Annotated in this window: 54 protein-coding genes; 36 read left to right on the top strand and 18 right to left on the bottom strand. The window is 65.0% G+C overall.

The window, feature by feature from the left end; genetic code table 11:
* The 3 genes from QMX82_RS11830 to QMX82_RS11840 all read left to right on the top strand — a co-directional run.
* A partial coding sequence (locus QMX82_RS11830; RefSeq protein WP_442969385.1) for a methionyl-tRNA formyltransferase occupies positions 1 to 406 on the top strand: 406 nt, incomplete at its 5' end.
* Entirely contained in the window at positions 403 to 1,704 is a 1,302-nt protein-coding gene (rsmB, locus tag QMX82_RS11835) for a 16S rRNA (cytosine(967)-C(5))-methyltransferase RsmB (protein WP_282283663.1), read from the top strand. The genes QMX82_RS11830 and rsmB, both read left to right, overlap by 4 nt.
* Before the next feature lie 10 nt (positions 1,705 to 1,714).
* Positions 1,715 to 2,032: a hypothetical protein gene (locus tag QMX82_RS11840; protein WP_208693319.1), complete on the top strand. Its 318-nt coding sequence runs from the start codon at positions 1,715 to 1,717 to the stop codon at positions 2,030 to 2,032.
* Here the strand turns inward: QMX82_RS11840 and QMX82_RS11845 are convergent.
* The 3 genes from QMX82_RS11845 to QMX82_RS11855 form a co-directional block, all read right to left on the bottom strand.
* The gene (locus QMX82_RS11845) at positions 2,023 to 2,295 is read right to left on the bottom strand and encodes a PilZ domain-containing protein (RefSeq protein WP_017641486.1); all 273 of its coding nucleotides are present in this window, start codon (positions 2,293 to 2,295) and stop codon (positions 2,023 to 2,025) included. The genes QMX82_RS11840 and QMX82_RS11845 overlap by 10 nt on opposite strands.
* Positions 2,296 to 2,463: 168 nt before the next feature.
* Positions 2,464 to 3,351 carry a lysophospholipid acyltransferase gene (locus tag QMX82_RS11850; protein ID WP_187980760.1) on the bottom strand — a complete coding sequence of 296 codons (888 nt, stop codon included), beginning with the start codon at positions 3,349 to 3,351 and terminating at the stop codon, positions 2,464 to 2,466.
* Between the two features lie 90 nt (positions 3,352 to 3,441).
* Positions 3,442 to 4,026: a DNA-3-methyladenine glycosylase I gene (locus QMX82_RS11855; protein ID WP_282283671.1), complete on the bottom strand. Its 585-nt coding sequence runs from the start codon at positions 4,024 to 4,026 to the stop codon at positions 3,442 to 3,444.
* Positions 4,027 to 4,176: 150 nt separating this feature from the next.
* On the opposite strand from QMX82_RS11855, the gene glyQ reads away from it, so the two are divergent.
* Genes glyQ through QMX82_RS11875 form a run of 4 tightly spaced genes read left to right on the top strand, consistent with a single transcriptional unit; the run spans position 4,177 to position 8,494 of the window.
* Positions 4,177 to 5,142, top strand: a complete 966-nt coding sequence (gene glyQ / locus QMX82_RS11860; protein ID WP_158891431.1) for a glycine--tRNA ligase subunit alpha — start codon at positions 4,177 to 4,179, stop codon at positions 5,140 to 5,142.
* A complete protein-coding gene (glyS, locus tag QMX82_RS11865; protein WP_282283676.1) occupies positions 5,142 to 7,199 on the top strand; it encodes a glycine--tRNA ligase subunit beta in 2,058 nt (685 codons plus the stop codon). Before glyQ ends, glyS begins: the two co-directional genes overlap by 1 nt.
* A gap of 3 nt (positions 7,200 to 7,202) precedes the next feature.
* Complete coding sequence (gene gmhB / locus QMX82_RS11870) at positions 7,203 to 7,745, top strand: D-glycero-beta-D-manno-heptose 1,7-bisphosphate 7-phosphatase (RefSeq protein WP_208693322.1); 543 nt, start codon at positions 7,203 to 7,205, stop codon at positions 7,743 to 7,745.
* A complete protein-coding gene (locus QMX82_RS11875) occupies positions 7,745 to 8,494 on the top strand; it encodes a lysophospholipid acyltransferase family protein (protein ID WP_208693323.1) in 750 nt (249 codons plus the stop codon). Before gmhB ends, QMX82_RS11875 begins: the two co-directional genes overlap by 1 nt.
* Positions 8,495 to 8,889: 395 nt before the next feature.
* Here the strand turns inward: QMX82_RS11875 and gyrB are convergent, their stop codons facing one another.
* Genes gyrB through dnaA form a run of 4 tightly spaced genes read right to left on the bottom strand, consistent with a single transcriptional unit; the run spans position 8,890 to position 15,022 of the window.
* Complete coding sequence (gyrB, locus tag QMX82_RS11880; RefSeq protein ID WP_282283682.1) at positions 8,890 to 11,310, bottom strand: DNA topoisomerase (ATP-hydrolyzing) subunit B; 2,421 nt, start codon at positions 11,308 to 11,310, stop codon at positions 8,890 to 8,892.
* Complete coding sequence (recF, locus tag QMX82_RS11885) at positions 11,307 to 12,416, bottom strand: DNA replication/repair protein RecF (protein ID WP_282283685.1); 1,110 nt, start codon at positions 12,414 to 12,416, stop codon at positions 11,307 to 11,309. Before recF ends, gyrB begins: the two co-directional genes overlap by 4 nt.
* A 10-nt stretch (positions 12,417 to 12,426) precedes the next feature.
* Positions 12,427 to 13,530: a DNA polymerase III subunit beta gene (dnaN, locus tag QMX82_RS11890; protein ID WP_208693326.1), complete on the bottom strand. Its 1,104-nt coding sequence runs from the start codon at positions 13,528 to 13,530 to the stop codon at positions 12,427 to 12,429.
* A gap of 28 nt (positions 13,531 to 13,558) precedes the next feature.
* Positions 13,559 to 15,022, bottom strand: coding sequence for a chromosomal replication initiator protein DnaA (gene dnaA, locus QMX82_RS11895; protein WP_187980755.1), 1,464 nt, complete (start codon positions 15,020 to 15,022; stop codon positions 13,559 to 13,561).
* A gap of 526 nt (positions 15,023 to 15,548) precedes the next feature.
* Between dnaA and rpmH the strand changes: the two genes are divergently transcribed.
* The 21 genes from rpmH (at position 15,549) to glmS (ending at position 35,648) form a co-directional block, all read left to right on the top strand.
* Complete coding sequence (gene rpmH / locus QMX82_RS11900) at positions 15,549 to 15,683, top strand: 50S ribosomal protein L34 (protein WP_017641476.1); 135 nt, start codon at positions 15,549 to 15,551, stop codon at positions 15,681 to 15,683.
* 12 nt (positions 15,684 to 15,695) lie between these two features.
* Complete coding sequence (gene rnpA / locus QMX82_RS11905) at positions 15,696 to 16,097, top strand: ribonuclease P protein component (protein ID WP_133860591.1); 402 nt, start codon at positions 15,696 to 15,698, stop codon at positions 16,095 to 16,097.
* On the top strand, positions 16,090 to 16,338 hold the full coding sequence (yidD, locus tag QMX82_RS11910) for a membrane protein insertion efficiency factor YidD (RefSeq protein WP_133860224.1): 249 nt from the start codon (positions 16,090 to 16,092) through the stop codon (positions 16,336 to 16,338). The genes rnpA and yidD overlap by 8 nt, the downstream gene beginning before the upstream one ends.
* Before the next feature lie 2 nt (positions 16,339 to 16,340).
* Complete coding sequence (gene yidC, locus QMX82_RS11915; RefSeq protein WP_208693327.1) at positions 16,341 to 18,056, top strand: membrane protein insertase YidC; 1,716 nt, start codon at positions 16,341 to 16,343, stop codon at positions 18,054 to 18,056.
* A gap of 63 nt (positions 18,057 to 18,119) precedes the next feature.
* On the top strand, positions 18,120 to 19,484 hold the full coding sequence (gene mnmE, locus QMX82_RS11920; RefSeq protein WP_208693328.1) for a tRNA uridine-5-carboxymethylaminomethyl(34) synthesis GTPase MnmE: 1,365 nt from the start codon (positions 18,120 to 18,122) through the stop codon (positions 19,482 to 19,484).
* 444 nt (positions 19,485 to 19,928) lie between these two features.
* Positions 19,929 to 21,821, top strand: coding sequence for a tRNA uridine-5-carboxymethylaminomethyl(34) synthesis enzyme MnmG (mnmG, locus tag QMX82_RS11925; RefSeq protein ID WP_282283696.1), 1,893 nt, complete (start codon positions 19,929 to 19,931; stop codon positions 21,819 to 21,821).
* The gene (gene rsmG, locus QMX82_RS11930; RefSeq protein WP_208693330.1) at positions 21,821 to 22,465 is read left to right on the top strand and encodes a 16S rRNA (guanine(527)-N(7))-methyltransferase RsmG; all 645 of its coding nucleotides are present in this window, start codon (positions 21,821 to 21,823) and stop codon (positions 22,463 to 22,465) included. Before mnmG ends, rsmG begins: the two co-directional genes overlap by 1 nt.
* An 8-nt stretch (positions 22,466 to 22,473) precedes the next feature.
* Positions 22,474 to 23,268 (top strand): ParA family protein, encoded by a 795-nt coding sequence (locus QMX82_RS11935; RefSeq protein ID WP_183632188.1) that lies wholly within the window; start codon positions 22,474 to 22,476, stop codon positions 23,266 to 23,268.
* A gap of 9 nt (positions 23,269 to 23,277) precedes the next feature.
* Positions 23,278 to 24,150, top strand: a complete 873-nt coding sequence (locus QMX82_RS11940) for a ParB/RepB/Spo0J family partition protein (protein WP_158891415.1) — start codon at positions 23,278 to 23,280, stop codon at positions 24,148 to 24,150.
* 146 nt (positions 24,151 to 24,296) lie between these two features.
* Positions 24,297 to 24,701: a F0F1 ATP synthase subunit I gene (locus tag QMX82_RS11945; protein ID WP_133860217.1), complete on the top strand. Its 405-nt coding sequence runs from the start codon at positions 24,297 to 24,299 to the stop codon at positions 24,699 to 24,701.
* 16 nt (positions 24,702 to 24,717) lie between these two features.
* Positions 24,718 to 25,581 (top strand): F0F1 ATP synthase subunit A, encoded by an 864-nt coding sequence (atpB, locus tag QMX82_RS11950; RefSeq protein WP_133860216.1) that lies wholly within the window; start codon positions 24,718 to 24,720, stop codon positions 25,579 to 25,581.
* A 139-nt stretch (positions 25,582 to 25,720) separates the two neighbouring features.
* Positions 25,721 to 25,978, top strand: coding sequence for a F0F1 ATP synthase subunit C (gene atpE / locus QMX82_RS11955; protein ID WP_003097235.1), 258 nt, complete (start codon positions 25,721 to 25,723; stop codon positions 25,976 to 25,978).
* 55 nt (positions 25,979 to 26,033) lie between these two features.
* The gene (locus tag QMX82_RS11960) at positions 26,034 to 26,504 is read left to right on the top strand and encodes a F0F1 ATP synthase subunit B (protein ID WP_208693332.1); all 471 of its coding nucleotides are present in this window, start codon (positions 26,034 to 26,036) and stop codon (positions 26,502 to 26,504) included.
* A 12-nt stretch (positions 26,505 to 26,516) separates the two neighbouring features.
* Complete coding sequence (locus QMX82_RS11965; RefSeq protein ID WP_007160121.1) at positions 26,517 to 27,053, top strand: F0F1 ATP synthase subunit delta; 537 nt, start codon at positions 26,517 to 26,519, stop codon at positions 27,051 to 27,053.
* 18 nt (positions 27,054 to 27,071) lie between these two features.
* A complete protein-coding gene (gene atpA / locus QMX82_RS11970; RefSeq protein ID WP_017641467.1) occupies positions 27,072 to 28,616 on the top strand; it encodes a F0F1 ATP synthase subunit alpha in 1,545 nt (514 codons plus the stop codon).
* Between the two features lie 48 nt (positions 28,617 to 28,664).
* On the top strand, positions 28,665 to 29,528 hold the full coding sequence (gene atpG / locus QMX82_RS11975; protein WP_208693334.1) for a F0F1 ATP synthase subunit gamma: 864 nt from the start codon (positions 28,665 to 28,667) through the stop codon (positions 29,526 to 29,528).
* Between the two features lie 30 nt (positions 29,529 to 29,558).
* Positions 29,559 to 30,935: a F0F1 ATP synthase subunit beta gene (atpD, locus tag QMX82_RS11980; RefSeq protein ID WP_208693335.1), complete on the top strand. Its 1,377-nt coding sequence runs from the start codon at positions 29,559 to 29,561 to the stop codon at positions 30,933 to 30,935.
* A 38-nt stretch (positions 30,936 to 30,973) separates the two neighbouring features.
* Positions 30,974 to 31,399, top strand: coding sequence for a F0F1 ATP synthase subunit epsilon (locus tag QMX82_RS11985; RefSeq protein ID WP_133860214.1), 426 nt, complete (start codon positions 30,974 to 30,976; stop codon positions 31,397 to 31,399).
* 154 nt (positions 31,400 to 31,553) lie between these two features.
* Positions 31,554 to 32,921, top strand: coding sequence for a bifunctional UDP-N-acetylglucosamine diphosphorylase/glucosamine-1-phosphate N-acetyltransferase GlmU (gene glmU / locus QMX82_RS11990; protein ID WP_282283716.1), 1,368 nt, complete (start codon positions 31,554 to 31,556; stop codon positions 32,919 to 32,921).
* A 54-nt stretch (positions 32,922 to 32,975) separates the two neighbouring features.
* Complete coding sequence (locus tag QMX82_RS11995) at positions 32,976 to 33,746, top strand: DeoR/GlpR family DNA-binding transcription regulator (RefSeq protein WP_208693337.1); 771 nt, start codon at positions 32,976 to 32,978, stop codon at positions 33,744 to 33,746.
* A gap of 66 nt (positions 33,747 to 33,812) precedes the next feature.
* Positions 33,813 to 35,648 carry a glutamine--fructose-6-phosphate transaminase (isomerizing) gene (glmS, locus tag QMX82_RS12000; RefSeq protein WP_282283720.1) on the top strand — a complete coding sequence of 612 codons (1,836 nt, stop codon included), beginning with the start codon at positions 33,813 to 33,815 and terminating at the stop codon, positions 35,646 to 35,648.
* An 18-nt stretch (positions 35,649 to 35,666) separates the two neighbouring features.
* On the opposite strand, the gene QMX82_RS12005 is transcribed toward glmS, so the two are convergent.
* A complete protein-coding gene (locus tag QMX82_RS12005; protein WP_158890705.1) occupies positions 35,667 to 36,017 on the bottom strand; it encodes an NADH:ubiquinone oxidoreductase in 351 nt (116 codons plus the stop codon).
* A gap of 51 nt (positions 36,018 to 36,068) precedes the next feature.
* On the opposite strand from QMX82_RS12005, the gene QMX82_RS12010 reads away from it, so the two are divergent.
* Positions 36,069 to 37,025 (top strand): CobW family GTP-binding protein, encoded by a 957-nt coding sequence (locus tag QMX82_RS12010; RefSeq protein WP_282283722.1) that lies wholly within the window; start codon positions 36,069 to 36,071, stop codon positions 37,023 to 37,025.
* A gap of 131 nt (positions 37,026 to 37,156) precedes the next feature.
* A complete protein-coding gene (locus tag QMX82_RS12015) occupies positions 37,157 to 38,113 on the top strand; it encodes an energy transducer TonB (RefSeq protein WP_282283724.1) in 957 nt (318 codons plus the stop codon).
* Positions 38,114 to 38,168: 55 nt separating this feature from the next.
* On the opposite strand, the gene QMX82_RS12020 is transcribed toward QMX82_RS12015, so the two are convergent.
* The 5 genes from QMX82_RS12020 to QMX82_RS12040 form a co-directional block, all read right to left on the bottom strand.
* Complete coding sequence (locus QMX82_RS12020) at positions 38,169 to 38,336, bottom strand: hypothetical protein (protein WP_208695064.1); 168 nt, start codon at positions 38,334 to 38,336, stop codon at positions 38,169 to 38,171.
* A 14-nt stretch (positions 38,337 to 38,350) separates the two neighbouring features.
* Positions 38,351 to 38,833, bottom strand: coding sequence for an acyl-CoA thioesterase (locus QMX82_RS12025; protein WP_133860207.1), 483 nt, complete (start codon positions 38,831 to 38,833; stop codon positions 38,351 to 38,353).
* A gap of 59 nt (positions 38,834 to 38,892) precedes the next feature.
* Positions 38,893 to 39,651, bottom strand: a complete 759-nt coding sequence (locus QMX82_RS12030; protein ID WP_282283727.1) for an SDR family NAD(P)-dependent oxidoreductase — start codon at positions 39,649 to 39,651, stop codon at positions 38,893 to 38,895.
* A 68-nt stretch (positions 39,652 to 39,719) separates the two neighbouring features.
* Entirely contained in the window at positions 39,720 to 40,121 is a 402-nt protein-coding gene (locus QMX82_RS12035) for an SMI1/KNR4 family protein (RefSeq protein WP_133860206.1), read from the bottom strand.
* Between the two features lie 180 nt (positions 40,122 to 40,301).
* On the bottom strand, positions 40,302 to 41,159 hold the full coding sequence (locus QMX82_RS12040) for a Tim44 domain-containing protein (protein WP_282283730.1): 858 nt from the start codon (positions 41,157 to 41,159) through the stop codon (positions 40,302 to 40,304).
* A 271-nt stretch (positions 41,160 to 41,430) separates the two neighbouring features.
* Between QMX82_RS12040 and QMX82_RS12045 the strand changes: the two genes are divergently transcribed.
* Positions 41,431 to 43,191 carry a cation:proton antiporter gene (locus QMX82_RS12045; protein ID WP_208693343.1) on the top strand — a complete coding sequence of 587 codons (1,761 nt, stop codon included), beginning with the start codon at positions 41,431 to 41,433 and terminating at the stop codon, positions 43,189 to 43,191.
* Between the two features lie 180 nt (positions 43,192 to 43,371).
* On the opposite strand, the gene QMX82_RS12050 is transcribed toward QMX82_RS12045, so the two are convergent.
* From QMX82_RS12050 to QMX82_RS12060, 3 genes are all read right to left on the bottom strand, one after another.
* Positions 43,372 to 43,800, bottom strand: a complete 429-nt coding sequence (locus QMX82_RS12050; protein ID WP_208693344.1) for an EamA family transporter — start codon at positions 43,798 to 43,800, stop codon at positions 43,372 to 43,374.
* A 2-nt stretch (positions 43,801 to 43,802) separates the two neighbouring features.
* Positions 43,803 to 45,971, bottom strand: coding sequence for a DNA helicase II (gene uvrD, locus QMX82_RS12055; RefSeq protein ID WP_208693345.1), 2,169 nt, complete (start codon positions 45,969 to 45,971; stop codon positions 43,803 to 43,805).
* A gap of 134 nt (positions 45,972 to 46,105) precedes the next feature.
* Complete coding sequence (locus tag QMX82_RS12060) at positions 46,106 to 46,633, bottom strand: Hcp family type VI secretion system effector (protein ID WP_282283737.1); 528 nt, start codon at positions 46,631 to 46,633, stop codon at positions 46,106 to 46,108.
* Between the two features lie 340 nt (positions 46,634 to 46,973).
* Here QMX82_RS12060 and hexR point away from each other — a divergent pair, with 340 nt between their 5' ends.
* On the top strand, positions 46,974 to 47,843 hold the full coding sequence (gene hexR / locus QMX82_RS12065) for a transcriptional regulator HexR (RefSeq protein ID WP_208693347.1): 870 nt from the start codon (positions 46,974 to 46,976) through the stop codon (positions 47,841 to 47,843).
* A gap of 74 nt (positions 47,844 to 47,917) precedes the next feature.
* Positions 47,918 to 48,139 carry a PA3496 family putative envelope integrity protein gene (locus QMX82_RS12070; protein WP_081594569.1) on the top strand — a complete coding sequence of 74 codons (222 nt, stop codon included), beginning with the start codon at positions 47,918 to 47,920 and terminating at the stop codon, positions 48,137 to 48,139.
* Here QMX82_RS12070 and QMX82_RS12075 read toward each other — a convergent pair.
* Entirely contained in the window at positions 48,069 to 49,043 is a 975-nt protein-coding gene (locus QMX82_RS12075) for a LysR family transcriptional regulator (RefSeq protein ID WP_187981281.1), read from the bottom strand. The genes QMX82_RS12070 and QMX82_RS12075 overlap by 71 nt on opposite strands.
* Positions 49,044 to 49,181: 138 nt before the next feature.
* Here QMX82_RS12075 and QMX82_RS12080 point away from each other — a divergent pair, with 138 nt between their 5' ends.
* Complete coding sequence (locus tag QMX82_RS12080; protein ID WP_282283741.1) at positions 49,182 to 50,597, top strand: acetyl-CoA carboxylase biotin carboxylase subunit; 1,416 nt, start codon at positions 49,182 to 49,184, stop codon at positions 50,595 to 50,597.
* Positions 50,598 to 50,610: 13 nt separating this feature from the next.
* On the top strand, positions 50,611 to 52,416 hold the full coding sequence (oadA, locus tag QMX82_RS12085; RefSeq protein WP_208693349.1) for a sodium-extruding oxaloacetate decarboxylase subunit alpha: 1,806 nt from the start codon (positions 50,611 to 50,613) through the stop codon (positions 52,414 to 52,416).
* 56 nt (positions 52,417 to 52,472) lie between these two features.
* Here oadA and QMX82_RS12090 read toward each other — a convergent pair whose 3' ends face one another.
* On the bottom strand, positions 52,473 to 54,716 hold the full coding sequence (locus QMX82_RS12090; protein WP_282283743.1) for an SDR family NAD(P)-dependent oxidoreductase: 2,244 nt from the start codon (positions 54,714 to 54,716) through the stop codon (positions 52,473 to 52,475).
* A gap of 171 nt (positions 54,717 to 54,887) precedes the next feature.
* On the opposite strand from QMX82_RS12090, the gene QMX82_RS12095 reads away from it, so the two are divergent.
* On the top strand, positions 54,888 to 55,937 hold the full coding sequence (locus QMX82_RS12095; RefSeq protein WP_282283745.1) for an AraC family transcriptional regulator: 1,050 nt from the start codon (positions 54,888 to 54,890) through the stop codon (positions 55,935 to 55,937).
* Positions 55,938 to 55,965 lie beyond the last annotated feature (28 nt).

A 55,965-nucleotide genomic window follows, 5' to 3' on the forward strand; every position in this document is an offset into this window, starting at 1 on the left:
GGTCCAGGCCCTGCCGGGCCTGGCCGACGGCAGTCTGCCGGGCGAGGTGCAGGACGACAGCCTGGCCACCTACGCCCACAAGCTCAACAAGGACGAGGCCCGCCTGGACTGGGGTCGTCCGGCGGTGGAACTGGAGCGCCGTATCCGCGCCTTCGATCCCTGGCCGCTGTGCCACACCGCCCTGGCCGGCGAGCCACTCAAGGTCTGGGCCGCGGAACTCGCCGAAGGGCAGGGCGTGGCGGGCATGGTGCTGGATGCCGATCGCGCAGGCCTGCTGGTCGCCTGTGGCGAGGGTGCCCTGCGCCTGACCCGACTGCAGTTGCCCGGTGGCAAGCCACTGGGCTTCGCCGATCTCTACAATGCCCGTCGCGAGCGCTTCGCCCCCGGTCAGGTGCTGGGTCTATGAATCCGCGGCTGGCGGCCACCCGCGCCCTGGCGGCGGTCCTTGCCGGACGTGCCTCCCTGGGCAGCAGCCTGCCCGAGCAACTGGCCAAGGTCGATCCGCGTGACCGCGCCCTGGCCCAGGATCTGGCCTTCGGCACCGCCCGCTGGCAGCCGCGCCTGTCGCTGCTGGCGGAAAAGCTCATGGAAAAACCCTTCAAGGCCGGCGACCGCGATCTCGAAGCCCTGCTGCTGATCGGGCTCTACCAGTTGTTCCATACCCGCATCCCGGCCCATGCCGCCATCGGCGAGACGGTGGGCTGCGTCGACAAGCTGAAGAAATCCTCGGCCAAGGGCCTGCTCAACGCCGTGCTGCGCCGCGCCCAGCGCGAATACGACAGCCTGTTGCCGGTCCTGGAGCATGATCCCGCCGCGCGCCTGGCCCATCCGCGCTGGCTGCAGAAGACGCTCAAGGCACGTTGGCCGGAGCAGTGGGAAGCCATCGCCACCGCCAACAACCTGCATCCGCCGCTGATTCTCAGGGTCAATCGCCGTCAGGGCGATCGCGACAGCTATCTGGCCGAGCTGGCCGCCGCCGGCATCGAGGCCGTGCCCTGCGCCTTCAGCGCCGACGGCATCCGCCTGCTGCAGCCCCAGGACGTCACCGTCCTGCCGGGCTTTGCCACGGGGCGTCTCAGCGTGCAGGACGAAGCCGCGCAGCTGGCCGCCGAACTCCTGGAGCTGGCACCCGGCCAGCGGGTGCTGGACGCCTGTGCCGCGCCCGGTGGCAAGACCTGCCACCTGCTGGAACGCGAACCGGGGCTGGCCGAGGTGGTGGCGCTGGACGCCGATGCCGGCCGTCTGCAGCGGGTCGAGCAGAATCTGGCCCGCCTGGGCCTTACCGCCCGCACCCTGGCCGCCGACGGCCGCGCCGTGGCCGACTGGTGGGACGGCACGCCCTTCCAGCGTATCCTGCTGGATGCCCCCTGCAGCGCCACCGGGGTGATCCGCCGCCATCCGGACATCAAGCTGACCCGCCAGGCCAGCGACATCGCACCCCTGGTGCAACTGCAGGGCGAATTGCTGGACGCCCTCTGGCCGACGCTGGAGGTGGGCGGCATCCTGGTCTATGCCACCTGTTCGGTGCTACCGGAAGAAAACAGCGACAATCTCGCCGCCTTTCTCGCCCGCACCCCGGGCGCCCGCGAACTGGACATTCCCGCCCCCTGGGGCCTTGCCCAACCCCATGGCCGCCAACTCCTGCCGCAACCCGAAGGCCACGACGGCTTCTATTACTGCAAGCTGATCAAGATCGCCAAGTAGGAATCCCGCCATGCTCGAATCCCTGGAGAAGATGCTCGCCCGCGGCCAGGACAACGCCCTGCTCAGGTTCGGTCTGGGCAAGGGCTATCTGGATGCCGGGGAGCCCGCGCGGGCGATCGAGCACCTGGCGTGCTGCGTCGAATTCGATCCGGCCTATTCGGCGGCCTGGAAGCTGCTGGGCAAGGCCCATGAGGGGAGCGGCGACCTGGCCAGCGCCGAGGCGGCCTGGACCCAGGGTCTGCAGGCGGCGCAGGCCAAGGGCGACAAGCAGGCGGAAAAGGAGATGACGGTGTTTCTCAAGCGTCTGGCACGCCGTCCTCAGTCCTGATCGCGCAGGAACCTGAGGCCCGCGCCGTCGGCGTCGGTGCGCATGACTTCCATGGTCACCTTGGGCGCCTCGATCGGCAGGTCGAGTACCTGGCCGACCACGCGGGTGCCCTGCGGTAGCCGGGTCAGCTCGGGATGCACCACATAGACGCCACCATCGGACAGGTCGCGGGTCTCACCGACGATCTCGCCATCCGGATAGGCGATCCACAGCCGGCACTTGAGTGGGGTACGGGTATGTTGGCGCTGATCGCGCGAATTCATCGCCTGACTCCCTGGCTTGGGCGTTCCCTAGAGGTCCGGGCAGCTTCCGGCAAAGCCCAGCGGCTGTCAGCCGCGCGCCGACCGAACGGTCCTGGCGAAGCGCCGAGCGATAGGTCGTAGGACCACCGCCGGCCCCTCAGCGCCCGGGCAGGACCCGGGCGAAAGACCTCAGTACCATTTCTCCTCGCCATCCGGGCGATTCTTGAACCTCTTCATGCTCCACATGTACTGGGTCGGATAGCGGCGTACGTAGCCGGCCAGCACCTCGCTCATGGCGGCTACCGAGACTTCCGGATCCGGGTCGTACATGGCCGGCGGCGCGGCCTCCAGGATCACCTTGTAGCCGCTGCCGTCTGCCAGGCGCACGGCATGGAAGAACACCCCCCGGGCCTTGCCGCGCGCCAGCAGCGAGGGGACGAACTTGCTGGTCAGGGCGGTGGTGCCGAGGAAGGGCACGAAGAGGCCGGCGCTGCGACTCGGCTCGGGATCGGCCGGGATACCCACGGCGCCGCCGCGCCGGACTTCCTTGATCACGCTGATGATGCCTTCCGGCGTGGAGGGCGCCACGCGATTGCCCAGCTGCACCCGCTGGCGCTTGAGCAGGTCGTCCACCGCCTTCAGCTTGGGCGGCCGGTAGAAGATGATCGGCTTGGCGTGGGAGCAGTAGAAGTGGTTGAGCAACTCCCAGTTGCCCAGGTGGCTGGTGATGCCCACCACGCCATCGCCGGAGGCCAGGGCTTCCTGCAGGACGTCCATGCCCTCCACCTCGCGCACCAGGCGCAGCGAACGCTGGGGCGACCAGATCCAGGCGCAGGCGCTTTCGGTCAGGGTCTTGCCGATGCCGCGCAGGCACTCGCGCGACAGGCGCTCCAGACCGGCGGCATCGAGTTCGGGAAAACAGTGGGCGAGGTTGATGCGGGTAACCTTGCTGGCGCGGGTCGGCAGCTTCCACATGCACCAGCCGATGAATCCACCCAGGCGCTGGACCAACGGCCAGGGCAGCAGGGCGAAAAGGCGCAGGAAGGCGATCATCAGCGCGCCTTTGAATCTTTCCAAAAGAGGGACTCCTGTCTGAATGCCCAGACAGTTTAGCGTCTACCCGTCCCGGAAACGTTAAGAAAGCATAAGGTTCGCGCCAACTGGCGCCTATACATTCGACTTTTCCTGCAGTTCTGCAGACGAAGGCACCAATTCGGCATGGCGGTCGCAATCGAGGGTATGGTCCATCACCAGACCCATGGCCTGCATGAAGGCGTAGCAGATGGTCGGACCGACAAAGGTGAAACCGGCCCGCTTGAGCGCCTTGCTCATGGCCTCGGCTTTCGGGGTGATCGCCGGCACCTCCTGGCGATCGCGGAAGTGATTGATCCTGGGGGCGCCGCCGACAAAGGACCACAGCCAGCCGGAAGGGTCTTCGAGTCTCAGCCAGGCCTGGGCATTCTGACGAGCGGCGCGCAGCTTGGCGCCGTTGCGGATGATGCCCGGGTCCTGCATCAGCGCCTCGATCTCGGCATCGCTCAGCTGCGCCAGGCGCTGGGGATCGAAGCCGTGCAGCACCTGACGATAGCGCTCGCGCTTCTTCAGCACGGTGATCCACGACAGCCCCGCCTGGAAGCCTTCCAGCAAGAGGAACTCGAAGAGCACCGCCGGATCGCGCTGGGGCACGCCCCATTCATGGTCGTGGTACTCGATGTACAGCGGATCGGCGGTGCACCAGAAACAACGCGGCATGGCAAAGGCTCGGTAGCGGCGGGAGGACCCCACCTTAGCGCAATTGCCCGCCAGCGGAGACAGCCCGGCCGCGACACGCGCCCCATGCGGTCACCCCCGGCTTTCAGCTATACTCCCCGGCTTTTCGTCGCAGCCGAACGGGTATTTTTCGTGAGCCAGTCCAAGCCCACCGTGCGCACCTTCCAAGACTTGATCCTGGCCTTGCAGCAATACTGGGCCGAGCAGGGCTGCGTGGTACTCCAGCCCTATGACATGGAAGTCGGCGCCGGTACCTTCCACACCGCCACCTTCCTGCGCGCCATCGGTCCCGAGACCTGGAACGCCGCCTATGTGCAGCCCAGCCGCCGTCCCACCGATGGCCGCTATGGCGAGAACCCCAACCGCCTGCAGCACTACTACCAGTTCCAGGTGGTCCTCAAGCCCAACCCGGACAACTTCCAGGAGCTCTACCTCGGTTCCCTGGCCGCCATCGGCCTGGATCCGCTGGTGCACGACGTGCGCTTCGTCGAGGACAACTGGGAATCGCCCACCCTGGGCGCCTGGGGTCTGGGCTGGGAAGTCTGGCTCAATGGCATGGAAGTCACCCAGTTCACCTACTTCCAGCAGGCGGGCGGTATCGAGTGCTATCCGGTGACCGGCGAGATCACCTATGGCCTGGAGCGCCTGGCCATGTACCTGCAGGGCGTGGATTCGGTCTATGACCTGATCTGGGCCGACGGCCCCTTCGGCACCGTGACCTACGGCGACGTCTTCCACCAGAACGAAGTGGAGCAGAGCACCTACAACTTCGAGCACGCCAATGTGCCCAAGCTGTTCGAACTGTTCGACTTCTACGAGTCCGAGGCCAATCGCCTGATCGCCCTGGACCTGCCGCTGCCCACCTACGAGATGGTGCTCAAGGCCTCCCACACCTTCAACCTGCTGGACGCCCGCCGCGCCATCTCGGTGACCGAGCGCCAGCGTTACATCCTGCGCGTGCGCACCCTGGCGCGCAGCGTCGCCCAGGGCTACTTCAAGGCCCGTGCCCGGCTGGGCTTCCCGCTGGCCAGCCCCGCGCTGCGTGACGAGATCCTGGGTCGCGACGATGTCCAGGCGCTGCTCAAGGAGGGCGAATGATGAGCACCACTCTGGATTTCCTGGTCGAACTGGGTACCGAAGAACTGCCACCCAAGGCGCTCAAGACCCTGGGCGACAGCTTTCTCGCCGGTATCGAGAAGGGCCTCAAGCAGGCCGGTCTCGGCTATGCCAGCGCCCGCGCCTATGCCGCGCCGCGCCGCCTGGCCGTGCTGGTCGAAGCCCTGCAGACCCAGCAGCCCGAGCGTAGCGTCAATCTGGACGGCCCGCCGCTCCAGGCCGCCTTTGGCGCCGATGGCCAGCCGACCCAGGCCGCCCTGGGCTTCGCCCGCAAGTGTGGCGTCGACATCAGTGCCATCGATCGCAGCGGCCCCAAGCTGAGATTCTCCCAGAGCATTCCTGGGCAGCCGGCGGCCAGCCTGCTGCCCGGCATCGTCGAAGCCTCCCTGGCCGAGCTGCCGATTCCCAAGCGCATGCGCTGGGCCGCCCGCCGCGAGGAATTCGTCCGTCCCACCCAGTGGCTGGTGATGCTGCTGGGTGATGAGGTCATCGACTGCGAGATCCTCACCCGCCGTGCCGGTCGTGAGTCCCGCGGCCATCGCTTCCACCATCCCGATGCCGTGCGCATCAGCGCCCCGGCCCACTACGCCGCCGACCTGCGCGCCGCCCATGTGCTGGCCGACTTCGCCGAGCGCCGCCAGCTCATCGAATCCCGCGTAGCCGAGCTGGCTGCGGCGGAGCAGGGCAGCGCCGTGGTACCGCCCGCGCTGCTGGACGAGGTGACCGCCCTGGTGGAATGGCCGGTGCCGCTGGTCTGCGCCTTCGAGGAACGCTTCCTCGAGGTGCCCCAGGAAGCCCTGATCACCACCATGCAGGACAACCAGAAGTACTTCTGCCTGCTGGACGCCCAGGGCAAGCTGCTGCCGCGCTTCATCACCGTGGCCAACCTGGAAAGCAAGGATCCCGCGCAGATCGTCAGCGGCAACGAGAAGGTGGTGCGCCCCCGTCTCACCGACGCCGAGTTCTTCTTCAAGCAGGACCAGAAGCAGCCGCTGGAAAGCTTCAACGAACGCCTCAAGAACGTGGTCTTCCAGGCCCAGCTCGGCAGCGTCTACGACAAGGCCCAGCGCGTCGCGGCCCTGGCCGCCTTTATCGCCGAACGCATCGGCGGTGATGCCGAGCGCGCCCACCGTGCCGGTGTCCTCGCCAAGTGCGACCTGGCCACCGAGATGGTCGGCGAATTCCCCGAGATGCAGGGCATCGCCGGCTACTACTACGCCAAAAAAGGCGGCGAGGCCGAAGACGTGGCCCTGGCGCTCAACGAGCAGTACATGCCGCGCGGTGCTGGCGCCGAGCTGCCGCAGACCCTGACCGGCGCGGCCGTGGCCCTGGCCGACAAGCTCGACACCCTGGTCGGCATCTTCGGCATCGGCATGCTGCCCACCGGCAGCAAGGACCCCTTCGCCCTGCGCCGTCAGGCCCTGGGCGTGCTGCGCATCCTCATCGAGAAGGGCCTGGAGCTGGATCTGCCAGCCGCCGTCGCCTTCGCCATCGCCGGTTACGGCGAGCGGGTCAAGGCTGCGGGTCTGCAGGAGCAGGTGCTGGACTTCGTCTTCGACCGCCTGCGTGCCCGCTACGAGGATGAAGGCGTCGATACCGCGGCCTATCTGGCGGTACGTGCCCTGCGTCCGGCCTCGGCGCTGGACTTCGACCAGCGCGTCCAGGCCGTGCAGGCCTTCCGTCGCCTGCCCGAAGCCGAGGCTCTGGCGGCCGCCAACAAGCGCGTCTCCAACCTGCTCGGTAAATTCGAAGGTCAGGTCGCCGCCAAGGCCGATGCCGCCCTGTTCGAAACCGAGGCCGAACGCACCCTGGCCGCCGCCATCGCCGAGGCCGAGCGGGATGCCGCGCCCCTGGCCGAAGCCCGTCGCTATGGCGCAGCGCTGGAGCGCCTGGCCAGTCTGCGTGCGCCGGTGGATGCCTTCTTCGACGAGGTGCTGGTCAACGCCGAGGACGAGCGCGTCCGTGCCAACCGCTATGCGCTGCTCGCCCACCTGCGCGGCCTGTTCCTCGGCATCGCCGACATTTCGGTACTGGGTTAGGCCATGAAGTTGATCGTGCTGGACCGCGATGGCGTCATCAATGTCGACTCCGATGACTACGTGCGCAGCGCCGCGCAGTGGCAACCGCTGCCCGGCAGCCTGGCGGCCATCGCCCGGTTGAACCGGGCCGGTTGGCAGGTGGCCGTGGCCACCAACCAGTCCGGTCTGGCGCGCGGTTACTTCAGCGAAGACGACCTGGCGGCAATGCACGAGAAACTGCAGCGGCTGCTGGCGGAGGAGGGCGGTCGGGTCGACCTGATCCTGCACTGCCCCCATGGCCCGGAAGCCGGCTGCGACTGCCGCAAGCCACTGCCCGGCCTGTTTCGCGCCATCGCCCACCACTATGGGCGTGTCGATCTGCGCGGTGTCCCGGTGGTGGGCGACAGCCTGCGCGATCTGGAAGCCGGCGTGGCCCTTGGCTGCACCCCCTTTCTGGTGCGTACCGGCAAGGGCGAGCGCACCCTGGCCAAGCCCTTACCACCCGGCACCGGGGTCTTCGCCGACCTGGCCGCGGTGGCTGATCATCTGCTTGAGGAAGCGCCCTGATGCGGCTCTTGCGTACCCTGTTGTTCTATGTGCTGCTGGGGACCAGTGGCATCCTCTGGTCCTGCGTCAGCCTGCTGATCGCGCCCTTCCTGGCCTATCGCGCCCGCTATCGGCTGGTGGTCAAGGCCTGGACCGGTTTCGCCGTCTGGCTGGCCAAGGTCATCTGCGGCATCCGCTACGAGATCGACGGCCTGGAAAACGTCCCGGCGCAGCCCTGCGTGATCGTGGCCAACCACCAGAGCACCTGGGAAACCTTCTTCCTGTCCGCCCAGTTCGAGCCCACGTCCCAGGTGATCAAGCGCGAACTGCTCAGGATTCCCTTCTTTGGCTGGGCCTTCTCGCTGCTCAAGCCCATCGCCATCGACCGCGACAACGGCAAGCTGGCCCTGCAGCAGCTGACCGAGCAGGGCGGCCGCTATCTGGCCCAGGGCTGCTGGGTGCTGATCTTTCCCCAGGGCACCCGCATCGATTACGGCCAGATGGGCAAGTTCTCCCGCGGTGGCGCCGCCCTGGCCTGCAGCCTGAACGTGCCCATTCTGCCCATCGCCCACGATGCCGGCGCCTACTGGCCCAATCGCTCCTGGATCAAGTCGCCGGGAACCATCAAGGTCAGCATCGGCCCCTTGCTCTATCCCCAGGGCCAGGATCCCCGCGCCATCGTCGATCTCAACAATCGCTGCTTCGCCTTCATCGAGCAGGCACTGACATCCAAGCCCGACGCCAGCCCGGCCGAGCGCTGCGTCGCCTGATCGCCTGATCGCCAGGCCGCGAGGCCTGGCTGTTTGCACCTCTTTTCCTCCCTTTTCCCACAGACTTATCCACAGGCTGTGCTGAGCGTTTCGGGCTTCCGAATTTTGACCCGCTAGCGCGGATCGACCTTCATCCACAAGTACCGACAAGCTTATTCCCAGGCTTATCCACAGGAACATCCTTTATAGCCTGTGTCTCTATGCCGCATGGCACGGCCCCTTTACGCCCATTTTTGGCGTTGATCAAAAGCGGCTGAAGAAAACTATCCACAAAACCCCTGGCTATAAGATGAGTGGCATTCGCCCCCAGGGAACGAAACGGCGCTCCTCTCTAGCCAGAATGTTTTCCACAAAAAAAGCCCCGCATGGCGGGGCTTGTGCATAACCGCAGTCGATCAGACGTCGAGGTTCGACACCGCCAGGGCGTTGCTCTCGATGAAGTCGCGACGCGGCTCCACGTGATCGCCCATCAGGGTATTGAAGATCTGATCGGCCGCCACGGCATCCTCGATGGTCACCTGCAGCATGCGGCGCACGTTCGGGTCCATGGTGGTTTCCCACAGCTGATCCGGATTCATCTCACCCAGGCCCTTGTAGCGCTGGATGTTGAATCTCTTGCTGGTCTCGTTCATCAGCCACTCCCAGGCTTCCTTGAAGGTGCTGACCGGGCGACGGCGTTCACCGCGCTTGGCATAGGCACCTTCTTCCAGCAGGTTATCCAGCTGGGCGGCCAGTTCGGTCACCAGGCGGTAATCGTTGCTGCCGAAGAAATCCCGGTTGAAGGTGACGTAGCTGGACAGGCCATGGGCGCGGGTCTCGACTTCCGGTAGCCACAGGCCGCGCTCGCGGTCCTCGCGCAAACTGACGCGGTAGGTAGTGCCGGAGCGTTCGGAGGTCTGCAGGCGTGCGCTGAGGCCTTGCAGCCACTGACGCATCGCCGCTTCATCAGCCAGCTGATCGACACCGACCCGCGGCAGATACAGCAGGTGTTCGCTGACGGCGGCCGGATACAGCCGCGACAGGCGCTTGAAGGTCTTCATCACCTGGCGATAGCTGTTCACCAGCTTCTCGAGTTCCACACCGGACAGGCCCGGGGCATTCTCGTTGACGTGCAGGCTGGCCTCTTCCAGGGCGGTCTGGGTCAGGTATTCCTCCATCGCCTCGTCGTCCTTGATGTACTGCTCCTGCTTGCCACGCTTCACCTTGTACAGCGGCGGCTGGGCGATGTAGATGTAGCCCCGCTCGATCAGCAGTGGCATCTGGCGGAAGAAGAAGGTCAGCAGCAGGGTACGGATGTGCGAACCGTCCACATCGGCATCGGTCATGATGATGATGTTGTGGTAGCGCAGCTTGTCGATGTTGAATTCTTCGCGGCCGATGCCGCAGCCCAGCGCGGTGATCAGGGTACCCACCTCCTGGGAGGAGAGCATCTTGTCGAAGCGCGCCTTCTCCACGTTGAGGATCTTGCCCTTGAGCGGCAGGATCGCCTGGGTGCGCCGGTTGCGGCCCTGCTTGGCCGAACCACCGGCGGAGTCACCCTCCACGATGTAGAGTTCGGACAGCGCCGGATCCTTCTCCTGGCAGTCCGCCAGCTTGCCCGGCAGGCCGGCGATGTCCAGCGCGCCCTTGCGGCGGGTCATCTCGCGCGCCTTGCGCGCCGCTTCCCGGGCCCGGGCCGCGTCGATCATCTTGCCGACCACCGCCTTGGCTTCGTTGGGGTTCTCCAGCAGGAAGTCGGAGAAGTGCTTGCCCATCTCCTGTTCCACCGCGGTCTTCACCTCGGAGGAGACCAGCTTGTCCTTGGTCTGGGAGGAGAACTTGGGATCCGGCACCTTGACCGAGATGATGGCGGTCAGGCCTTCACGGGCGTCGTCACCGGTGGTGGCCACCTTGAACTTCTTGGCCAGACCCTCGGCCTCGATGTAGCTGTTCAGGTTGCGCGTCAGTGCCGAGCGAAAGCCCGCCAGGTGGGTGCCGCCATCGCGCTGGGGAATGTTGTTGGTGAAGCAGAGGATGTTCTCGTTGAAGCTGTCGTTCCACTGCAGCGCCACTTCCACGCCGACGCCATCGTCTTCGCGCTGCACCTGGAAGTGGAACACCTCGTTCACAGGGGTCTTGTTGGTGTTCAGGTAGTCGACGAAGGCGCGCAGGCCGCCCTCGTACTTGAACAGCTCTTCCTTGCCACTGCGCTCGTCGCGCAGGACGATGCCGACGCCGGAGTTGAGGAAGGACAGTTCGCGAATCCGCTTGGCCAGGATGTCCCAGCTGAACTGGATGTTGTTGAAGGTCAGGGCGGACGGCTTGAAGTGCACCTGGGTACCGGTGGTGTCGGTCTCGCCGATCACCGCCAGCGGCGCCTGGGGTACGCCGTGCACATAGACCTGCTCCCACAGCTGACCGGCGCGGCGGATGGTCAGGCGCAGCTCCTCGGAGAGGGCGTTCACCACCGAGACGCCCACGCCGTGCAGGCCGCCGGACACCTTGTAGGTGTTGTCGTCGAACTTACCGCCGGCGTGCAGCACGGTCATGATGACCTCGGCCGCCGAGACGCCTTCTTCCTTGTGGATGTCCACCGGGATGCCGCGGCCGTTGTCGCGCACGGTGATGGATTCATCCATGTGGATGGTGATGCTGATCTCGCTGCAGAAGCCAGCCAGGGCCTCGTCGATGGAGTTGTCCACCACCTCGAAGACCATGTGGTGCAGGCCGGTGCCGTCATCGGTGTCGCCGATGTACATGCCGGGGCGCTTGCGCACGGCATCCAGTCCCTTCAGCACCTTGATGCTGGAAGAGTCGTAGGTATTGGTCTCGCTCATGCTTGGCTCCCGCTAGTGTGGGTCTGCTTGATATGGCCGTGTTCCACGTGAAACACGCTGACCTCTGTCTCCGGCCGCCAGGCGGCCTGTAGCGTCTCGCGCTCGACACAGGTGATGAAGACTTGGCACTCCAGTGCCTCCAGTAGCCGGCACAAGGCCAGCCGGTGTCCCTCGTCCAGTTCCGAGGGCAGGTCGTCGATGAGGTAGACGCACTGGCCCCGCTTGACCTGGTTGACCAGCCGCCCCTGGGCGATGCGCAGTGCGCACACCACCAGCTTCTGCTGACCGCGCGACAGGATGTCCGCCGCGTTGTGATTGCCGATACGGATGCGCAGATCGGCGCGCTGGGGACCGGCCTGGGTATGTCCCAGCTGCAGATCCCGCGGCAGACTGTCCGCCAGCACCTCGCGCAGATCGCGCTCGCGGTCCCAGCCGCGGTAGTAGCTCAGGGTCAGGCCATCGAGCTGAATCAGCTCGGCCAGCACCGCGGTGAATTCCGGCTTCAGTCGCTGGATATAGGCTTGGCGAAAGCCATCGATCTCGGTGCTGGCCAGGGCCAGTTCCTGATCCCAGGCGGCCTGCGCCGCAGGGTCGATTTTACCACGTCTGAGCCAGTGATTTCGCTGCCTGAGCGCCTTTTGCAGGCGTTGCCATAGCGGCAGAAATCGCTGTTCCTCGTGGAACACACCCCAGTCGAGAAACTGCCGTCTGATCTTGGGACTGCCTTCGAGCAACCGGAAGCCGTCGGGGTTGATCAACTGCAGCGGCAGCATCTCGGCCAGCTGCGCCGCGCTGCGGGCATTCTCGCCGTTGATGCGGATCTGATAGTCGCCGCCGCGCTCGCGCTGGATACCCAGGTTGCAGTCCTGGCCACCGGGTAGCCGCACCTGGCCGAACACCGTGCAACTGGCCTGCTCGTGCTGGATGACCGGCGCCAGCTTGGTGCTGCGAAAGGAGCGGGCCAGGCCCAGCAGGTGAATGGCTTCCAGCAGGCTGGTCTTGCCGCTGCCGTTGGCGCCGTGCAGGAGATTGACCCGTGGCGAGGGCTGAAGCGCGACCGCCTGCAGATTGCGCAGGCGGTCGGCGTTGAAGCGGATCAGCGTCATCGAATGGCGATCAGAGGCGCATCGGCATCACGACATAGGAGGAATCGTCATTGCCCGCCTCCTGCAACAGCGCACTGCTGCTGGAATCGGACAGGGTGATGCGCACCTGATCGGTGGTCATCACGCCCAGCACGTCGAGCAGATAGCTGACGTTGAAGCCGATCTCCAGGCTGCCGCCATCGTAGTCGACCTGCAGCTCTTCCTCGGCCTCTTCCTGCTCCGGGTTGTTGGCCTGGATCTTCATGAAGCCGTTTTCCAGCTGCAGGCGGATGCCGCGGTACTTCTCGTTGGAGAGAATGGCAGTGCGGCTGAAGGCCTCGCGCAGATGCTGGCGCTCGCCCAGTACCAGCTTGTCGCCATGCCGCGGCAGCACGCGCTCGTAGTCGGGGAACTTGCCGTCCACCAGCTTGGAGGTAAAGGTGAAGTCACCCGTGGTGGCGCGGATATGGTGCTGGCCCAGGACCACGTTGACCGGCTCTTCCGGCTCCGTGAGCAGGCGCGACAATTCCAGGATGCCCTTGCGCGGCACGATGACCTGGTGCTTCTCGGCCTGGTCGACGTCGGCTTCCAGCATGCACATGGCCAGGCGGTGACCATCGGTAGCCACGGCGCGCAGCCGGCCGGTGCTGGCTTCCAGCAGCATGCCGTTGAGGTAGTAGCGCACGTCCTGCTGGGCCATGGCGAAGCCGGTGCGCTCGATCAGGCGGCGCAGGCGACCCTGGGGAATGCTGAAGTTCAGCGAACCCGGACCTTCCTCCACGGTGGGGAAGTCATTGGCCGGCAGGGTGGACAGGGTGAAACGGCTGCGTCCGGCGCGGATCAGCAGCTTCTGCTCCTCGGTGCGGATGTCGATCAGCGCATCGGGCTGCAGGCTCTTGCAGATGTCCATCAGCTTGCGCGCCGGCACGGTGATTTCGCCGGCTTCGGCGGCTTCTTCCAGCTCGACCCGGCCAACCAGCTCGACTTCCAGGTCGGTACCGGTCAGCGAGAGGCGCTGGCCTTCCACGACCAGGAGTACGTTGGACAGCACCGGCAGCGTTTGCCGACGTTCCACGACACCGGCCACCAGCTGCAGCGGTTTCAACAGGGCTTCGCGTTGAATGGTGAAATGCATGGTCAGGTCCTTGCCAGGGCCGCGTCCGTCAGGTGGTCAGGGTACGCAGCAGGTTCTTGTAATCCTCGCGGATATCCGCGTCGGATTCCCGAAGTTCGGCGATCTTGCGACAGGCGTGCAGCACCGTCGTGTGATCGCGTCCGCCAAAGGCGTCGCCGATTTCCGGCAGGCTGTGGTTGGTCAGTTCCTTGGACAGCGCCATGGCGACCTGCCGCGGCCGGGCGACCGAACGCGAGCGGCGTTTGGACAGCAGATCGGCGATCTTGATCTTGTAGTACTCGGCCGCGGTGCGCTGGATGTTGTCGATGCTGACCAGCTTGTCCTGCAACGCCAGCAGATCCTTCAGCGACTCGCGGATCAGCTCGATGGTGATGTCCCGGCCCATGAAGTGGGCATGGGCGATCACCCGCTTGAGCGCGCCTTCCAGTTCCCGCACGTTGGAACGGATGCGCTGGGCGATGAAGAAGGCGGCGTCGTGGGGCAGGTCGACCTTGGCCTGGTCGGCCTTCTTCATCAGGATCGCGACCCGCGTCTCCAGCTCCGGCGGCTCCACGGCCACGGTGAGCCCCCAGCCGAAGCGCGACTTGAGTCGCTCTTCCAGGCCATCGATCTCCTTGGGATAGCGATCGCTGGTGAGGATCACCTGTTGTCCACCTTCGAGCAGGGCGTTGAAGGTGTGGAAAAACTCTTCCTGCGAACGCTCCTTGCGGGCGAAGAACTGGATGTCGTCGATCAGCAGCGCATCCACCGAGCGATAGAAGCGCTTGAATTCGTTGATGGCATTGAGCTGCAGCGCCTTGACCATGTCGGCGACGAAACGCTCCGAATGCAGATAGACGATCTTGGCGTTCGGATTGCGCTTGAGCAGATGATTGCCCACCGCGTGCATCAGGTGGGTCTTGCCCAGACCCACGCCGCCATAGAGGAAGAGCGGGTTGTAACCGTGCTTGGGATTGTCCGCCACCTGCCAAGCCGCCGCGCGGGCCAGCTGGTTGGACTTGCCCTCGACGAAGTTCTCGAAGGTGAAGGTGCGGTTCAGATAGCTGGTGTGCTTGAGCGCACCCTCCACCTGCACGGTACGTTCGGTCTTGACGGCCGGCTCGTCGGCCAATTCCGCCGTCACGTCTTCCAGGGCGACGCCCGCGGTGACGATGTCCGATTGGATCGGTTGCGGCGCCTGCACCGGTGGTGGCAGCGGAGCGCTCTGGCTGTTCGGCGTCTGGACCGCGCGCGGCTTGTTGCTGCGCTTGCTGCCGATCAGCAGGGACAGCACCGGGGCGATACCGTCGTCGGCATGCTCTTCGAGCAATTCGAGCAGGCGGCCCAGGTATTTTTCGTTGACCCAGTCGAGCACGAAGCGGTTGGGCGCGAACACCCGCAGCTCATCCCCTTCCGCTTCCACCTGCAGTGGCCGGATCCAGGTATTGAATTGTTGCGAAGGCAACTCGTCGCGCAGCACATCCACGCAACGTTGCCAAAGTTCGACCGACACAGCGTCTCCCAAGAACTGGAGCGGCCCGGACGGGCCATGAGCAAACGCCCATTGTATCCCTCCCCACCCGGGTTATCCACATGACCGCGCAGTTTCCCGGTGAATAGCCACCATGACCGCCGAGGACGGAAGCATGACCGTCAGCTCTGTGGATAAGGCCGTCTGACCTCTCTGGACATCCCGGGGGTTTTCTCTGTGGATAATCCGGCTGTGCGTAACAGCCTGGCTTATCCACAGTCTCTGGACAGCCTGAGCACCTGCGGCCCACCTGTTGAAAACAACCTTTCTGCTGCCGCTGCGACCAGGCTGGATCCGGGCTGCCAGGATCTATCCACAGAAAACCGCTGCACCATACATAATCACTTCAACAGTCCTTTAAAACCTTTTGACCTGTTAATTTTATTTACGCGCCCGTCTGCCAGCCGGTGCTGGTTGGAAATTGACCTGTACCGAGGCTTTCTCTAGAATCGCCGGTCTCTTTGCGCGGGGCACTCATGCCTTGCCGCTTTCACCTAGGTAAAAGTCCATGAAACGCACCTTCCAACCCAGCACCCTGAAGCGCGCCCGTGTCCACGGTTTCCGTGCTCGTATGGCAACCAAGAACGGCCGTCAGGTTCTCGCCCGTCGCCGTGCCAAAGGCCGCAAGCGTCTGGCGATCTGATTGCCCGGTCAGGTGGTGAGTCAGGGTTTCGGTCGGGACAGGCGCTTACTGAGCTCCCAACAGTTCCAGGCGGTCTTTGACTCTCCCACCCACAAGGCATCCGGCAAGCACCTGCTGCTGCTCGCCCATGCCAATGGGCTCGACCATTCCCGTCTGGGGCTGGTCATCGGCAAGAAAAGCGTCAAGCTTTCTGTCGAGCGCAATCGCATCAAGCGGGTCATCCGGGATTCCTTCCGGCTGAATCAGGACCGCCTGGGCAGCTTCGATCTGGTCTTCGTCGCCCGCAAGGGACTCGGCGAGGTCGACAATCCCGAATTGCACGATCAGCTGCTGCAACTGTGGAAACGTCTCAATCGCCAGGCGAGCAAGACGATTGCCCACCCCATTGACAGTCCCGACGGTGCTCATGCGTAAACCGGCCCTGCTGCTGATTCGCTTCTACCGTTATGCCATCAGCCCCTTGATGGCCAGTCACTGTCGTTTCTATCCGACCTGTTCCGGTTACGCCCTCGAAGCCATCGAGTGCCACGGGCTGCTGCGTGGTGGCTGGCTGACCACACGGCGACTGTGCCGGTGCCATCCCTGGCACTCAGGCGGATACGATCCCGTTCCTCCCGCAAAGAACCCAGCCCCGACCTCTTCGATGGCCGAGTAAACATGGATATCAAGCGCCCGCTACTCATTGCCGCCTTGGCGATCGTGTCCTACACCCTGGTTTTCCAGTGGAACAAGGATTACGGCCAAGGTGATCTGCCCACGGCCAAGACGCAGACCAGCGTCCTGCCGGGCGATACCCCCAACGTGCCCACCGACGTCCCGGCCGATGCCAAGGCAGCTGCTCCGGTGGACAACGCGGCTGCCCAACCGAGCACCGCGCTCATCAAGGTGCGTACCGACGTCCTGGATCTGGCCATCGACCCCCGCGGCGGCGACATCGTCCAGCTCGGCCTGGTGCAGTACCCGAGCCGCCAGGATCATCCCAACGATCCCTTCATGCTGTTCGACAACGGCGCCCAGCGTCTCTACCTGGCGCAGAGCGGCCTGACCGGTGCCAACGGTCCCGATGCCAACAGCGCCGGTCGACCGCTGTACACCTCGGCTCAGTCCAGCTACGTGCTCGCCGATGGCCAGCAGCAGCTGGTGGTGGATCTCAAGTACCAGGCCAATGGCGTCGACTACATCAAGAGATTCACCTTCCACCGGGGCCTGAAGGTCGACTGCTCGGACGCCGAGAAGGCGCAGAAGAAGATCGCCTGCATCAACCCGGACGCCTACCAGATCCAGGTCAGCTACCTGATCGACAACCAGAGCGCCAGCGCCTGGAACGGCGTGCTCTATGCCCAGCTCAAGCGTGACAAGAGCGGCGATCCCTCGGCCACCACCGCCACCGGCGTGTCCACCTACCTGGGCGCCGCGGTCGGTACCCCGGCCGAGCCCTACCGCAAGGTGTCCATGAGCGACATGGACAAGAACCGCCTGCAGGAAGCCGTGCAAGGTGGCTGGGTCGGTTGGCTGCAACACTACTTCGTCACCGCCTGGGTGCCGAACAAGGACGAGCAGCACCAGATCACCACCCGCAAGGACGCCCAGGGCAACTACATCGTCGGCTTCACCGGTCCGCAGTTCAGCGTGCCGGCGGGAGGCAAGGGCGAGACCTCGCTGACCCTCTATGCCGGTCCGAAGATCCAGGAGCACCTCAAGACCCTGTCCCACGGTCTGGAACTGACCGTCGACTACGGCTTCCTGTGGTTCATCGCCCAGCCGATCTTCTGGCTGCTGCAGCATATCCACAGCATCCTGGGTAACTGGGGCTGGTCGATCATCGTCCTGACAATCATCATCAAGATGCTGTTCTTCCCGCTGTCCGCCGCCAGCTACCGCTCCATGGCCCGCATGCGTGCCGTCGGCCCGCGACTGCAGGCGCTGAAGGAGCAGCATGGCGACGATCGCCAGAAGATGTCCCAGGCCATGATGGAGCTGTACCGCAAGGAGAAGATCAATCCCCTGGGTGGCTGCCTGCCCATCGTGGTGCAGATGCCGGTGTTCCTGGCGCTGTACTGGGTGCTGCTGGAAAGCGTCGAGATGCGCCAGTCGCCCTGGATGTTCTGGATCACCGACCTGTCGGCCAAGGATCCCTTCTTCATCCTGCCGATCATCATGGGCGGCACCATGCTGGTGCAGCAGATGCTCAACCCGGCACCGCCGGATCCCATGCAGGCCAAGGTCATGAAGATGATGCCGATCATCTTCACCTTCTTCTTCCTGTGGTTCCCGGCCGGTCTGGTGCTGTACTGGATCGTCAACAACTGCCTGTCGATCCTGCAGCAGTGGTACATTACCCGGAAGATCGAGGCGGCCAGCAAACAGGCCTGACCCCGCTCACCCTGTCCACACGACGCCCCTTGATTGGGGCGTCGTGCTTTCTGGAGGATCGTCATGTCCCTGCCTTCCGACAGCATCGCCGCCATCGCCACCGCCACCGGGCGCGGCGGGGTCGGCATCGTCCGCGTCTCCGGGCCCCTCGCCGCCCCCCTGGCGCGGGCGATCTGCGGCCGTGAGCTGCCCCCGCGACATGCCCACTACGGCAACTTCCTCGCCGCCGACGGCAGCGTGCTGGACGCCGGCATCGCGCTGTTCTTTCCTGGCCCCAACTCCTTCACCGGCGAAGACGTGCTGGAACTCCAGGGCCATGGCGGCCCGGTGATCCTCGACCTGCTCCTGCGCCGTACCCTGGAAGAGGGCGCGCGCCTGGCCCGCCCAGGTGAATTCAGCGAACGCGCCTTTCTCAACGACAAGCTCGACCTGGCCCAGGCCGAGGCCATCGCCGACCTCATCGAGGCCAGCACCGAACAGGCGGCGCGCAATGCCCTGCGCTCGCTGCAGGGCGAATTCTCCCGTCGCGTGGCAAGCCTGGTGGAGCAACTCATCCAGCTGCGTATCTACGTCGAGGCCGCCATCGACTTTCCCGAGGAGGAAATCGACTTCCTCGCCGACGGCCGGGTCCAGGGCCTGCTGGAGGGCGTCCAGGCCGAATTGCAGGAGGTCCGTCGCGAAGCCAATCGCGGTGCCCTGCTGCGTGACGGCATGACGGTGGTGATCGCCGGCCGCCCCAACGCCGGCAAGTCCAGCCTGCTCAATGCCCTGGCCGGCCGCGAAGCCGCCATCGTCACCGACATCGCCGGCACCACCCGCGATGTCCTGCGTGAACATATCCACCTCGATGGCATGCCGCTGCACGTGGTCGATACGGCCGGTCTGCGCGACACCGATGACCGCGTGGAACAGATCGGCGTCCAGCGGGCCCTGGACGCCATCGCCGGAGCCGATCGAGTGCTGCTGGTGGTGGACGCCAGCGCACCGGAAGCCCGCGATCCCCAGTCACTCTGGCCGGAACTGCTGAGCGCCAGGCCGCCGCTGGACAAGCTGACGGTGATCCGCAACAAGGCCGACCTCACCGGTGAGCCCACCGGGTTGCTGGCGTCGACCACGCCGGTGGAGATCGCCCTCAGCGCCACCGATGGCGGGGGGGTCGAAGCCTTGCGCGCGCATCTCAAGGCCTGCATGGGCTTCGAGCAGACCACCGAGGGTGGCTTCAGCGCCCGCCGCCGCCATCTGGATGCCCTGCAGCGGGCGGCCAGCGCCCTGGACCACGGCTATCGCCAGCTCACCCTGGCCGGTTCCGGCGAGCTCTTGGCCGAGGATCTGCGCCAGGCCCAGCAGGTGCTCGGCGAGATCACCGGCGCCTTCAGCTCCGACGATCTGCTCGGCCGCATCTTCTCCAGCTTCTGCATCGGCAAGTAACCCCCGCGCCGCGGTAGCAGGCCTGTGCAACGCAGGCCTTGGTCGTCCTCATTTCCCCTTTGCAGAGCCCTGTTGATAACCCTGCCTGAGGTCTGCCCATAAATCGGTGCACGACCTGTCCATGATTGGCATTGTGGATAAGCGGGCAAAGGGTCCACAGGATGCTGATAGCTTGTGTTCATCCACAGCACAAGACGTACACCGGGTTCAGGTTTTCCCCAGTCCAGAGCTGGTATGGCCTGCGAAAGGTTATCCACAGAAGATGGCCTGCATATACATAAGCTCTATATCAATCCTTTTAAAACTTTCTTCTCTATTGTTTATATTGAGCGTCTACCACGGAGCCTGGTCATTTTTTGGCCAGGGCCCCTTCTGCAAGACTGGCCTAGGCCTTATACTTGCCGGCTTTCCTTCGAATTCCTGCCAACAGGCACGAGGTGCGTGGTGGACTTTCCTTCCCGTTTCGACGTCATCGTGATCGGTGGCGGCCATGCCGGTACCGAAGCGGCCCTGGCGGCCGCTCGCATGGGTGTGCCCACCCTGCTGCTCACGCATAATGTGGAAACTCTCGGCCAGATGAGCTGCAATCCCGCCATTGGCGGCATCGGCAAGAGCCATCTGGTCAAGGAGATCGATGCCCTGGGCGGCGCCATGGCCGCGGCGACGGATCTCGCCGGCATCCAGTTCCGCATTCTCAACAGCCGCAAGGGACCTGCCGTCCGCGCCACTCGCGCCCAGGCCGATCGCGTGCTGTACAAGGCGGCTATCCGCTACACCCTGGAAAACCAGCCCAACCTGTGGATATTCCAGCAGGCCTGTGACGACCTCATCGTCGAAGGCGATCGGGTCGCCGGCGTGATCACCCAGATGGGTCTGAAATTCCATGCCGACAACGTGGTGCTGACTGCCGGGACCTTCCTTGGGGGTCTTATCCACATCGGCATGCAGAATCACAGCGGTGGACGAGCGGGAGATCCGCCCGCCATCGCCCTGGCCCAGCGTCTGCGGGAACTGCCGCTGCGGGTCTCCCGCCTGAAGACCGGCACGCCGCCACGTATCGACGGCCGCTCGGTGGACTTCTCGGTGATGACCGAACAGCCCGGAGATACCCCGCTGCCGGTAATGTCCTTTCTCGGCAATCGCGAGCAGCATCCGGCGCAGGTCAGCTGCTGGATCACCCACACCAACGCCCGCACCCACGACATCATCCGCGCCAACCTGGATCGTTCGCCCATGTACTCGGGCGTGATCGAAGGGGTAGGGCCGCGCTACTGTCCGTCCATCGAAGACAAGATCCACCGCTTCGCCGACAAGGACAGCCATCAGGTCTTTCTCGAACCCGAGGGCCTGACCACCCACGAGCTCTATCCCAACGGCATCTCCACCTCGCTGCCCTTCGATGTGCAGCTCGAGGTGGTGCGCTCCATGCGCGGCCTGGAGAACGCCCACATCCTGCGACCCGGCTACGCCATCGAATACGATTTCTTCGATCCGCGGGATCTCAAGTACAGCCTGGAAACCAAGGTCATCGCCGGCCTGTTCTTCGCCGGCCAGATCAACGGCACCACCGGTTACGAAGAAGCCGGCGCCCAGGGTCTGCTCGCCGGTGCCAACGCCGCCCTGCGTGCCCAGGGCCGTGAAGCCTGGTGTCCGCGTCGCGACGAGGCCTACCTCGGCGTGCTGGTCGACGATCTCATCACCCTGGGCACCCAGGAGCCCTATCGGATGTTCACCTCCCGCGCCGAATACCGGCTGATCCTGCGCGAGGACAACGCCGACCTGCGCCTGACCGAAAAGGGCCGCGAGCTGGGCCTGGTGGATGACCAACGCTGGGCGCTGTTCGAGGCCAAGCGCGAAGGCATCGCCCTGGAAGAGCAGCGCCTCAAGGCGATCTGGATCCGTCCGGGCACGCCCGAGGGCACCGCGGTGGCCGAGCGCTTCGGCACGCCGCTCAATCACGAATACAACCTGCAGAATCTGCTGGCCCGCCCGGAGATCGACTATGCCGGTCTGCTGGCCGCGGTAGGCCAGACACCGGCCGAGCCCCAGGTCGCCGAACAGATCGAGATCAAGACCAAGTACGCCGGCTACATCGATCGCCAGCAGGACGAGATCCAGCGCCTGCGCGCCAGCGATGCCGTGGCCCTGCCGATGGAGCTCGACTACGCCAGCATTTCCGGACTGTCCAAGGAGATCCAGCACAAGCTGGCCCAGGCCCGTCCCGAAACCCTGGGCCAGGCCTCGCGCATTCCGGGCGTCACCCCGGCGGCGGTCTCGCTGCTGCTGATCCACCTCAAGAAGCGCAGCGCCGGTCGCAGCCTGGAGCACAGCGCCTGATGGCTAGCGCGATCCAAGCCAACGAACTGCGCCAGGGCGCCGAGACCCTCGGCGTGCCCCTGACCGCCGCCGTGGAAGAGCGGTTGCTGGGCTACCTGGACCTGCTGGTCAAGTGGAACAAGGCCTACAACCTCACCGCGGTGCGCGATCCCAACGAGATGGTCTCGCGGCACCTGCTGGACAGCCTCAGCATCGTCCCCCACGTGGACGCCGGGCACTGGCTGGACGTGGGCAGTGGCGGCGGCATGCCGGGCATTCCCCTGGCGATCCTCTTTCCCGAGTCGCGCTTCACCCTGCTCGACAGCAACGGCAAGAAGACCCGCTTCCTGACCCAGGCCAAGATCGAACTGGGCCTGGCCAATCTCGAGGTGGTCCACGCCCGCGTCGAGGCCTATGAGCCTGCCGCGCCCTTCACCGGCATCGTCTCGCGGGCGTTCAGCGCCATCGACGACTTCGCCACCTGGACGCGCCACCTGGGCGACAACCAAACACAGTGGCTGGCGATGAAGGGGCTGCACCCCGACGACGAGCTGGCCAAGCTACCAGCGGATTTCCGGGTTGCGGCGGCGCACGTCCTCGCGGTTCCCGGTTGCCAAGGCCAGCGGCACTTGCTGATACTGCGCCGCACGAACGGAGAGGGGTAAGGCGGTACATGGCCAAGGTTTACGCGATAGCCAACCAGAAGGGCGGGGTGGGCAAGACCACGACGTGCATCAATCTCGCCGCTTCTCTGGCCGCCACCAACCGGCGCAAGGTGCTGCTGATCGATCTCGATCCCCAGGGTAACGCCACCATGGGCAGCGGGGTGGACAAGCACGCCCTCGAGCATTCGGTGCTGGACGTCCTCACCGGGGCCTGCGGCCTGCTCGACGCCATGCACTTCTCCGAGCACGGCGGCTACCAGCTGCTGCCCTCGAATCGCGACGTCACCGCCGCGGAAGTCGAGCTGCTGGAACTGCCCGGTCGCGAGAGTCGCCTGCGCGATGCCCTGGCGCCGGTGCGGGACAACTACGACTACGTGCTCATCGACTGTCCGCCGTCGCTGTCCATGCTGACCATCAACGGCCTGGTGGCCGCCGATGGCGTGATCATTCCCATGCAGTGCGAGTACTTCGCCCTGGAAGGCCTGACCGATCTGGTCGGCAGCATCCAGCACATCGCCCAGCGGCTGAATCCGCAGCTGAAGATCGAAGGCCTGCTGCGCACCATGTTCGATCCGCGCATCGGCCTGGCCAACGACGTCGCCGCCCAGCTCAAGCAGCACTTCGGCGACGAGCTCTACGAAACCATCATTCCGCGCAACGTCCGCCTGGCCGAAGCGCCCAGCTACGGCATGCCCGCCCTGGTCTACGACAAGAGTTCCAAGGGGGCCGCGGCCTACCTGGAACTGGCCAGCGAGCTGGTCAAACGTCAGCGCAAGGCGGCTCGCGTCGCCAAGACTGCCTAAGGAATCCCCATGGCTGTGAAGAAACGAGGTCTGGGCCGCGGTCTCGACGCCCTGCTCGGCGGTGCCAGCGTCAAGGTCCTGCAGGAGCAGGCTGCCGCCACCCCGGTCAGCGAACTGCAATCGCTGCCGCTGGACATCATCCAGCGCGGCAAGTACCAGCCGCGCCGGCACATGGATCCAACCGCTCTGGAAGAGCTGGCCAACTCCATCCGCGTCCAGGGGCTGATGCAGCCCATCGTGGTGCGTGCCATCGGTGAAGGCCGTTACGAGATCATCGCCGGCGAACGCCGCTGGCGGGCCAGCCAGCAGGCCGGTCTGGAGCGGATCCCGGCGCTGGTGCGCGACGTGCCCGATCAGGTGGCCATCGCCCTGGCGCTGATCGAGAACATCCAGCGGCAGAATCTCAATCCGCTGGAAGAGGCCATGGCGCTGCAGCGGCTGCAGGACGAATTCGAGCTGACCCAGGCCCAGGTGGCCGAAGCCGTCGGCAAGTCGCGCTCGGGCGTGACCAACCTGCTGCGCCTGCTGGCGCTGGCCGAAGACGCCAAGGAAATGCTGGCCAGGGGCGAGCTGGAGATGGGCCATGCCCGGGCGCTGCTCGGTCTGCCCAAGGCGCGCCAGGCCGAAGGGGCGCGGCACGTTGTCGCACGGGGTCTGACCGTGCGCCAGACCGAAGCCCTGGTGCGCCAGTGGCTCAGCGGGGCGGAGCCGGAGGAGAAGGCGGCGGTGGTCGATCCCGACATCAGCCGGCTGGAGCAGCGTCTGGCCGAACGTTTGGGCGCCAACGTGCAGATCCGCCACGGCGAGAAAGGCAAGGGTCAGTTGGTGATCCGTTACACCTCTTTGGACGAACTTCAAGGCGTACTGGCGCACATTCGCTGACACAAATGCCTGCGAGCCTGGACGGCAATCTGTCCGGGGTGGCTTGAACCACTCCGGACGCGCCCCTATACTTTGCCCGCTTTTTGTCGGCACAAAGCATGCCAGTGAAAACAACTATTAAGCCGACACCAGAGGACTTCGAGCCGATGGACCGCCGCACGCCCAAACGCCTGCCTTTCCATCACCAGCCTGCCTTTCGCCTGCTGCTCGTCCAACTGGCTGTCGCGTCGTGTGCCGCCGTTGTCTTGTATTGCTTCGTCGGTAAGGTCGCCGGTTATTCCGGATTGTTGGGCGGGCTGATTGCCTGGCTGCCCAATCTGTATTTTTCGTTCAAGGCGTTCCGCTATCGTGGCGCCCATGCCGCCCAAGACATCGTCCGTTCTTTCTACTCGGGCGAAGCGGGCAAACTGATTCTCACGGCAGTGCTCTTTGCACTGACGTTTGCTGGGGTAAAACCGCTTTCGGCTCCTGCACTGTTCGGCGTCTACCTGTTGACGCTGATGGTCAATGCTGGCGCGCCCCTGCTACTGAAAAAACCGACTAGACCTTAAGGCATTCGAGGCACACATGGCAGCAGACTCCGCTTCGGGCTACATCCAGCACCACCTGCAGAACCTGACCTATGGTATGCACCCGGTGAACGGCTGGAGCTTCGCCCACACCCCCGCTGAAGCTAAGGAAATGGGCTTCTGGGCCTTCCACGTGGATACCCTCGGCTGGTCGGTCGCCCTCGGCCTGATCTTCCTGGTGCTGTTCCGCAGCGTCGCCAAGAAGGCCACCAGTGGCCAGCCCGGCGGCCTGCAGAACTTCGTCGAGGTGCTGGTCGAATTCGTCGACGGCAGCGTCCGTGACACCTTCCATGGCAAGAATCCGCTGATCGCGCCGCTGGCCCTGACCATCTTCGTCTGGATCTTCCTGATGAACCTGATGGACCTGGTGCCGGTGGACTGGCTGCCATCCGTGGCCGGCATGCTGTTCGGCGAGCACACCTACTTCCGCGTGGTGCCCACCACCGACCCGAACGCCACCCTGGGCATGGCCCTGTCGGTGTTCGCCCTGCTGATCTTCTACAGCATCAAGATGAAGGGTCTGGGCGGCTTCTTCGGCGAGCTGACCCTGCATCCCTTCAGCAGCAAGAACATGCTGCTGCAGATCATCCTGGTCCCGATCAACTTCCTGCTCGAATTCGTCACCCTGATCGCCAAGCCGATCTCGCTGGCGCTGCGACTGTTCGGCAACATGTATGCTGGCGAGCTGATCTTCATCCTCATCGCCATCATGTTCGCCAACGGTCTGGCACTGGGTGGCCTGGGTATCGTGCTGCAGTGGGCATGGGCGGTGTTCCACATCCTCATCATCACCCTGCAGGCCTTCATCTTCATGATGCTGACCATCGTCTACCTGTCGATGGCGCACGAAGAAAGTCACTAAGGAATGGCCCCCGGACGCTGCTGACGGCGTCTGGAGGCGGTTCTGCCGTGAGTCCCGGAGGACGTTGTCCGCCGGGTAACTTGGGAAAACTTTTTCGCTTCAACCTTAACCAAGACGACTAAAAAAGTCGGGAGGAAAGATGGAAACTGTAGTTGGTTTGACCGCGATCGCCGTTGCTCTGCTGATTGGCCTGGGCGCTCTGGGTACCGCCATTGGCTTCGGTCTGCTGGGTGGCAAGTTCCTCGAAGGCGCCGCTCGTCAGCCGGAAATGGTTCCGATGCTGCAAGTCAAGATGTTCATCGTCGCCGGTCTGCTCGACGCCGTGACCATGATCGGTGTTGGTATCGCCCTGTTCTTCACCTTCGCTAACCCCTTCGTTGGTCAGATCGCCGGCTGATCACCCTCACGGGTGTAGGCAGGACTGATGGACAACGAACGAGCGAGGTGTTGGCGTGAACATTAATGCAACCCTGATAGGCCAGTCCGTTGCCTTCTTCATCTTCGTGCTCTTCTGCATGAAGTACGTGTGGCCGCCGATCATCTCGGCGCTGCGTGAGCGTGAGAAGAAGATTGCCGATGGCCTTGACGCTGCCAACCGCGCGGCTCGTGATCTGGAAGTGGCACAGCAGCAAGCCAACCAGAAAGTGACCGAAGCCAAGGGTCAAGCAGCCGAGATCATCGAGCAAGCCAACAAGCGTGCCGCTCAGATCGTCGAGGACGCACAGGCCAAGGCCCGTGCCGAAGGCGACCGGATCAAGGCGCAGGCTGAGGCGGAAATCGAGCAGGAAATCAACACCGCGAAGGACGCCTTGCGTGCTCGCGTCGGCGTGCTGGCCGTGGCCGGTGCCGAGAAGATCCTCGGATCGACCGTTGATGCCAATGCTCATGCCCAGTTGGTTGACCGACTGGCAGCGGAAATCTAAGCGAGGCCACCAATGGCAGAACTGAACACGCTGGCCCGGCCCTATGCCAAGGCGGCTTTCGAGTTCGCACAGTCCCAGCAGCAGCTGACCCAGTGGTCGGCCGCGCTAGGGCTGCTCGCCGCGGTATCCCAAGATGGGACCGTGCGCCAGCTGCTTCAGCAGCCGCAGTTGACTGCGGACGCCAAGGCCGGATTGCTCATCGATGTATGTGGCGATCAGCTGGATGCACAGTCCCAGAACTTCGTTCGGACCGTGGCAGAAAACAACCGGATCGACCTGTTCCCGGCCATCGCCGAGATCTACGAGGCGTACAAGGCCGAGCAGGAAAAATCCATCGAGGCGGAAGTCACCAGTGCTTTCGCCCTGAGCGACGAACAGCAAGACAAACTCGCCAAGGCTCTCAGCGCAAGGCTAGGTCGACAAGTGCGACTAAATGCATCCGAGGATGCGAGCCTGATCGGTGGTGTGGTTATCCGCGCCGGCGACTTGGTAATCGATGGCTCCGTTCGCGGCAAGCTCGCGCAACTGGCCGAAGCGTTGAAACCTTGAGTTTGAAGGGGCAGTAGCATGCAGCAACTCAATCCTTCCGAAATTAGTGAAATCATCAAGGGTCGCATCGACAAGCTCGACGTGACCTCGCAAGCCCGCAACGAAGGCACCATCGTCAGCGTGTCTGACGGTATCGTGCGGATCTTCGGTCTGGCCGACGTCATGTACGGCGAAATGATCGAATTCCCCGGCGGTATCTACGGCATGGCGCTGAACCTGGAGCAGGACTCCGTCGGCGCCGTGGTCCTGGGTAGCTACCTGGGTCTGGCCGAAGGCATGAGCGCCAAGTGCACCGGCCGCATCCTGGAAGTCCCGGTTGGTCCGGAACTGCTGGGCCGCGTCGTCGACGCCCTGGGCAACCCCATCGATGGCAAGGGTCCACTGAACGCCAGCGCCACCGATGCCGTCGAGAAGGTCGCACCGGGCGTGATCTGGCGTCAGTCGGTCGACCAGCCGGTGCAGACCGGCTACAAGGCCGTCGATGCCATGATCCCGGTAGGCCGTGGTCAGCGTGAGCTGATCATCGGTGACCGTCAGATCGGCAAGACCGCCATGGCGATCGATGCCATCATCAACCAGAAGAACAGCGGCATCCGCTGCGTCTACGTCGCCATTGGTCAGAAGCAGTCGACCATCGCCAACGTGGTGCGCAAGCTGGAAGAGAACGGCGCTCTGCACAACACCATCGTGGTGGCGGCCAGTGCGTCCGAATCGGCTGCCCTGCAGTTCCTCGCGCCCTACTCGGGTTGCACCATGGGCGAATACTTCCGCGACCGCGGTGAAGACGCCCTGATCGTCTATGACGATCTGTCCAAGCAGGCCGTGGCTTATCGCCAGATCTCCCTGCTGCTGCGTCGTCCGCCGGGCCGTGAAGCCTATCCCGGCGACGTGTTCTATCTCCACAGCCGTCTGCTCGAGCGCGCTTCCCGCGTCTCCGCCGACTACGTCGAGAAGTTCACCAACGGCGCCGTGACCGGCAAGACCGGCTCGCTGACCGCGCTGCCGATCATCGAGACCCAGGCCGGCGACGTGTCCGCCTTCGTTCCGACCAACGTGATCTCCATCACCGACGGCCAGATCTTCCTGGAAGCCGGCCTGTTCAACTCGGGCATCCGCCCGGCGGTCAACGCCGGTGTCTCGGTATCCCGTGTGGGTGGTGCGGCCCAGACCAAGATCATCAAGAAGCTGTCCGGCGGTATCCGTACCGCGCTGGCCCAGTACCGTGAACTGGCGGCCTTCGCCCAGTTCGCCTCGGACCTGGACGAAGCCACCCGCAAGCAGCTCGAGCATGGTCAGCGAGTCACCGAGCTGATGAAGCAGAAGCAGTACGCGCCCATGTCCATCGCCGAGATGTCCCTGAGCCTGTACGCCGCCGAGCGTGGTTTCCTGAGCGATGTGTCCCTGGACAAGATCGGTAGCTTCGAGCAGGCCCTGATCGCCTACTTCAACCGCGATCACGCCGACCTGATGGCCAAGATCAACGTGAAGGGCGACTTCAACGACGAGATCGACGCCGGCATCAAGGCGGGAATCGAGAAGTTCAAGGCCACGCAAACCTGGTAAGCCGCGACGGGGGCGCCAGCCCCTGTTTGCCAACCCGATAGGTGTCACATGGCAGGCGCAAAAGAGATTCGCGGCAAGATCGCGAGCATCAAAAGCACACAGAAGATCACCAGCGCCATGGAAAAGGTCGCGGTCAGCAAGATGCGTAAGGCTCAGGCCCGCATGGCTGCCAGCAAGCCTTATGCCGAGCGCATCCGCGCTGTGATCGGCCACCTGGCCAACGCCAACCCCGAGTACCGCCATGCCTTCATGGTGGAACGCGAGGTCAAGCGCGTCGGCTACATCGTGGTCAGCTCCGATCGGGGTCTGGCCGGTGGTCTGAACACCAACCTGTTCAAGGCTCTGGTTCGCGACATGAGCGACCAGCGCGGCAAGGGTGTGGAGATCGATCTGGCGGTGATCGGGGCCAAGGGTGCCTCCTTCTTCCGCAGCTTCGGCGGCAACGTGGTCGCGGCCATCAGCCACCTCGGCGAAGCCCCGGCGATCGGCGATCTGATCGGCAGCATCAAGGTGATGCTGGATGCCTACCTGAACGGCCGTATCGACCGTCTTTACGTGGTGTCCAACGTCTTCGTCAACACCATGACCCAGAAGCCGACCATCCAGCAGCTGGTGCCCCTGGTGCCAAGCGAGGGCGGTGAGCTGCAGGGCAAGCACTGGGACTACCTCTACGAGCCCGACGCCAAGACCCTGCTCGACGGTCTGCTGGTGCGCTACGTGGAATCCCAGGTGTACCAGGCCGTGGTCGAGAACGCTGCCAGCGAACAGGCCGCGCGGATGATCGCGATGAAGAACGCCACCGACAACGCCGGCGATCTCATCAAGGAGCTGCAGCTGGTCTACAACAAGGCTCGCCAGGCTGCGATCACCCAAGAAATTTCGGAAATCGTCGGCGGCGCCGCCGCGGTCTGACGGACAGCTTAAACATTCGAGGAACGCGAAATGAGTAGCGGACGTATCGTACAAATCATCGGCGCCGTGATCGACGTGGAATTCCCGCGCGACGCGGTTCCGCGCGTCTTTGACGCCCTCAAGGTGCAGGGTGCCGAAACCACCCTGGAAGTCCAGCAGCAGCTGGGCGACGGCGTGGTCCGTACCATCGCCATGGGTAGCACCGAAGGCCTCAAGCGTGGCCTGAACGTGGGCAACACCGGCGAGGCCATCAAGGTCCCGGTCGGCGTCAAGACCCTCGGCCGCATCATGGACGTGCTGGGCAACCCCATCGACGAAGCCGGCCCCATCGGCGAGGAAGAGCGCTGGGAAATCCACCGCAAGGCCCCGTCCTATGCAGAGCAGGCCGGTGGTAACGATCTGCTGGAAACCGGCATCAAGGTCATCGACCTGGTCTGCCCCTTCGCCAAGGGCGGTAAGGTCGGCCTGTTCGGCGGCGCCGGCGTGGGCAAGACCGTCAACATGATGGAACTCATCCGTAACATCGCCATCGAGCACAGCGGTTATTCCGTGTTCGCCGGCGTGGGCGAGCGTACCCGTGAAGGGAACGACTTCTACCACGAGATGAAGGATTCCAACGTTCTGGACAAGGTCGCCCTGGTCTATGGCCAGATGAACGAGCCGCCAGGCAACCGTCTGCGCGTGGCCCTGACCGGTCTGACCATGGCCGAGAAATTCCGTGACGAAGGCCGTGACGTCCTGCTGTTCGTCGACAACATCTACCGCTACACCCTGGCCGGCACCGAAGTGTCCGCGCTGCTGGGTCGTATGCCGTCCGCGGTGGGCTACCAGCCGACCCTGGCCGAGGAGATGGGTGTCCTGCAGGAGCGCATCACCTCCACCAAGAAGGGCTCGATCACTTCCGTACAGGCCGTCTACGTCCCTGCGGATGACTTGACCGACCCGTCCCCGGCGACCACCTTCGCCCACCTGGACGCCACTGTGGTTCTGTCCCGTGACATCGCTTCCCTGGGTATCTACCCGGCGGTCGATCCCCTGGACTCCACCTCGCGCCAGCTGGACCCGAACGTGATCGGCCAGGAGCACTACGACACCGCTCGCGGCGTCCAGTACGTGCTGCAGCGCTACAAGGAGCTGAAGGACATCATCGCGATCCTGGGCATGGACGAACTGTCCGAGTCCGACAAGCAGCTGGTATCCCGTGCTCGTAAGATCCAGCGCTTCCTGTCCCAGCCGTTCTTCGTGGCCGAGGTCTTCACCGGTTCGCCCGGCAAGTACGTGTCCCTCAAGGACACCATCGCCGGCTTCTCCGGGATCCTGCGTGGCGACTACGATCACCTGCCCGAGCAGGCGTTCTACATGGTCGGCGGCATCGACGAAGCCATCGAGAAAGCCAAGAAACTGTAACTGCCGCGCCCGGCGACGGGCGCTCTTAGAGGCACGCTATGGCCAAGACAGTCCAATGCGACATCGTCAGCGCGGAAGGGGAAATCTTCTCCGGCGCGGTGGAGATGATCATCGCCCACGGCCACCTGGGTGATCTGGGTATCGCCCCGGGCCATGCGCCGCTGCTCACCGATCTGAAACCGGGCCCCATCCGCCTGGTCAAGGCCGGGGGCGTCGAGGAGGTGTTCTACATCTCCGGTGGTTTCCTGGAAGTGCAGCCGAATGTCGTCGAAGTGCTGGCCGATACCGCCAGCCGCGCCGGTGACATCGACGAAGCTGCCGCTCTGGAAGCCAAGCAGCGCGCCGAGGCAGCCCTGAGCGACAAGGGCACGGAGTTCGACTACACCGCTGCCGCCACTCAGCTCGCCGAAGCCGCCGCCCAGCTGCGTACCATCCAGCAGCTCAAGCGGCAGGCCAAGCGCTAAGCGCAAGGTCAGGCTGTAACGACAAGGGTAGCTTCGGCTACCCTTTTCTTTTGTCGCTCGAAAAGTGGCGCGAGAATTCCACAGGGTTGACGCGTGTGGGGCCCTGTTGCCCGCGGTCGTCGACCCTTCTCTTCCTTCTGTCTCCGAGGTTCCGATGTCCCTGGAAATCGTCATCCTGGCTGCTGGCCAGGGCACCCGCATGAGATCCGCTCTACCCAAGGTGCTGCATCCCGTGGCCGGTCGCAGCATGCTGGGGCATGTCCTCGACCGCGCCCGTGAACTGCAGCCGGCCGGCATCCACGTCGTCATCGGGCATGGCGCCGACCAGGTCCGTAGCCAGCTGGCCGCCGAGGACGTGAGCTTCGTTGTCCAGGCCGAGCAGCTCGGCACCGGGCATGCCGTGGCCCAGGCGGCGCCGGCGCTGACGGCGGAGCGGGTGCTGATCCTCTATGGCGATGTCCCCCTGATCCAGACCGAGACCCTGCAGCGCCTGCTGCAGCAGGTGGATGACGGTCACCTGGCGCTGCTGACCGTGGAGCTGGACGATCCCACCGGCTATGGCCGGATCCTGCGCAATGACCAGGGGCAGGTAACTGCCATCGCCGAGCACAAGGACGCCAGCGACGCCCAGCGCGCCATTCGCGAAGGCAATACCGGCATCCTCGCGGTACCCGGTCGGCGACTGGCGGATTGGCTGGGCCGCCTGTCCAACAGCAATGCCCAGGGCGAGTATTACCTGACCGACGTCATCGCCCTGGCGGTGGCGGACGGCCTGACCATCGCCACCAGCCAGCCGGCGGATGCCATGGAAGTACAGGGCGCCAACGATCGCCGGCAACTGGCCCAGCTGGAGCGGCACTTCCAGCAACGCGCCGCCGAGCGCCTGATGCTGCAGGGCGTGACCCTGCTGGATCCGCTGCGCTTCGATCAGCGCGGGCAGGTCGAGGCCGGCCGCGACGTCTCCATCGACGTCAATGTCATTCTCGAAGGTCGGGTGGTGCTGGAGGACGGCGTGAGCATCGGTCCGAATTGCGTGATCAAGGACAGCGTGCTCAAGCGCGGCGCCATCATCAAGGCCAACAGTCATCTGGACGGCGCCGTGGTAGGGGAGGGCGCCGACGTCGGTCCCTTCGCTCGCCTGCGACCCGGCAGCGAACTAGGCAGCAAGGCCCATGTGGGTAACTTCGTCGAACTGAAGAACGCCCATCTGCAGGCCGGCGCCAAGGCCGGGCACCTGAGCTACCTGGGTGATGCCAGCATTGGTCCGGACAGCAACATAGGGGCGGGCACCATCACCTGCAACTACGACGGCGCCAATAAGTTTCGAACCGAAATCGGCGCGGATGTCTTTGTGGGTTCCAACAGTTCGCTGGTCGCTCCGGTCAGCCTCGGCGCGGGCGCGACCACGGCGGCTGGCTCGGTCATCACGGCAGATGTTCCCGCTGATACCCTGGCGCTGGGGCGGGCCCGGCAGGTCAACAAGACTGGCTGGCAGCGACCGAAGAAGACTCCCAAGACTTGACGGCCGCTCGCTATTAGGTTTTGATTCGATCCATTATCTTTCGAATCGAAATTTATGACTCGTCGCAATACCGCGCAGCGCCGGCATGCCATCCTTGCCCAGCTCCAGGAGCAGGGCGAGGTCAGCGTGGACGGGCTGGCCCGTCAGCTGGAGACCTCCGAGGTCACCATCCGTAAGGACCTGGCCGCCCTCGAGCGCAATGGCCTGCTCCTGCGTCGCTACGGCGGCGCGGTGGCCATGCCCCAGGAACTGCTGGTCGAGGCACCGCCCCAGGCGTCGCCCTTCAAGCAGGCCATCGCCCGGGCCGCGGCCCAGCGCCTGCGCGAACATGCACGGATCATCATCGATTGCGGCAGCACCACGGCGGCGCTGATTCCCCAGCTCGATCGCCGGCCCGGGCTGGTGGTCATGACCAATTCCCTGCAGGTGGCCACGGCGCTACGCGAGCTGGAGCAGGAACCCATGCTGCTGATGACCGGCGGCACCTGGGATCCGCATTCGGAATCCTTCCAGGGCCAGGTCGCCGAGCAGGTGCTCAGATCCTACGACTTCGACCAGCTATTCATCGGCGCCGACGGCCTCGATCCGGAGCGCGGTACCACCACCTTCAACGAGCATCTGTCGCTGTCGCGAGTGATGGCCGAGGTGGCGCGGGAAGTGGTGGTCATGGCCGAAGCGAGCAAGCTGGGCAGGCGAATTCCCAATCTGGAACTACCTTGGGAAAGGGTGGACGTGCTCATCACCGATGAGCGCCTGCCCGCCGAGGCAGCCCGGGCGATCGAAACCCGGGGGGTGCAGGTGGTTTGCGCCCCTGTGGAAAACTAGACAATCAGGTCATCCACAGGCGGCCCTGCCGGGTCGCTGTGGATAAGACGGCAACGGGAGGTAAGCATGTGTGGAATCGTCGGCGCCATTGCCGAGCGTAACATCACCGCCATTCTGGTCGAGGGTCTTAAGCGCCTGGAGTACCGTGGCTACGACAGCGCCGGCTTGGCCCTGCTGGATGGCCAGGGCGAGTTGCAGCGCCTGCGCCGTATCGGCAAGGTCAGCGAGCTGGAAGCGGCGCTGCTGGCCGATCCCCTGGCCGGTCGCCTGGGCATCGCCCACACCCGCTGGGCGACCCATGGTGCACCCACCGAAGCCAATGCCCACCCGCATTTCTCCCAGGGTGACGTGGCCGTGGTGCACAACGGCATCATCGAAAACCACGAAGCCCTGCGCGTCCAGCTCAAGGCTCAGGGCTATGTCTTCACTTCCCAGACCGACACCGAGGTCATTGTCCATCTGTTGCACCTCAAGCTGCAGGACAGCGGCGACCTGACCACGGCGCTCAAGGCAGCGGTCAAGGAGCTGCACGGCGCCTATGGCCTGGCGGCGGTCTGGCGCCAGCAGCCGGATCGCCTGGTGGCGACCCGCAGCGGCAGTCCCCTGGTGATCGGCCTGGGTCTGGGCGAGAACTACCTCGCTTCCGACCAGCTGGCGCTGCGTCAGGTGACCGATCGTTTCGTCTATCTGGAAGAGGGCGACGTGGCCGAGATCCGTCTGGATCAGGTCCACCTCTGGGACGTGACCGGCGTGCCGGTCCAGCGCGAGATGGTGCAGTACCACGAAGGCAGCGAGGCGGCCGACAAAGGCGCCTATCGCCACTTCATGCTCAAGGAGATCCACGAGCAGCCCAGCGTGGTCCAGCGCACCCTGGAAGGGCGCCTGGGTGATGGGCAGGTGCTGCCCGAGGCCTTTGGTCCCTCGGCGTCAGCCTTGTTCGCCAAGGTCCGTCAGGTACAGATCGTCGCCTGTGGCACCAGCTTCCATGCCGGTTCGGTGGCGCGCTACTGGATCGAGGAATACGTGGGCATTCCTTGCCAGGTCGAGGTGGCCAGCGAATTCCGCTATCGCCGCGTCGCCGTCAGCCCGGACACTCTGTTCGTTACCATCTCCCAGTCCGGCGAGACCGCCGATACCCTGGCCGCGCTGCGCATGGCCAAGCAATCCGGCTATCTGAGCAGCCTGGCGATCTGCAACGTGGCGACCAGCTCCCTGGTGCGCGAATCCCAGCTGAGCTTTCTGACCCAGGCCGGTCCGGAGATCGGCGTGGCCTCGACCAAGGCCTTTACCACCCAGCTGGTCTCCCTGCTGTTGCTGACCCTGAGTCTGGGACGCTGTCAGCAACGCCTGGATGCCGGTGTCGAAGCCGAGCTGGTGGCCGAGCTGCGCCGGCTGCCGGCGCGCCTGGATGAGGCACTGGCCATGGACAAGACGGTCGAGAAGCTCGCGGAGTCCTTTGCCGAGAAGCACCACACCCTGTTCCTCGGGCGGGGCGAGCAGTACCCCGTGGCGATGGAGGGCGCGCTCAAGCTCAAGGAGATTTCCTACATCCACGCCGAGGCGTATCCGGCCGGGGAACTCAAGCATGGTCCCCTGGCACTGGTGGATGCCGACATGCCGGTAGTGACGGTAGCGCCCAACAACGAGTTGCTGGAGAAGCTCAAGTCCAACCTGCAGGAGGTGCGGGCGCGCGGTGGTCAGCTGATCGTCTTTGCCGACGAACGCGCCGCTTTCGAGGAAGGCGAAGGTACGCGGATCGTGCCCATGCCGCATATCCACGACGCCCTGTCGCCGATCCTCTACACGATCCCGCTGCAGTTGCTGTCTTATCACGTGGCCGTGTTCAAGGGCACCGATGTGGATCAGCCGCGCAACCTGGCCAAGTCGGTGACCGTGGAATAAGCGGTTCCACGTGGAACCTCAGGGTACGCGCCAGCTACCCTGATTCTGCTGACTGCAGGCGACGGCCAGGAAGCGGCCGTCGCCGGGCTCGCCGTAATAGTGGATGTCCTGCCGATAGGGCACACCCGGGCTGCGTGCACCCTGGCAGATACCGATCTCGCCCACCGGACAGCGGTCGACGAAGCGCACCTCGGTCTGCTGACCCTTGAGCTGCGGCTGGCAGAAGCCGTCGCGAAACAGCTGGGCGGGGATATCGATGTTGCTCTGGCAGATCTGCACGTCCACACTGGCCTGACGACTGCGAATCACGCAGGCATCGGCGAGTGCCAGGGACGGCAACAGCAGCAGCGGGATCAGCGATCGCCACATTCCAGCCTATCTCCTCGATCAAATCGCCACTCTAGCACTCGACCTCCCGCCATGCGCCTCGCCGATATCAAGACCCATGTGATCGCCGGTCCTCTGGGGGCCGGCAAGACCACCCTGATCCGCCAGCTGTTCGCCCAGCGTCCCGCCCATGAACGGTGGGCGATCCTGGTCAATGAATTCGGCCAGGTCGGACTCGATGCGGCGCTGATGACCCCGGACGACGAGGGCCTGAGTATCGCCGAGGTCCCGGGTGGTTGCCTGTGCTGCGTCCAGGGCGTACCCCTGCAGGTGGCCCTCACACGGCTGTTGCGACGCGCTCGGCCGCAGCGGCTGTTCATCGAGCCCTCCGGTCTCGGCCATCCCGCCAGCCTCTATCGGCAACTCCAGGCCTCGCCCTGGGCCGGGGTGCTGAGCCTGCAACCCCTGATCTGGGTAGTGGATACCCGGCAGGTGCTGCAAGGCCAGCCCCTGCCGGAGGCCCAGCAACAGGCGCTGGAGCAGGCCGGTCTGGTCGTGCTCAACAAGAGCGCCGGTCTGGACCGGACACTCCTGCCTGCGGAACTCGGCGACACGCCGCTGTACTGGACCGAAGGCGGGCGGATCCCCCTGGCCGAACTGCCCCTGGCAAGTGCCGAGCCATCGGCTGGCGGTGAGCTGCCCGAGCCTGGCGCCACCGCCAGCCCGCAGGCACTGCTACTGCCCGGGCGCCCGCTGCGCTTCAGCCATATCCAGGAGGGACACCAGGCCGTCGGTTGGCGCTGGCATTCCAGTCACAGCTTCGATGGGCCGGCGCTGCTGGCCCTGCTGGGTGATCTTCCTGGCCTGCTCAGACTGAAGGCGGTCCTGCAGCTGGCGGACGGCTGGCAGGCCTACAACGGTCTCGCCGGAGAAGCTCGCTGGGAACCAACGCTATGGCGGCGTGACAACCGGCTGGAGCTGATTCTGGAGGAAAGGCCGGATCTAGAGGCTCTCGAAAAGGCGCTGCGCGAGACCATTCGCGACATTTGAGGTTGCCAAATTTGTTCAGTTAATGATAATGATTATTAAATTTACTTCCTCTGCGTATTGCTCCCATGGCTCCGACGTCGCTTGCCAAGCCTGAACCTCCTGTAATTGCCGCGCGTTCCGACGGTGACGAGGTGGAATCCGTCCAGGGACCCGTCAGGGCCGCCCTGACCGGCGACGTGGAGCCGGTGGCCGGAGTCAATGCCGAGCGAAGCGAGCCTTCGGCCACCATCCTGTCGTTCCGCATGCCCGAGCGTAACGAAGAGATCCTGACACCGGTACTGACCCCGGTCGGTGCGGCCGAGCCGGGCGAGCAGCCACCGCGTGGCCGCGGTTGGGGCGCCGCCTCGGCGCTGTCGCTGATCATGCATGCCAGCATGGCGGCGGCGCTGTTCATGGTGGTCCAGGCGCCGCCGGAGTTGAAGATCGCCAAGGGTGACGAACCCATGCAGGTCAGCTTCATCCAGTTGCCCAAACCGGTTCCTGAACCCCCGGCGCCGACCCCGGCACCGCCCGCGCCGCCGCCGCCACAACCCGAACCGCCGCCCCCGGAGCCACCCAAGCCCGTGGAGCCACCTAAGCCGGTGGAGCCGCCCAAGCCAGTGGTGGAAAAGCCCAAACCCAAGCCGAAGCCCAAGCCGGTCGAGCACAGCCAGCAGAAGCCACTGCCGAAAAAGGTCGAGCCTGCCCCCCAGCCCGTTACCCAGGCCGCACCGGCACCCGCGCCTGCGGCCACCGCCGCCCCCAGCCAGCCGGCACCGGCCGCGGCACCGTCCGGTCCGCCAAAGACCGCGGGTCTGCCTACCGGCAGCATCGACGACGCCGATATCCGGCCGGTCAAGATGACACCGCCGGAATATCCGGAAATGCTCCGTCGTCGCGGCGTGGGTGGCGAGGTGCGGGTGATGTTCACCGTGACCGCGGACGGTCGACTGGCCGATATCCAGGTGCTGGAAGCCTCCAACAAGCAACTGGAGCGCGCCGTGCTCGAGGTGCTGGGCGAATGGCGCTTCGCCCCGCGGATTTCCGGTGGTCAGATCGTGCCGCGCAAGGCGACCAAGACCTTCAACTTCAAGATCCAGCGGCGCTAGTTCGCCAGGCGACGAAGCCGGGCGTGGAGGGACCGGCGACCACCCCGTCGAGCAGTTAGCCGGCGATGGGCGGCAGGCGCAGGCGGGTGGCCGGGATGCCGAAGGCGAACGCCTGGACCAGGCCGATCGCCAGGGTGGATATCAGCGGGGTGTCGTGGAACCGGCGGGCTCCAGGGATCTGGAGTGCCAGATCCCGGCGCCGCTGCCATTGAACGACGGCCACCTAGCCGGCAAAACTCAGAAGGTTTCCTTGAGTGCCTGATAGCGCTCTTGAAGTTCTCGACGGATCTGCCGACGCTGCTGGGCCTGCACACAGCGCCGCTTCTCGTCCGTCGTCGCCGGTTCGAGTTGGGGAACCGGGCAGGATTTGCCGTCTTCGTCCACGGCGACCATGGTGAAGAAACAGCTGTTGGTATGGCGTACCGAGCGTTGCTGAATGTTCTCGGTGATGACCTTGATGCCGATCTCCATGGAGGTGGTTCCGGTGTAGTTCACCGAGGCCAGAAAGGTCACCAACTCACCGACATGGATAGGTTCGCGAAAGATCACCTGATCCACCGATAGCGTGACCACGTAGCGCCCGGCATAGCGGCTGGCGCAGGCATAGGCCACTTCGTCGAGATACTTGAGTAGCGCGCCCCCGTGGACCTTGCCAGAAAAGTTGGCCAGGTCCGGGGTCATCAGGATGGTCATGCTCAACTGGTGGTTGCCGGCTTCCATGGGCGAATCCTCGAGGGGAAATCCTGTAGACGGCGCAGCGGCGCCGTCTGTCACAGCCGTCAACGGCCGGCGGAGAGACCGAAGTCGATGGGCAGGTCGGCGCCGGAAATGGCTGCCGCCTGGGGCTGGCAGAGGAAATAGACGAACTCGGCCACCTCTTCCGGCTGGATGAAGCGCGCGGTTTCGCCCTGCGGATAGCGATTGAGCAGGTTGCGACGATAGCCCGCCGGATCGCCGTTGCCATAGTGGGCAGCCTGGAAGTCCAGCATGGGGGTGTCGATGTCGCCTGGCGAGACGGCGTTGACCCGCACCCCATCGCGCGCCAGCTCCACCGCCAGGTTTTGGCTGAAGAAGCGCACCGCCGCCTTGGCGGCACCATAGGCCGCCGCACCGGCGATGGGCTGACGCCCGGCGCCGCTGGCGACATTGATGATGACGCCGCGATTTTCCTTGAGGAAGGGGATGGCCGCCGAGCACATGAAGAAGGTGGCCTTGAGATTGACCGCCATCACCAGGTCGTAGTCGTCCTCGGTAAAGGTCTCCACCTCGCCTTCGCGCCAGATGCCCGCGGCATTGATCAGGGCATCCAGGCGCCCGGTGCGGGCCATGACCTTGCTGACCAGGGAACGGCAGTCCTCGGCGCTGGAAATATCGGCGGTCACGCTGGAATCCAGGCCGACGATGCCATTCAGCCCATGCAGGCCCTCGGCATCGCGGTCGGCGGCGGCGACGCGCCAGCGACTCTGGGCGAAGCGTTGCGCCAGGGCGCGGCCGAGGCCGCCCGCGGCGCCAGTGATCAGGACGACGGGAGTGCTCATGACGCTTCCTCCGGAGTGATGGCCTTATCCAGACCCATGTTGGGCAGGGTCGTTCAGTACCGGCCCGGTCAGCCTTCCAGCCAGACGTCGCGGGCCCAGATCCACACCGAATCCCAGGATTCGTCGGTCAGGTCGCCGTCTTCCCATAACAGTACCTCGCCTTCCTGGCTGACGCAGTAGTAGCCGTCATCGCTGGCGCAGAGGGGAATGTACTCACGCGGCAGGCCTTCGTCCCAGGCAGTGGCGGCCACTTCCGGCAGATAGGTATGGGACTGCGGATCGGTGACGGTCACCGGCTCGATACGACCATAGACCACGTCGCTGACGGTCAGCAGGAATTCACGGAATTCCGGCGGCAGACTGATGAGCAGTTCTTCCTCGATCTCGACCAGCAGGTCTTCGTCGGGCAGCTCCAGGGGTACGGGAACGGGTTCGTTTTCTTCACGCAGGCGTTCGATGACGTCTTCCATAGCAGGCCTCTCTCGAAATGCGCACCGGATAAAGGGAAAAGAGGCGCGCAAGGTTAGCAGTTCAGTCCGGGATAACGGCAGCTTCCGTGCGGACTTGATAGCGGTTTCGAGAGATGTTCGGCAGGCGGCGCCCATGAAAAAGCCCGGCGTAGAGCCGGGCTTTTCGGTGAAGCGCCCTTATCAGGCGTTCTGGCGGATACCGGCCAGCAGCCAGGGCTGGTTCTCGCCGGCCATGCGCTCCATGCGCCAGCTTTCGCTGAACGGCTGGCCCTGATCGAAGCGCGATTCCTTGGAGACACCGTTGAAGGTGATGGTGGCGATGGTCTTGCCCTGCAGGTCCTCGACACCGTCCAGGGTAGCGTTCAGGTTCTCGATGTAAGTCGACTGGAAGCCTTCGCCCAGCGCAGCGCGCTCGTCACGCAGCCACTGCAGCATCTGCGGGGTGACGAACTCGGAGATCTTGTCCATCTCGTTGGCGTCCCAGTGCTGCTGCAGGCTCATGAAGTGATCACGACCGGCTGCCACGAAGCGCTCGGCATTGAACCAGCTCGGTGCGTTGATCACCGGCGCGGCGCCGGCAGCGGCACCCCCGAACAGACCGCCGTTGCCGGGCTGGTTGGGCATCTCGCGCTGCATGGGTGCATGACCGGCCACGGCGGGCTGCGGACCGGCCTGCTGCTTGCGCCGGGCGATCAGGCGGAAGATCACGAAGGCGATGAGGGCCAGGATCAGGAAGTCGAAGAACTGGAAGCCTTCGAAACCGTCACCCATGAACATGGAGGCCAGCAGACCACCGGCGGCGATACCGGCCAGCGGGCCGAGCCAGCGCGAGGCGCCACTGGGACGGGCAGCGGCGGCGGCGCCAGCACCGGCGGCGGGAGCGGCCATGCCCGGCTGCTGGGTCGGCGCGGCCTGGCGGGTCTGGTGGATGGGCGCGGCGCCAGCGGACTTGCCGGCGCCCATGCGTTTGGCATTGGCATCCAGGCTGAGCGTGAGGCCCAGGCACAGGATCATGAAGATGCTCATCAGGCGTTGCATGTGGTGTTCTCTCTGTGAAGAGTCTGGTGTTGGATACATCTTGCGCTGCCCGGTCAAGTACAGCCAGCGTGAATTGTTTCGGTATTTTGCCCTGTCAGCGTTCCCGGGAAGCCGTGCGCCAAGTGCTTGCGATGGCTGAAATTTTCCAAGCACATCAATCTATTACAGATTTTTGCAGGATCCGTCACAAGAGTTTGCAGATGCTAGTCTTGCACTCCAGTCAGCGCAGGTGTCGGGAGAGTGCCCGGCCCGTCAGAGGAGGGCCCGGCCGATGCATGCCATAGCTTTTATCCAGGACATGGCCGTCATCATGCTGGTGGCCGGCGTGGTGACCATTCTCTTCCACCGCCTCAAGCAGCCCGTGGTCCTGGGCTATATCCTCGCCGGCTTCATCATCGGACCCCACACCCCGCCATTCGGTCTGATCCACGACGAAGAAAGCATCAAGACCCTCGCCGAGGTAGGGGTCATCTTCCTGATGTTCAGCCTTGGCCTGGAATTCTCGCTGCGCAAGCTGTTCCGGGTGGGCGCCACGGCCTTCATCGCCGCCTTCCTGGAGATCAGCCTGATGCTCTGGCTGGGTTACCAGGTAGGGCAGATGTTCGACTGGTCGCACATGGATTCGCTGTTCCTCGGCGCTATCCTGGCCATCTCCTCGACCACCATCATCGTCAAGGCGCTCAACGAGCTGAAGATGAAGCACGAGCGCTTCGCCCAGCAGATCTTTGGCGTGCTGATCGTCGAGGACATCCTTGGCATCGGCATCATCGCCCTGTTGTCGGGCCTGGCGGTGAGCGGCTCGGTGGCGCCGGGCGCGGTGGCCTCTACGCTGGGCAAGCTGAGTCTGTTCATGATCGTGGCCCTGGTCATCGGCATCCTGCTGGTGCCACGCCTGCTGGCCTACGTGGCCAAATTCGAAAGCAACGAGATGCTGCTGATCACGGTGCTGGGGCTGTGCTTCGGCTTCTGCCTGCTGGTGGCCAAGCTGGAATACAGCGTAGTGCTGGGGGCCTTCCTGATCGGCGCCATCATGGCCGAGTCGCGCCAGCTGCTGAAGATCGAGACGCTGGTGGAGCCGTTGCGCGACATGTTCAGCGCCATCTTCTTCGTCGCCATCGGCCTGCTGCTCGATCCCAAGGTCCTGGTGGAGTACGCCTGGCCGATCACCGTGATCAGCATTGCCGTGGTGCTGGGCAAGATCCTCGCCTGCAGCCTGGGGAGCCTGATCGCCGGCAACGACGGCCGGACGTCGCTGCGGGTCGGCATGGGCCTGGCGCAGATCGGCGAGTTCTCCTTCATCATCGCCACGCTGGGGATCACCCTGGGGGTCACCAGCCATTTCCTCTATCCGGTGGCGGTGGCCGTGTCGGCGGTCACCACGCTGCTCACCCCCTATCTGATCAAGGCCGCCGATCCACTGGCGCTGTGGATCGGTCGCTGGCTGCCGCAGCCCCTGCAGCGGGTGCTTGGCATCTATGGCGAATGGCTGCGCAGCATTCAGCCCCAGGGCGAGAAGGCGGTCCTGGCCGGCATGATGAGACGCATCCTGCTGCAGGTCGGCATCAACCTGTCGCTGGTCATCGCCATCTTCCTGGGCGGCGCCTATTTCGCCGGCGGCCTGGCGGGCTGGCTCAGCGCCTGGATCGTCGATGCCGATCTGCAGAAGGCCTGCATCTGGGGTGGCGCACTGCTGCTGTCGCTGCCCTGCCTGATCGCCGCCTATCGCAAGCTCAAGGCCCTGGCCATGCTGATGGCCGAACTCAGCGTGCGGCAGAACCAGGCCGGGCGCTATACGCAGCCGGTGCGGCGACTGGTCAGCGAGTTGATCCCCCTGCTGTCGCTGGCCGGCATTCTGGTGCTGCTGGCCGCGCTGAGCAGCAGCATCCTGCCGCGCGGCGAGCTGTTGCTGCTGATCGGCCTGGTCGCGGTGGTGGTGATCGCGGTGCTGTGGCGCTGGTTCATCCGCGTCCATTCGCGACTGCAGATCGCCTTCATCGAGACCCTGGAACAGGACAAGGGCGGACACCATTAGCCCGCTTTTGCGCAATCCTGCCATTGCCGGCTGGGGATCGACGCGGCAGAATCGCTCTAAGTCGCCCGTTTGAATGAACGGGACGATGGCAAGGGAATGCGCAATGCAGGAAATCGGCTTGGCCGCTTTCTGCCGTCCGGCAATCTCCCACCGGCGGTCAGGCCCTTTTCCTGCGCCCCCTCAAGGCCGCCAGGCGAGCAGCAGTACGCCCCCGCCGATGGCGGCGATGCCGCACCACTGGCGCAGATCCAGACGCTCACCCAGCAGCGCCACGCCAAAGATCGCCACCAGCACCACGCTCAGCTTGTCCACCGGCGCCACCAGCGATACCGGGCCCAGCTTGAGCGCCCGGTAGTAGCACAGCCAGGACAGGCCGGTGGCCACACCCGAGAGCACCAGGAACAGATAGCTGCGCCCGGCGATGCTGGCCAGGGGTTGCGCCTGTCCGGTGGCCAGGACAATGACCGCCAGGACCACCACGACCACCAGGGTGCGCAAGAGGGTGGCGAAATCGGCGTTGACGTGTTCCACGCCCAGCTTGCCGAAGATGGCGGTCAGGGCGGCGAAGGCCGCCGCCAGGAGCGCCCAGAACAGCCAGGAGGTGGTCATCGCTAGAGGGGTTCGAGCTTGGCGTAGCTCACCATCAGCCACTTGCTGCCTTCGGACTTGAAGTTCACCTGCACCCGGGCATGGGCGCCGGAGCCCTCGTAGTTGAGGATGACGCCTTCGCCGAACAGCGCATGACGCACCGCCTGGCCGAGACTGAAGGTGGTCTCCGGCACTGGCGCCTGGGCGAAGAGGTTGGGACGACTGCCGGCGAAGGGCTGCTTGACCGCATTGGACAGGCGCACCTCCTGGATCAGGCCGTCCGGTACCTCGCGCACGAAGCGCGACACCTTGTTGTAGGTCTCGCTGCCATAGAGACGGCGGGTCTCCGCATAGCTCATCACCAGGCGGCGCATGGCCCGGGTGATACCCACGTAGGCCAGGCGACGTTCCTCTTCCAGCCGGCCGGGTTCCTCCAGGCTCATCTTGTGCGGAAACAGCCCTTCTTCCATGCCGGCGAGAAACACCAGGGGGAATTCCAGGCCCTTGGCGCTGTGCAGGGTCATCAGCTGGACGCTGTCTTCGTGGCTGTCGGCCTGGGTGTCCCCGGATTCCAGGGCGGCGTGGTCGAGGAAGGCCGCCAGGGGCGTCATCTCCTCGTCGCCGCTGAAGTCGAAGGAGCGCGCGGCGCTGACCAGTTCTTCCAGGTTTTCCACCCGTGCCTGGCCTTTCTCGCCCTTTTCTTCCTTGTGGAAGGTGACCAGGCCGGTCTGCTCGATGATCTGCTGCACGAGATTGTGCAATGACAGGTCCTCGGCCTTGAGTGCCAGGGTATCGACCAGCTCGACGAAGACGTTGAGCGCCGAGGCGGCGCGACCCGATACCGCGCGGGCGCCGACCAGGTCGTGCAGCGCCTGCCACAGCGAGGTGTTCTGCGCCCGCGCGGCGCTGCGCAGCGCCTCCACGGTCTTCTCGCCGATGCCCCGCGGCGGCACGTTGATCACCCGCTCCAGGGCGGCGTCGTCATGGCGATGCTGGATCAGCCGCAGGTAGGCCATGGCGTTCTTGATCTCGGCGCGCTCGAAGAATCTCAGACCGCCATAGATGCGATAGGGGATCTTCTCGCGCAGCAGCGCCTCTTCCAGCACCCGCGACTGGGCGTTGGAGCGGTAGAGGATGGCCATCTCGCTGCGCCGGCTGCCCTTCTTGAACTCGCTCTCGATGGTTTCGACGATGTAGCGGGCTTCGTCGTGCTCGTTGAAGCCGGCATAGAGGGTGATGGCCTCGCCTTCGCCGGTGTCGGTCCACAGCTCCTTGCCGAGGCGGCCGAAGTTGTGGGCGATCAGGCCGTTGGCGGCCTTGAGGATGGTGTCGGTGGAGCGATAGTTCTGCTCCAGGCGGATGATCTCGGCCGAGAAGTCCTCGTTGAACTGCTGGATGTTCTCGATCTTGGCACCGCGCCAGCCATAGATGGACTGGTCGTCGTCGCCCACCACCATGAGGCTGGCGCCGTTCTGGGCGAGGTGCTTGAGCCAGGCGTACTGGACGGCGTTGGTGTCCTGGAATTCGTCGACCAGCAGGTGCTGGAAGCGCCGCTGGTAGTGTTCCAGCAGGCTGGGATTGTTGCGCCAGAGATCCAGGGCGCGCAGCAGCAGCTCGGAAAAGTCGATCACTCCGGCGCGGGCGCAGGCGGCCTCGTAGGCTTCGTAGATGCTGCGCATGGTGCTGAGGAAGAGGTCACCGGCGGCCTGGATGTGCTGCGGCCGCAGGCCCTCGTCCTTCTGGCCGTTGATGAACCACTGCGCCTGGCGCGCCGGCCAGCGCTGCTCGTCGAGGCCCAGCTCGCGGATCACCCGCTTGACGATGCGCTGCTGGTCGTCGCTGTCGAGAATCTGGAAATTCTGCGACAGCCCCGCTTCCTGCCAGTGGGCCCGCAACAGGCGATGGGCCAGGCCGTGGAAGGTACCGACCCACATGCCCTGGGGACTCATGCCGAGCAATTGCTCGATGCGGTGGCGCATCTCGGCGGCGGCCTTGTTGGTGAAGGTCACCGAGAGGAGGGAGTGCGGCGAGGCGCGCTCGACCTGGATCAGCCAGGCGATGCGGTGCACCAGCACGCGGGTCTTGCCCGAGCCGGCACCGGCCAGGACCAGTTGGCGACCCAGGGGCGCGGCCACGGCCTGACGCTGGGCATCGTTGAGGGAATTGAGCAGCAGGGAGATGTCGTCATTCATCGCCGCATTCTACCGATGCGGTAGAAGGAGCGCCAAACCGGACGGATAGGAGGCGAGGCGGGTGGCGCGGGGCAGCCGAACCCCCGGCCAGCAGGGCTAGCCGGGGGTTCGGGGGAAGGCGTGGGAGCGGCGCGTCAGGCGGCGATCGGCGAGCGCCAGTCGTCGGAACCGGAGGTGCCGGAGGTGCCGGAGACCTCGTGGGTCCAGACGATCTTGCGGTAGGTGAAGTAGACGTCTTCCAGGTGGGTGAAGTGCGCCATGCTCGGGTCCTGGCAGTTGGGCATGCGTGACTGGACGTCGACGATGATGGCGTCCTCCAGTTCGATGGTGAAGTAGTGTTCCTGGGTGCCGGTGGCCGAGGTGCGGTACCACTCCAGGCGGCACTTGCCGAGGCGTTCGCCGGAGGTGAGGGCGTTGAAGATCAGCGGCGAGGCCTTGTCGAAGACCTTGGTGATCATCAGCGGCTTGTGCACGCGCTGGCCGGTGGGCTGACCCGACTGGGGATCGCGGGGAATGATCACCTGGTGATTGAAGGCCTGGACCAGGATCTGGTCTTCATGGCCTTCCTGGAAGATGTTGCCGACCGAGTCTTCGGTAAAGGTGCCGGCGGTGATCAGGCCTTGCTTGGTGCCTTCGAGGGACAGATACGCGGGGGTTGGCATGGTGCTCTCCTTGCCTGGTGATAGGGCTTCATGGCCCGGGTACCAGGGTTTAACAAGGGCCGTGCCAGAACAAAAAAATCCTTTCTGATCAGTGACTTGTAAAAGGACTACAAGACGCGGGCCGGACTACTGTGCGCCACTGCTCGGAAATCTGCGCAAGGCCTTGCGCAGAGCGGTTCAAAAGCTGATCGGGCTCAGGTAGTCGCCTGTCCGGGCGACTACGAAGTGCTGGCGCAAGGGCGAAAAAGACCGTGCTGAATCGTAATGACCAAGAGCCTTGGCGACCGTTATGTAGTATAAGTGCGACGCACTACATCCGCCCGCTAGACGAGATACGCCTGTGAACCTCATGCAACACATTGCTCAATCCCGCCACCTGCTGCGCAAGTCGGAGCTCAAGGTCGCCGAGCAGGTCATGGTGGATCCGGCTGCCGTCATGCACAGCTCCATGGCCGACCTCGCCCACAACGTCGGCGTGAGCGAGCCCACCATCGTGCGTTTCTGCCGGGCCATCGGTTGCGACGGCTTCCAGGATCTCAAGCTGCGCCTGGCGCAGAGCCTGGCGGCGGGGGCCAGTTTCGGCCAGTTCGCCATCCATGAGAACGATGCGGTGGAAGACTTCAGCCTGAAGATCTTCGACACCACCCTGCACACCCTCATGGACGTGCGCGAGCGCCTGGACATGCGGGCGCTGGAAACGGCCATCGAGGCGATCGCCAAGGCCCAGCGGGTGATGTTCTACGGCTTCGGTGCCTCGGGTTCGGTGGCCAACGATGCCCAGCACAAGTTCTTTCGCCTGCAGCTCAGCGCCACCGCTTATTCCGATCCGCACATGCAGGCCATGTCGGCGGCGACCCTGACCCCTTCCGACGCCGCCATCTGCATCTCCCAGTCGGGGCGCTCCAAGGACCTGCTGATCACCGCCAATCTGGTTCGTGACAATGGCGCGGCGCTGATCACCATCTGCCCGGGCCAGACGCCGCTGGCCGATCTGTCGACGGTCAACATCGCCATCGACGTGCACGAAGACACCGACATCTATGTGCCCCTGACCTCGCGCATCGCCCACCTGGTGGTGATCGATGTGCTGGCCATGGGCGTGGCCATGTCCCGTGGTCCGGCGCTGGTCGAGCATCTCAAGAGCGTGAAGCGCAGCCTGCGCAGTCTGCGGCTGTCGTCGAAGTCGCCCAGGCACAGCGACACCCAATAGTCGCCTCGCTGTCGCCAAACCGTCACCTGTTGGGGTGAAGCTGCCCATTCCGATCCCAGCCCGGAGGAATTGGCATGACCGCTCTCATCCAGCAATCCAGCGTTCGTCTCGACAGCAAGACTCGCAGAAAGCTCCAGGATCAACGGCGGATGAAATTCCGCCGAGCCATCGAGGCCCGAGCCGAGGAACAGCGGCTTGCCGTGGAACTCGATGAACTGCTGTTTCTCAATCAGCTGCTGGACGAGCGCCAGGCCCAGCGCCGGCAGCAGGCTCCAGGGCAATACCTAACGCATTGATCAGGCTGCGCTGGCCGCGCAGATAGTCGACGAAGGCCTGGGCCACTGGCGACAGCGGCTTGCCGCGCACCTGGACCACGCACCAGGAACGGCGCAATGGCAGCTCGGCGACGTCCAGCTCGACCAGGCTGCCGGCGGCGAGATCGCTGCGAATGGCCTGGCGCGGCAGCAGGGCCAGCCCTAGTCCGGCGCGGACCGCTTCGCGTTGCGCTTCGAAGGCGCCGATCTCCAGCTGTTCGGCGAAGTGCGCGCGCTTCTGCTTGAGATAGTCCTCGCAGGCCTGGCGCGTGCCGGAGCCGATCTCGCGTACCAGCAGCGGATAGGCCGTCAGGTCGCGCAGGCTGAGGCCGCTGCGCTCGGCCAGGGCATGGCCGGGACGCGCCACGGCGACGATGGCATTGTCCAGCAGTGGCAGGAAATCCAGGTCCGCGTTGCTCGGCACCCCGGACATCAGCGCCACGTCTTCGCGATTCTCCGTCAATCGACGCAGCACCCGGGCATGGTTGCCCACGGTCAGCGCCAGGTCGACCTGGGGATGGCTGCCGCGGAACTGGCTGAACAGGTGCGGCGCCAGGTACTGGGCACTGCTTTCCACTCCCAGGCGCAGCTGGCCGTGCAGGGCGCCGCGCAGATTCGACAGCTGCATGTCCAGGCTGCCCAGCCGGGCGAAGAGATCGCGACCGGTCTGGCGCAGGGCCTCGCCGGCCTCGGTGAGGTAGAGGGTGCGATTGAGGTAGTTGAACAGCGGCGCGCCCACCACCTCTTCGAGCTGACGCACCTGCAGGCTCACCGCCGGCTGGGTCAGCGCCATGATGTCGGCCGCGCGGCTGTAGGAGCGGGCCTCGCAGACGGCCTCGAATACCTGCAACTGGCGAAAGGTGAGTCGCATCAACGGCTTGCGCATGGGCATCGGCGAGATCCATAAGGAATGACTTATGGAGTATCCAACAATTATTTATTTTCCATAAGAGAGGCCCTGGCGTAGCTTCAGGTCACCGGCAATAACAAGCGGCTGCACGCTGCAGCAGACAAGGAGCCAGGTGTGATCAAGAAGATACTTATCGCCAATCGGGGCGAGATCGCCGTGCGCATCGTGCGTGCCTGTGCCGAGATGGGCATTCGGTCGGTAGCGGTCTACTCCGACGCCGATCGCCAAGCGCTCCACGTGAAACGTGCCGACGAAGCCCATGGCATCGGCAGCGATCCGCTGGAGGGCTATCTCAATCCGCGCAAGCTGGTGAACCTCGCCGTGGAGACCGGCTGCGATGCCCTGCATCCCGGCTATGGATTCCTTTCCGAAAATGCCGAACTGGCGGAAATCTGCGCCCAGCGCGGTATCCGTTTCATCGGACCGTCCGCCGAGGTCATCCGCCGCATGGGCGACAAGACCGAGGCGCGGCGCAGCATGATCGCCGCCGGCGTGCCCTGCACCCCCGGCACCGAGGGCAACGTGGCGGACATCGCCGAGGCCCTGCGCGAAGGCGATCGCCTCGGTTATCCGGTGATGCTCAAGGCCACCTCCGGCGGCGGCGGGCGGGGTATCCGCCGCTGCAACTCCCGCGAAGAGCTGGAACAGGCCTATCCGCGGGTGATCTCCGAGGCGACCAAGGCCTTCGGCTCGGCCGAGGTGTTTCTCGAGAAGTGCATCGTCAATCCCAAGCACATCGAAGCGCAGATCCTCGCCGACAGCCACGGCAACACCGTGCACCTGTTCGAGCGCGACTGTTCCATCCAGCGGCGCAACCAGAAGCTGATCGAGATCGCGCCCAGCCCCCAACTGACCCCCGAGCAGCGCGCCTATATCGGCGACCTGGCGGTGCGCGCGGCCAAGGCGGTGGGTTACGAGAACGCCGGCACCGTGGAATTCCTGCTCGCCGAGGGCGAGGTGTATTTCATGGAGATGAATACCCGGGTGCAGGTGGAGCACACCATCACCGAGGAAATCACCGGCATCGACATCGTTCGCGAGCAGATCCGCATCGCCTCGGGGCTGCCGCTGTCCTTCGCCCAGGAAGACGTCCTGCACCGCGGTTTCGCCCTGCAGTTCCGCATCAATGCCGAGGACCCGAAGAACAACTTCCTGCCGAGCTTCGGCAAGATCACCCGCTACTACGCACCGGGGGGACCGGGGGTACGCACCGACACGGCCATCTACACCGGCTACGTGATCCCGCCGTACTACGACTCCATGTGCCTCAAGCTGATCGTCTGGGCGCTGACCTGGGAAGAGGCCATGGACCGCGGCCTGCGCGCCCTGGACGACATGCGCGTGCAGGGGGTGAAGACCACCGCGCCCTATTACCAGGCCATCCTGCGCGATCCGGAATTCCGCAGCGGGCGCTTCAACACCAGCTTCGTGGAAAGCCATCCGGAGCTGACCCAGTATTCGATCAAGCGCAACCCGACGCACCTGGCCATCGCCATCGCCGCCGCCATCGCCGCCCACGCCGGTCTGTAAGGACGACAGAACAATGAAAAGCATCCAGATCACCGACACCATCCTGCGCGACGCCCACCAATCGCTGCTGGCGACCCGCATGCGCACCGAAGACATGCTGCCTATCTGCGCCAAGCTCGACCAGGTCGGCTACTGGTCGCTGGAAGTCTGGGGCGGCGCCACCTTCGACGCCTGCGTGCGCTTCCTCAAGGAAGATCCCTGGGAGCGCCTGCGCCAGTTGCGCCAGGCACTGCCCAACACCCGGCTGCAGATGCTGCTGCGCGGCCAGAATCTGCTCGGCTACCGGCACTACAGCGATGACGTGGTCGAGGCCTTCGTCGAGCGCGCCGCGGCCAATGGCATCGACGTCTTCCGCATCTTCGATGCGATGAACGATGTACGTAACCTGGAGACCGCCATCCGCGCGGTCAAGGCCAGCGGCAAGCATGCCCAGGGCACTCTCTGCTACACCACCAGCCCGGTGCACACGGTGGCGGCCTTCGTCGAGCAGGCGCGGCGCATGGCCGACCTGGGCGTAGACTCCATCGCCATCAAGGACATGGCCGGTCTGCTGACGCCCTATGCCACCGGCGAACTGGTCAAGGCGCTCAAGGCGGCCCTGAGCCTGGACGTGGTGGTGCACTCCCACGACACCGCCGGGGTGGCCGCCATGTGCCAGCTCAAGGCGGTGGAAAACGGCGCCGATCGCATCGACACGGCGATCTCCAGCCTGGCCTGGGGCACCAGCCACCCGGGGACCGAATCCATGGTCGCGGCCCTGCGCGACACGCCCTACGACACCGGCCTGAACCTGGAACTGCTGCAGGAGATCGGCCTGTACTTCCATGCGGTGCGCAAGAAGTATCACCAGTTCGAGAGTGAATTCACCGGGGTCGACACCCGGGTACAGGTCAACCAGGTGCCGGGCGGCATGATCTCCAACCTCGCCAACCAGTTGCGCGAGCAGGGCGCCCTCAATCGCATGAACGAGGTGCTGGAAGAGATCCCGCGGGTACGCAAGGACCTGGGCTACCCGCCCCTGGTGACCCCGACCTCGCAGATCGTCGGCACCCAGGCCTTCTTCAACGTGCTGGCCGGCGAGCGCTACAAGACCATCACCAACGAGGTGAAGCTCTATCTGCAGGGTCGCTACGGCAAGGCGCCGGGCGCCATCTGCGAGCAGCTGCGCAAGCAGGCCATCGGCCAGGAAGAGGTCATCGAAGTGCGTCCGGCCGATCTGCTCAGCCCCGAGCTGACGCGCCTGCGCGCCGAGATCGGCGACCTGGCCAAGAGCGAAGAGGACGTGATGACCTTTGCCATGTTCCCCGACATCGGGCGCAAGTTCCTCGAAGAACGCGCCGCCGGGACCCTGGTGCCGGAAGCCCTGCTGCCCATGCCGTCGGCCGATGGCGTGGCCGCGGTGGGTGGCCAGGGCGTGCCGACCGCCTTCAGCGTCGACGTGCACGGCGAGACCTATCAGGTGGATATCACCGGCATCGGCCTCAAGAGCGAGGGCAAGCGGCACTTCTACCTGTCCATCGACGGGGTGCCGGAAGAGGTGGTGTTCGAAGCCAGCGGTGAGTTCGTCGCCGAGGGCGGTCAGCGGCGGCGCCAGGCGGAGCGTCCGGGCGACGTCAGTACCACCATGCCGGGCAACATCGTCGAGGTGCTGGTCAAGGAGGGCGACCAGGTCAAGGCCGGGCAGGGCGTGCTGGTCACCGAAGCCATGAAGATGGAAACCGAGATCCAGTCCCCCATCGCCGGTACCGTCACCGCGGTACGGGTGGCCAAGGGCGATCGGGTCAATCCGGGTGAAGTCCTGATTGAAATCGAAGGCTGAGATCCCTTCGATTTCCCTTGGGGCCTACGGGCCCCTTTTTTGTTTCCGCGAGCAGGCTATTCAGCCCGGTCGTCCGGGCGTAGGCGCCAGGCGCCCTCGTGGCGCTCGGCCAAGCCCCGTTGCTCAAGGTCGCTGAGATAGCGACGCAGACCGCGTTCGCCACGGCGCTGAAAGAACGGCAAGACGCGCGGCAGCAGGTCGGGCACCAGCATCGCCAACCGGCTCAGCCAGAGTTCGCCGGCGCGCGGGGCGCTTTCCAGGCGTGGTCGATCCAGCACCCGGACCAGCAACCGCGCCACCGTCTCGGGTGACTGGGGCGGATCCATGAATTGCAGGGCATTGCCGCCGGCGATGGCTTCGCGGCGCAGCATCGGGGTGTCGGTGGCCGACGGCAGGACGCAGCAGACGCGGATGCCCTGGGGCGCGAGATCCTGGGCCAGGGCGAGCATGGCGCCGCGCAGGCCGAACTTGCTGGCGCAATAGACGGGGCTCTCCGGGGTGGGAAAGATGCCCGCCAGGGAGACGGTGGTGACCAGCCGGGCATTGGTCGAGCGCCTGAGCAGGGGGATGGCCAGGCGCGCGAGCAGCAGGGGCGCCAGCAGGTTGATGTCGAGCTCCTGGCGAATGCTGGCCGGACTGCGTTCGGTCAGGGGGCCGACGCGAACGATGGCGGCGTTGTTGACCAGGGCGTCGAGGCGACCGCAGCGCTGCTGGACGAAGTCGATCAGGGCGGCGAGCTGGTCTTCGTCGCAGAGATCGGCGGCGTAGGTCAGGGTGGCTTCGCCCAGCTCGGCGCGCAGGGCGGCCAAGCCCCTGGCGTCGCGGTCCACCAGGACCAACTGGACGGGCCGGCGGCTGAGTTGCCGCGCCAGGCATTGACCGATGCCGCCGGCGGCACCGGTGATCAGGATGACGTCGCTCATGGGCAGGCTGGCCGGAAGCGGCGCGGGCGCCTGGCGCAGGGGATCGAAATAGCCCGGGGTCAGGTCGCTCCAGCCCAGCCGGCGGCGCAGCTGGCGCAGGTAGTTCTGCAGGGCGTGCACCTCCAGGTAGACGGCGTGGCGCGGCGAGTCGACGAAGCGGATGCCGCCGGAGAGGTCCGGGTCGTCCTGCTGGATCAGCGCCTGGAATTCGCGCGCCTGGCGCGGCCGCTGCAGCTGGTCGGCCAGGTGGCAGGCGATCAGGTGGGCTTCCTGATCGAACAGCTTGTAGGCACTGGAATTGGTCTCCAGGTAGCCGATGCCGAACAGGTTGCGGTGCTCGCGACTGAAGATGGACAGGTAGAGCTGCGGCCGGCCGTGCTGCCAGGTGAAGTAGTCGGCGGCGTAGCGGCAACTCCAGCGATAGCCGGTGGCATAGAGCACCAGGTCGAGACTCTCCCGGCTGCCATCGCGAAACACCACCTGGTCGCCCTCGAAGTGGGCGATGTCCGGACGCGCCTGGATGTTGCCGTGCTGCAGATGGTGCAGCAGCTGGCTGTTGAGCAGCGGATGGCTCTCGAACAGGCGATGGTCCGGCCTGGGCAGGCCGAAGCGGGTCAGGTCGCCCTGCAGCAGGCGCAGCAGCCCTTGGAACAATGGGCGCTCCAGCCACAGCGGCAGGCGCGGACCGCGTTCGCCGAAGACGTCCGCCGGCACGCCGAAGAGGTGCTTGGGGATGAAGTGATAGCCGCGCCTCAGGCTGATGAAGGCGCGGTCGGCGTTGGCGGCGGCGTCGCAGGCGATGTCGGCTCCGGAATTGCCGGCGCCGACGATGAGTACCCGCTTGCCCTGGAATTCCGTCGCACGCCGGTAGCTGACCGCATGGCGGATCTCGCCGCTGAAGTGCCCCGGGATCTCCGGCAGGTTGGGGTCCCAGTTGCAGCCGGTGGCGCAGATCAGCGCCCGATAGCGGCGGCGTTCGCCGCTGTCGAGGGTGACGATCCAGCGGCCGTCCGCATCCTGGTCGACCCGTTCGACGGCGGTGTTGAAACGGGCCTGGGCATAGAGGCCGAAGGTGCGGGCGAAGGCGCGCAGGTAGTCGAGGATCTGGCGATTGCCCGGATAGTCGGGAAAGGTGGCGGGCATCGGATAGTCGAGAAAGCCCGAGAGGTCCCGCGACGAGATGAAGTGGGCGGATTCGTACATGGGGGTGCCGGGGTTATCCAGGTCCCAGACGCCGCCGAAGTCGCTGTGGCGCTCGAACTGCTCGTAGTCCAGGCCACGGCGCTTGAGGGCGCGGGCCATGCACAGGCCGCCGGGGCCGCCGCCGACGATGCAGATGCGCTCGCCGCAATCCTGGTAGGGAAGGTCGTCATTCATGCGGGTCTCCACAGATGGGTGTCGAGGCAACCTTAGCGGCGGATCGAGGGCCCCCGGCAGGGTGGCGGCGGTCAGCGAGGGGGGCCGAAACGGACAGCTGTTGCCGAGGGATGTCCGCCTGGTCGCCAGTGCGTTAACGTCCAGGCAGGTTCTCGTCCGTGGAGCGTCGTCATGCCGGACCCCGTCGATCCGCGCTTTTCCCGTGCCTCGGCGCCGCCCCAGGTGTCGCGGCTGCTGCTGCGGGTGGCGGCCGAACGCCAGGGTGACGTCGAGCGACTCTGCCGCGGCCTGGGATTCACGGCGGCCGATTTGCAGCGGCCAGGCTTTCGCCTGTCGCATCGGCAGGGCTATCTGCTGGTCCGGCGCTGCCTGGCGCAACTGGGCGACGAGGGCCTGGGCCTGGCCGTGGGCGCCCGGCAGACGAGCGTTTCGCTCGGCCTGGTCGGACTCGGCATGCAGGCCTGCGCCACCCTGGGTGCGGCCCTGGAGCTAGGGTTGCACTATCAGCAGCAGGCCGGCGCCATGCTCGACTATGGCCTGGAGCAGGGGACGGCGGCGGTGCGACTGGTGCTGACGCCACGCTTCCACGAGCCGGCGGTGACCGCCTTCTACATGGAAGAGGGGCTGGCCAGTGTGCTGAGCGTCGCCCGGCATCTGGCCGGGACCCGGCTACCGCCGCGGGCGCTGTACCTGGACTATCCCGCTCCGCCGCATGGCGAGTGCTATGCGGCGCTGTTCGAGTGTCCGGTGCGCTTTGCCGCGCCGGCGACCGCCATCGAATTCGCCCCCGCCTGGCTGGACCTGCCCCTCGTCACCCGCGACGACGCGGTGGCCGCCGAGGTGATTGAATTGCTGGGCGCGGCTGCCGGCGGCGATCCGCTGCGAACGGATCTGGTCGAGGGCTTGCAGCGCGAGATCCGCAAGCGGCTGGCTGCGCCGCCGACCCTGGCGCAACTGGCCGCGCCGCTCAATCTCAGCGAGCGTACGCTGAGGCGCCGACTCGAAGCGGCGGGTACCCGCTACCAGGCCCTGGTCGACGAAGCGCGCCGCGATCGAGCCCTGACGCTGCTCGGCCGGGCTGACCTGGCCCTGGCCGAGGTGGCCTTCCAGACCGGCTTCGGCGATCTGCGCAACTTCCGTCGGGCCTTCCGGCGCTGGACCGGCCTGGCGCCGCAGGAAGCCCGGCGCCGCCTACGAATATCGATGGAAGAAGGCGGCTAGGTGTCGCTGCCCGCGCGAAGGATTTAGG

Source organism: Pseudomonas sp. PS02302 (assembly GCF_029959585.1).
GTDB lineage: Bacteria > Pseudomonadota > Gammaproteobacteria > Pseudomonadales > Pseudomonadaceae > Chryseomonas > Chryseomonas aestiva.

Coding starts and splice junctions, on each gene's coding strand:
- rsmB (WP_282283663.1), top strand. CDS start 403: ATGAATCCGCGGCTGGCGGCCACCCGCGCCCTGGCGGCGGTCCTTGCC.
- QMX82_RS11840 (WP_208693319.1), top strand. CDS start 1,715: ATGCTCGAATCCCTGGAGAAGATGCTCGCCCGCGGCCAGGACAACGCC.
- QMX82_RS11845 (WP_017641486.1), bottom strand. CDS start 2,295: ATGAATTCGCGCGATCAGCGCCAACATACCCGTACCCCACTCAAGTGC.
- QMX82_RS11855 (WP_282283671.1), bottom strand. CDS start 4,026: ATGCCGCGTTGTTTCTGGTGCACCGCCGATCCGCTGTACATCGAGTAC.
- glyS (WP_282283676.1), top strand. CDS start 5,142: ATGAGCACCACTCTGGATTTCCTGGTCGAACTGGGTACCGAAGAACTG.
- gmhB (WP_208693322.1), top strand. CDS start 7,203: ATGAAGTTGATCGTGCTGGACCGCGATGGCGTCATCAATGTCGACTCC.
- QMX82_RS11875 (WP_208693323.1), top strand. CDS start 7,745: ATGCGGCTCTTGCGTACCCTGTTGTTCTATGTGCTGCTGGGGACCAGT.
- gyrB (WP_282283682.1), bottom strand. CDS start 11,310: ATGAGCGAGACCAATACCTACGACTCTTCCAGCATCAAGGTGCTGAAG.
- recF (WP_282283685.1), bottom strand. CDS start 12,416: ATGACGCTGATCCGCTTCAACGCCGACCGCCTGCGCAATCTGCAGGCG.
- dnaN (WP_208693326.1), bottom strand. CDS start 13,530: ATGCATTTCACCATTCAACGCGAAGCCCTGTTGAAACCGCTGCAGCTG.
- rpmH (WP_017641476.1), top strand. CDS start 15,549: ATGAAACGCACCTTCCAACCCAGCACCCTGAAGCGCGCCCGTGTCCAC.
- yidD (WP_133860224.1), top strand. CDS start 16,090: ATGCGTAAACCGGCCCTGCTGCTGATTCGCTTCTACCGTTATGCCATC.
- yidC (WP_208693327.1), top strand. CDS start 16,341: ATGGATATCAAGCGCCCGCTACTCATTGCCGCCTTGGCGATCGTGTCC.
- mnmE (WP_208693328.1), top strand. CDS start 18,120: ATGTCCCTGCCTTCCGACAGCATCGCCGCCATCGCCACCGCCACCGGG.
- rsmG (WP_208693330.1), top strand. CDS start 21,821: ATGGCTAGCGCGATCCAAGCCAACGAACTGCGCCAGGGCGCCGAGACC.
- QMX82_RS11935 (WP_183632188.1), top strand. CDS start 22,474: ATGGCCAAGGTTTACGCGATAGCCAACCAGAAGGGCGGGGTGGGCAAG.
- QMX82_RS11940 (WP_158891415.1), top strand. CDS start 23,278: ATGGCTGTGAAGAAACGAGGTCTGGGCCGCGGTCTCGACGCCCTGCTC.
- QMX82_RS11945 (WP_133860217.1), top strand. CDS start 24,297: ATGGACCGCCGCACGCCCAAACGCCTGCCTTTCCATCACCAGCCTGCC.
- atpB (WP_133860216.1), top strand. CDS start 24,718: ATGGCAGCAGACTCCGCTTCGGGCTACATCCAGCACCACCTGCAGAAC.
- atpE (WP_003097235.1), top strand. CDS start 25,721: ATGGAAACTGTAGTTGGTTTGACCGCGATCGCCGTTGCTCTGCTGATT.
- QMX82_RS11965 (WP_007160121.1), top strand. CDS start 26,517: ATGGCAGAACTGAACACGCTGGCCCGGCCCTATGCCAAGGCGGCTTTC.
- atpA (WP_017641467.1), top strand. CDS start 27,072: ATGCAGCAACTCAATCCTTCCGAAATTAGTGAAATCATCAAGGGTCGC.
- atpG (WP_208693334.1), top strand. CDS start 28,665: ATGGCAGGCGCAAAAGAGATTCGCGGCAAGATCGCGAGCATCAAAAGC.
- atpD (WP_208693335.1), top strand. CDS start 29,559: ATGAGTAGCGGACGTATCGTACAAATCATCGGCGCCGTGATCGACGTG.
- QMX82_RS11985 (WP_133860214.1), top strand. CDS start 30,974: ATGGCCAAGACAGTCCAATGCGACATCGTCAGCGCGGAAGGGGAAATC.
- glmU (WP_282283716.1), top strand. CDS start 31,554: ATGTCCCTGGAAATCGTCATCCTGGCTGCTGGCCAGGGCACCCGCATG.
- QMX82_RS11995 (WP_208693337.1), top strand. CDS start 32,976: ATGACTCGTCGCAATACCGCGCAGCGCCGGCATGCCATCCTTGCCCAG.
- glmS (WP_282283720.1), top strand. CDS start 33,813: ATGTGTGGAATCGTCGGCGCCATTGCCGAGCGTAACATCACCGCCATT.
- QMX82_RS12005 (WP_158890705.1), bottom strand. CDS start 36,017: ATGTGGCGATCGCTGATCCCGCTGCTGCTGTTGCCGTCCCTGGCACTC.
- QMX82_RS12010 (WP_282283722.1), top strand. CDS start 36,069: ATGCGCCTCGCCGATATCAAGACCCATGTGATCGCCGGTCCTCTGGGG.
- QMX82_RS12025 (WP_133860207.1), bottom strand. CDS start 38,833: ATGGAAGCCGGCAACCACCAGTTGAGCATGACCATCCTGATGACCCCG.
- QMX82_RS12030 (WP_282283727.1), bottom strand. CDS start 39,651: ATGAGCACTCCCGTCGTCCTGATCACTGGCGCCGCGGGCGGCCTCGGC.
- QMX82_RS12035 (WP_133860206.1), bottom strand. CDS start 40,121: ATGGAAGACGTCATCGAACGCCTGCGTGAAGAAAACGAACCCGTTCCC.
- QMX82_RS12040 (WP_282283730.1), bottom strand. CDS start 41,159: ATGCAACGCCTGATGAGCATCTTCATGATCCTGTGCCTGGGCCTCACG.
- QMX82_RS12045 (WP_208693343.1), top strand. CDS start 41,431: ATGCATGCCATAGCTTTTATCCAGGACATGGCCGTCATCATGCTGGTG.
- QMX82_RS12050 (WP_208693344.1), bottom strand. CDS start 43,800: ATGACCACCTCCTGGCTGTTCTGGGCGCTCCTGGCGGCGGCCTTCGCC.
- uvrD (WP_208693345.1), bottom strand. CDS start 45,971: ATGAATGACGACATCTCCCTGCTGCTCAATTCCCTCAACGATGCCCAG.
- QMX82_RS12060 (WP_282283737.1), bottom strand. CDS start 46,633: ATGCCAACCCCCGCGTATCTGTCCCTCGAAGGCACCAAGCAAGGCCTG.
- QMX82_RS12070 (WP_081594569.1), top strand. CDS start 47,918: ATGACCGCTCTCATCCAGCAATCCAGCGTTCGTCTCGACAGCAAGACT.
- QMX82_RS12075 (WP_187981281.1), bottom strand. CDS start 49,043: ATGCGCAAGCCGTTGATGCGACTCACCTTTCGCCAGTTGCAGGTATTC.
- oadA (WP_208693349.1), top strand. CDS start 50,611: ATGAAAAGCATCCAGATCACCGACACCATCCTGCGCGACGCCCACCAA.
- QMX82_RS12090 (WP_282283743.1), bottom strand. CDS start 54,716: ATGAATGACGACCTTCCCTACCAGGATTGCGGCGAGCGCATCTGCATC.
- QMX82_RS12095 (WP_282283745.1), top strand. CDS start 54,888: ATGCCGGACCCCGTCGATCCGCGCTTTTCCCGTGCCTCGGCGCCGCCC.